General features: G+C 64.4%; 57 protein-coding genes and 1 tRNA gene (2 of these 58 only partly in view). 21 read left to right on the top strand and 37 right to left on the bottom strand.

Annotated elements, in window-relative coordinates; translation table 11 throughout:
- Positions 1–325: the end of an alkaline phosphatase family protein gene (locus FXB38_RS08330; RefSeq protein WP_148750398.1), read on the top strand. Its footprint begins 1,532 nt before the window's first position; 325 of the gene's 1,857 nt are visible here — the last part of the coding sequence; its start codon lies beyond the left edge, outside the window; the stop codon is at positions 323–325.
- A gap of 58 nt (positions 326–383) precedes the next feature.
- Here the strand turns inward: FXB38_RS08330 and FXB38_RS08325 are convergent, their stop codons facing one another.
- Positions 384–962, bottom strand: a complete 579-nt coding sequence (locus FXB38_RS08325) for a hypothetical protein (protein WP_148750397.1) — start codon at positions 960–962, stop codon at positions 384–386.
- Between the two features lie 392 nt (positions 963–1,354).
- Between FXB38_RS08325 and FXB38_RS08320 the strand changes: the two genes are divergently transcribed.
- Both FXB38_RS08320 and FXB38_RS08315 read left to right on the top strand, forming a co-directional pair.
- The gene (locus tag FXB38_RS08320) at positions 1,355–2,014 is read left to right on the top strand and encodes a peroxiredoxin (protein ID WP_129272345.1); all 660 of its coding nucleotides are present in this window, start codon (positions 1,355–1,357) and stop codon (positions 2,012–2,014) included.
- A gap of 206 nt (positions 2,015–2,220) precedes the next feature.
- On the top strand, positions 2,221–2,529 hold the full coding sequence (locus FXB38_RS08315) for a histone (RefSeq protein ID WP_148750396.1): 309 nt from the start codon (positions 2,221–2,223) through the stop codon (positions 2,527–2,529).
- Between the two features lie 66 nt (positions 2,530–2,595).
- Here FXB38_RS08315 and FXB38_RS08310 read toward each other — a convergent pair whose 3' ends face one another.
- The 3 genes from FXB38_RS08310 to FXB38_RS08300 all read right to left on the bottom strand — a co-directional run bounded on the left by FXB38_RS08310 (position 2,596) and on the right by FXB38_RS08300 (position 4,843).
- On the bottom strand, positions 2,596–3,339 hold the full coding sequence (locus tag FXB38_RS08310) for a hypothetical protein (RefSeq protein WP_187434744.1): 744 nt from the start codon (positions 3,337–3,339) through the stop codon (positions 2,596–2,598).
- Between the two features lie 89 nt (positions 3,340–3,428).
- Positions 3,429–4,307, bottom strand: a complete 879-nt coding sequence (locus FXB38_RS08305) for a DMT family transporter (protein ID WP_148750394.1) — start codon at positions 4,305–4,307, stop codon at positions 3,429–3,431.
- Between the two features lie 89 nt (positions 4,308–4,396).
- A complete protein-coding gene (locus FXB38_RS08300; protein WP_148750393.1) occupies positions 4,397–4,843 on the bottom strand; it encodes a hypothetical protein in 447 nt (148 codons plus the stop codon).
- A gap of 305 nt (positions 4,844–5,148) precedes the next feature.
- Between FXB38_RS08300 and FXB38_RS08295 the strand changes: the two genes are divergently transcribed.
- From FXB38_RS08295 to FXB38_RS08285, 3 genes are all read left to right on the top strand, one after another.
- Positions 5,149–5,412 carry a hypothetical protein gene (locus FXB38_RS08295; protein WP_148750392.1) on the top strand — a complete coding sequence of 88 codons (264 nt, stop codon included), beginning with the start codon at positions 5,149–5,151 and terminating at the stop codon, positions 5,410–5,412.
- Positions 5,413–5,654: 242 nt separating this feature from the next.
- Complete coding sequence (locus tag FXB38_RS08290; RefSeq protein ID WP_148750391.1) at positions 5,655–5,924, top strand: hypothetical protein; 270 nt, start codon at positions 5,655–5,657, stop codon at positions 5,922–5,924.
- Between the two features lie 226 nt (positions 5,925–6,150).
- On the top strand, positions 6,151–7,116 hold the full coding sequence (locus FXB38_RS08285; protein WP_148750390.1) for an AraC family transcriptional regulator: 966 nt from the start codon (positions 6,151–6,153) through the stop codon (positions 7,114–7,116).
- A 170-nt stretch (positions 7,117–7,286) separates the two neighbouring features.
- Here the strand turns inward: FXB38_RS08285 and FXB38_RS08280 are convergent.
- The 3 genes from FXB38_RS08280 to FXB38_RS08270 form a co-directional block, all read right to left on the bottom strand.
- Positions 7,287–7,363: transfer RNA gene (locus tag FXB38_RS08280), tRNA-Arg, on the bottom strand.
- Between the two features lie 157 nt (positions 7,364–7,520).
- The gene (locus tag FXB38_RS08275) at positions 7,521–8,036 is read right to left on the bottom strand and encodes a hypothetical protein (protein ID WP_148750389.1); all 516 of its coding nucleotides are present in this window, start codon (positions 8,034–8,036) and stop codon (positions 7,521–7,523) included.
- Positions 8,037–8,199: 163 nt separating this feature from the next.
- Complete coding sequence (locus tag FXB38_RS08270; protein ID WP_148750388.1) at positions 8,200–8,742, bottom strand: hypothetical protein; 543 nt, start codon at positions 8,740–8,742, stop codon at positions 8,200–8,202.
- Between the two features lie 152 nt (positions 8,743–8,894).
- Between FXB38_RS08270 and FXB38_RS08265 the strand changes: the two genes are divergently transcribed.
- Positions 8,895–9,281: a VOC family protein gene (locus FXB38_RS08265; RefSeq protein WP_148750387.1), complete on the top strand. Its 387-nt coding sequence runs from the start codon at positions 8,895–8,897 to the stop codon at positions 9,279–9,281.
- Positions 9,282–9,331: 50 nt separating this feature from the next.
- Here FXB38_RS08265 and FXB38_RS08260 read toward each other — a convergent pair whose 3' ends face one another.
- On the bottom strand, positions 9,332–9,829 hold the full coding sequence (locus FXB38_RS08260; protein ID WP_148750386.1) for a hypothetical protein: 498 nt from the start codon (positions 9,827–9,829) through the stop codon (positions 9,332–9,334).
- Positions 9,830–10,091: 262 nt separating this feature from the next.
- On the opposite strand from FXB38_RS08260, the gene FXB38_RS08255 reads away from it, so the two are divergent.
- Positions 10,092–10,442 (top strand): GrlR family regulatory protein, encoded by a 351-nt coding sequence (locus tag FXB38_RS08255; protein ID WP_187434743.1) that lies wholly within the window; start codon positions 10,092–10,094, stop codon positions 10,440–10,442.
- 8 nt (positions 10,443–10,450) lie between these two features.
- Here FXB38_RS08255 and FXB38_RS08250 read toward each other — a convergent pair whose 3' ends face one another.
- The 9 genes from FXB38_RS08250 to FXB38_RS08210 form a co-directional block, all read right to left on the bottom strand.
- Positions 10,451–13,138: a PAS domain S-box protein gene (locus tag FXB38_RS08250; RefSeq protein ID WP_148750384.1), complete on the bottom strand. Its 2,688-nt coding sequence runs from the start codon at positions 13,136–13,138 to the stop codon at positions 10,451–10,453.
- A 90-nt stretch (positions 13,139–13,228) separates the two neighbouring features.
- Positions 13,229–14,143 (bottom strand): DMT family transporter, encoded by a 915-nt coding sequence (locus tag FXB38_RS08245; RefSeq protein WP_148750383.1) that lies wholly within the window; start codon positions 14,141–14,143, stop codon positions 13,229–13,231.
- 78 nt (positions 14,144–14,221) lie between these two features.
- Positions 14,222–15,016: an NUDIX hydrolase gene (locus FXB38_RS08240; protein ID WP_148750382.1), complete on the bottom strand. Its 795-nt coding sequence runs from the start codon at positions 15,014–15,016 to the stop codon at positions 14,222–14,224.
- 4 nt (positions 15,017–15,020) lie between these two features.
- Positions 15,021–15,974 (bottom strand): dihydrodipicolinate synthase family protein, encoded by a 954-nt coding sequence (locus FXB38_RS08235; RefSeq protein WP_148750381.1) that lies wholly within the window; start codon positions 15,972–15,974, stop codon positions 15,021–15,023.
- 72 nt (positions 15,975–16,046) lie between these two features.
- Positions 16,047–16,925, bottom strand: a complete 879-nt coding sequence (locus FXB38_RS08230; RefSeq protein WP_148750380.1) for an SDR family oxidoreductase — start codon at positions 16,923–16,925, stop codon at positions 16,047–16,049.
- A 160-nt stretch (positions 16,926–17,085) separates the two neighbouring features.
- Positions 17,086–17,946: a MaoC family dehydratase gene (locus tag FXB38_RS08225; RefSeq protein ID WP_187434742.1), complete on the bottom strand. Its 861-nt coding sequence runs from the start codon at positions 17,944–17,946 to the stop codon at positions 17,086–17,088.
- A 203-nt stretch (positions 17,947–18,149) separates the two neighbouring features.
- Positions 18,150–18,539: a Zn-ribbon domain-containing OB-fold protein gene (locus FXB38_RS08220; RefSeq protein WP_148750378.1), complete on the bottom strand. Its 390-nt coding sequence runs from the start codon at positions 18,537–18,539 to the stop codon at positions 18,150–18,152.
- Positions 18,539–19,696, bottom strand: coding sequence for a thiolase domain-containing protein (locus tag FXB38_RS08215; RefSeq protein WP_148750377.1), 1,158 nt, complete (start codon positions 19,694–19,696; stop codon positions 18,539–18,541). The genes FXB38_RS08220 and FXB38_RS08215 overlap by 1 nt, the downstream gene beginning before the upstream one ends.
- A 496-nt stretch (positions 19,697–20,192) precedes the next feature.
- Positions 20,193–23,684: an indolepyruvate ferredoxin oxidoreductase family protein gene (locus FXB38_RS08210; protein WP_148750376.1), complete on the bottom strand. Its 3,492-nt coding sequence runs from the start codon at positions 23,682–23,684 to the stop codon at positions 20,193–20,195.
- Between the two features lie 281 nt (positions 23,685–23,965).
- Between FXB38_RS08210 and FXB38_RS08205 the strand changes: the two genes are divergently transcribed.
- Complete coding sequence (locus tag FXB38_RS08205) at positions 23,966–25,177, top strand: cytochrome c (RefSeq protein ID WP_148750375.1); 1,212 nt, start codon at positions 23,966–23,968, stop codon at positions 25,175–25,177.
- Positions 25,178–25,293: 116 nt separating this feature from the next.
- Here FXB38_RS08205 and FXB38_RS08200 read toward each other — a convergent pair whose 3' ends face one another.
- A complete protein-coding gene (locus FXB38_RS08200; RefSeq protein WP_148750374.1) occupies positions 25,294–25,935 on the bottom strand; it encodes a trimeric intracellular cation channel family protein in 642 nt (213 codons plus the stop codon).
- A gap of 165 nt (positions 25,936–26,100) precedes the next feature.
- Here FXB38_RS08200 and FXB38_RS08195 point away from each other — a divergent pair, with 165 nt between their 5' ends.
- Positions 26,101–26,493, top strand: coding sequence for a hypothetical protein (locus FXB38_RS08195; RefSeq protein WP_148750373.1), 393 nt, complete (start codon positions 26,101–26,103; stop codon positions 26,491–26,493).
- Positions 26,494–26,657: 164 nt separating this feature from the next.
- Here FXB38_RS08195 and FXB38_RS08190 read toward each other — a convergent pair whose 3' ends face one another.
- From FXB38_RS08190 to FXB38_RS08180, 3 genes are read right to left on the bottom strand one after another with little or no spacing between them, the layout of a single operon-like run.
- Complete coding sequence (locus FXB38_RS08190; protein WP_148750372.1) at positions 26,658–27,467, bottom strand: isocitrate lyase/PEP mutase family protein; 810 nt, start codon at positions 27,465–27,467, stop codon at positions 26,658–26,660.
- A gap of 51 nt (positions 27,468–27,518) precedes the next feature.
- Complete coding sequence (locus tag FXB38_RS08185) at positions 27,519–27,869, bottom strand: antibiotic biosynthesis monooxygenase family protein (RefSeq protein ID WP_148750371.1); 351 nt, start codon at positions 27,867–27,869, stop codon at positions 27,519–27,521.
- Between the two features lie 24 nt (positions 27,870–27,893).
- Positions 27,894–28,202 carry an NIPSNAP family protein gene (locus FXB38_RS08180; protein WP_148750370.1) on the bottom strand — a complete coding sequence of 103 codons (309 nt, stop codon included), beginning with the start codon at positions 28,200–28,202 and terminating at the stop codon, positions 27,894–27,896.
- Between the two features lie 167 nt (positions 28,203–28,369).
- Between FXB38_RS08180 and FXB38_RS08175 the strand changes: the two genes are divergently transcribed.
- From FXB38_RS08175 to FXB38_RS08165, 3 genes are all read left to right on the top strand, one after another.
- Positions 28,370–29,068, top strand: coding sequence for an ArsR/SmtB family transcription factor (locus FXB38_RS08175; RefSeq protein ID WP_187434741.1), 699 nt, complete (start codon positions 28,370–28,372; stop codon positions 29,066–29,068).
- A gap of 106 nt (positions 29,069–29,174) precedes the next feature.
- Complete coding sequence (locus FXB38_RS08170) at positions 29,175–30,182, top strand: alpha/beta fold hydrolase (protein ID WP_148750368.1); 1,008 nt, start codon at positions 29,175–29,177, stop codon at positions 30,180–30,182.
- 209 nt (positions 30,183–30,391) lie between these two features.
- Positions 30,392–30,637: a GCG_CRPN prefix-to-repeats domain-containing protein gene (locus FXB38_RS08165; protein WP_128966804.1), complete on the top strand. Its 246-nt coding sequence runs from the start codon at positions 30,392–30,394 to the stop codon at positions 30,635–30,637.
- A gap of 135 nt (positions 30,638–30,772) precedes the next feature.
- Here FXB38_RS08165 and FXB38_RS08160 read toward each other — a convergent pair whose 3' ends face one another.
- Entirely contained in the window at positions 30,773–31,066 is a 294-nt protein-coding gene (locus FXB38_RS08160) for a twin-arginine translocation signal domain-containing protein (RefSeq protein ID WP_148750435.1), read from the bottom strand.
- A 341-nt stretch (positions 31,067–31,407) separates the two neighbouring features.
- Here FXB38_RS08160 and FXB38_RS08155 point away from each other — a divergent pair, with 341 nt between their 5' ends.
- Complete coding sequence (locus tag FXB38_RS08155; protein WP_148750367.1) at positions 31,408–33,366, top strand: alpha/beta hydrolase domain-containing protein; 1,959 nt, start codon at positions 31,408–31,410, stop codon at positions 33,364–33,366.
- 198 nt (positions 33,367–33,564) lie between these two features.
- Complete coding sequence (locus tag FXB38_RS08150) at positions 33,565–34,224, top strand: glutathione S-transferase family protein (protein WP_148750366.1); 660 nt, start codon at positions 33,565–33,567, stop codon at positions 34,222–34,224.
- Positions 34,225–34,475: 251 nt separating this feature from the next.
- Here the strand turns inward: FXB38_RS08150 and FXB38_RS08140 are convergent, their stop codons facing one another.
- The gene (locus tag FXB38_RS08140; protein WP_148750365.1) at positions 34,476–34,823 is read right to left on the bottom strand and encodes a hypothetical protein; all 348 of its coding nucleotides are present in this window, start codon (positions 34,821–34,823) and stop codon (positions 34,476–34,478) included.
- A 103-nt stretch (positions 34,824–34,926) separates the two neighbouring features.
- Positions 34,927–36,459 (bottom strand): acyl-CoA carboxylase subunit beta, encoded by a 1,533-nt coding sequence (locus FXB38_RS08135; RefSeq protein ID WP_148750364.1) that lies wholly within the window; start codon positions 36,457–36,459, stop codon positions 34,927–34,929.
- Between the two features lie 149 nt (positions 36,460–36,608).
- Between FXB38_RS08135 and FXB38_RS08130 the strand changes: the two genes are divergently transcribed.
- From FXB38_RS08130 to FXB38_RS08115, 4 genes are all read left to right on the top strand, one after another.
- Positions 36,609–37,013: a DUF4260 domain-containing protein gene (locus tag FXB38_RS08130; RefSeq protein WP_148750363.1), complete on the top strand. Its 405-nt coding sequence runs from the start codon at positions 36,609–36,611 to the stop codon at positions 37,011–37,013.
- A 163-nt stretch (positions 37,014–37,176) separates the two neighbouring features.
- A complete protein-coding gene (locus tag FXB38_RS08125) occupies positions 37,177–37,773 on the top strand; it encodes a hypothetical protein (protein ID WP_187434748.1) in 597 nt (198 codons plus the stop codon).
- Positions 37,774–37,844: 71 nt separating this feature from the next.
- A complete protein-coding gene (locus FXB38_RS08120) occupies positions 37,845–38,837 on the top strand; it encodes a dienelactone hydrolase family protein (protein ID WP_148750361.1) in 993 nt (330 codons plus the stop codon).
- A gap of 279 nt (positions 38,838–39,116) precedes the next feature.
- A complete protein-coding gene (locus FXB38_RS08115) occupies positions 39,117–39,476 on the top strand; it encodes a hypothetical protein (protein WP_246229735.1) in 360 nt (119 codons plus the stop codon).
- Positions 39,477–39,720: 244 nt separating this feature from the next.
- Here the strand turns inward: FXB38_RS08115 and FXB38_RS08110 are convergent, their stop codons facing one another.
- The 6 genes from FXB38_RS08110 to FXB38_RS08085 all read right to left on the bottom strand — a co-directional run bounded on the left by FXB38_RS08110 (position 39,721) and on the right by FXB38_RS08085 (position 46,772).
- Positions 39,721–39,984, bottom strand: coding sequence for an EscU/YscU/HrcU family type III secretion system export apparatus switch protein (locus tag FXB38_RS08110; RefSeq protein WP_148750359.1), 264 nt, complete (start codon positions 39,982–39,984; stop codon positions 39,721–39,723).
- Positions 39,981–41,606 carry a flagellar hook-length control protein FliK gene (gene fliK, locus FXB38_RS08105; RefSeq protein WP_187434740.1) on the bottom strand — a complete coding sequence of 542 codons (1,626 nt, stop codon included), beginning with the start codon at positions 41,604–41,606 and terminating at the stop codon, positions 39,981–39,983. The genes FXB38_RS08110 and fliK overlap by 4 nt, the downstream gene beginning before the upstream one ends.
- 54 nt (positions 41,607–41,660) lie before the next feature.
- Positions 41,661–42,455, bottom strand: coding sequence for an ATP12 family chaperone protein (locus tag FXB38_RS08100; RefSeq protein ID WP_148750358.1), 795 nt, complete (start codon positions 42,453–42,455; stop codon positions 41,661–41,663).
- A gap of 312 nt (positions 42,456–42,767) precedes the next feature.
- Entirely contained in the window at positions 42,768–43,982 is a 1,215-nt protein-coding gene (locus FXB38_RS08095; RefSeq protein WP_148750357.1) for an RluA family pseudouridine synthase, read from the bottom strand.
- A 52-nt stretch (positions 43,983–44,034) separates the two neighbouring features.
- Entirely contained in the window at positions 44,035–45,369 is a 1,335-nt protein-coding gene (locus FXB38_RS08090; protein WP_148750356.1) for a replication-associated recombination protein A, read from the bottom strand.
- Positions 45,366–46,772, bottom strand: coding sequence for a DegQ family serine endoprotease (locus FXB38_RS08085; protein ID WP_187434739.1), 1,407 nt, complete (start codon positions 46,770–46,772; stop codon positions 45,366–45,368). Before FXB38_RS08085 ends, FXB38_RS08090 begins: the two co-directional genes overlap by 4 nt.
- A 313-nt stretch (positions 46,773–47,085) precedes the next feature.
- Between FXB38_RS08085 and FXB38_RS08080 the strand changes: the two genes are divergently transcribed.
- Complete coding sequence (locus FXB38_RS08080; protein WP_148750355.1) at positions 47,086–48,702, top strand: OprO/OprP family phosphate-selective porin; 1,617 nt, start codon at positions 47,086–47,088, stop codon at positions 48,700–48,702.
- 39 nt (positions 48,703–48,741) lie between these two features.
- Here FXB38_RS08080 and FXB38_RS08075 read toward each other — a convergent pair whose 3' ends face one another.
- Positions 48,742–49,128, bottom strand: a complete 387-nt coding sequence (locus FXB38_RS08075) for a winged helix-turn-helix transcriptional regulator (RefSeq protein ID WP_148750354.1) — start codon at positions 49,126–49,128, stop codon at positions 48,742–48,744.
- A 121-nt stretch (positions 49,129–49,249) separates the two neighbouring features.
- Between FXB38_RS08075 and FXB38_RS08070 the strand changes: the two genes are divergently transcribed.
- Positions 49,250–50,263 carry a zinc-binding alcohol dehydrogenase family protein gene (locus tag FXB38_RS08070; protein ID WP_148750353.1) on the top strand — a complete coding sequence of 338 codons (1,014 nt, stop codon included), beginning with the start codon at positions 49,250–49,252 and terminating at the stop codon, positions 50,261–50,263.
- A gap of 110 nt (positions 50,264–50,373) precedes the next feature.
- Here FXB38_RS08070 and hisC read toward each other — a convergent pair whose 3' ends face one another.
- The 6 genes from hisC to FXB38_RS08040 form a co-directional block, all read right to left on the bottom strand.
- Complete coding sequence (gene hisC, locus FXB38_RS08065; protein ID WP_148750352.1) at positions 50,374–51,432, bottom strand: histidinol-phosphate transaminase; 1,059 nt, start codon at positions 51,430–51,432, stop codon at positions 50,374–50,376.
- Positions 51,433–51,444: 12 nt separating this feature from the next.
- Entirely contained in the window at positions 51,445–52,746 is a 1,302-nt protein-coding gene (locus tag FXB38_RS08060; protein ID WP_148750351.1) for a chloride channel protein, read from the bottom strand.
- Positions 52,747–52,802: 56 nt separating this feature from the next.
- Positions 52,803–53,099: a DUF1330 domain-containing protein gene (locus FXB38_RS08055; protein ID WP_148750350.1), complete on the bottom strand. Its 297-nt coding sequence runs from the start codon at positions 53,097–53,099 to the stop codon at positions 52,803–52,805.
- 9 nt (positions 53,100–53,108) lie between these two features.
- A complete protein-coding gene (locus FXB38_RS08050; RefSeq protein ID WP_148750349.1) occupies positions 53,109–53,897 on the bottom strand; it encodes an SDR family NAD(P)-dependent oxidoreductase in 789 nt (262 codons plus the stop codon).
- A 264-nt stretch (positions 53,898–54,161) separates the two neighbouring features.
- Entirely contained in the window at positions 54,162–54,578 is a 417-nt protein-coding gene (rplQ, locus tag FXB38_RS08045; protein WP_148750348.1) for a 50S ribosomal protein L17, read from the bottom strand.
- A 144-nt stretch (positions 54,579–54,722) separates the two neighbouring features.
- On the bottom strand, positions 54,723–55,356 hold the 3' portion of the coding sequence (locus FXB38_RS08040; RefSeq protein ID WP_148750347.1) for a DNA-directed RNA polymerase subunit alpha. It continues 398 nt past the right edge of the window; 634 of the gene's 1,032 nt are visible here — the last part of the coding sequence; the start codon falls outside the window, past its right edge; it ends in the stop codon at positions 54,723–54,725.

Here is a 55,356-nt window from a genome sequence, read left to right as displayed (position 1 = left end):
TCCGGACTTCAAAGCCGGCTTCGTCGACGAGCTGCCGGTCAGCAATGCCGACGTCGGCATGACTGCGGCTCAGCTCCTCGGCCTGCGCGGCTCGGAGAACGGCGGCTTGGTCGGCCGGGTGATGTCGGAGGCGCTGCCCAACGGCATCGTGCCGAAGGCATTCAAGGCCGTGGAGAAGTCGAAGAAGAAGTCCGAGAACGGTCTCGAGACCGTGCTCAACGTCCAGCGCGTCGGCAGCCAACGCTATTTCGACGCCGCCGGCTTCCCCGGCCGCACGCTCGGCCTCGAGCCGGACGCCGGCAAGCAAAAAACGGCGGGGAAATAGCCCCGCCGCCTGCGCTCGCGCCTCGCAAGGGGCGCGAGAATATCTCGGTCCTTAGTTCTTACATGCCAATGTCGAACACGTTCGGCAATTGGCCCGCCAGAGGCAAGGCGGTGGCGCCCAGGAAGGTCGCCACCATCGCCATCAGGCGACGGTTGTTGTGACGCTTGCCGCGCATCTGGCCGGCGATCCACTCCAGCATCTCGCTGTTGACCTTCGAGGCATAGGCCGGTGCCCAGCTCTCGATGTCCTGCACCAGCGCGACGTTGCGCGGCGGCACCTTCAGGCCGGAGGCGCTCGCGGCGTAATGGGCCACGGCCTTGGCAAGCAGATCGTCGAACCGGCCACCATCGGTGCGCTCGGTCGCGGCCTCGTTGATCTCAAACAGCGCCTCGGCTTCGGCGCGGCTGACCGGCTGGTCGTTGACGGCGGTTGCGGTCAGGATACGGACGCACCAGGCGGTGTCATCGGCATCGAGCGAGCGGGAAAAGTGCACCCGGCCCTTCGTGGTTGGGCCTTCGCCCGTGATCACGCCGTCGCGCACGATGGAGAGCGCATGGGCCGCGGTATCGCGGCAGGACGGTTCGAGGGACGGCGACTCAACGGACTTCTCAACGGACTTGGGCAGTGCGGCGGACATAGTTCACTTCCAGATTTCTTCTGATCGACCAGCATTTTCATGCGGGCGTAAAGGGGTGGTTAACGATTCGATATGGGGATCGCGACTTTTCTCAATGGTTGCCGATTAGTCGCTATGAGGACCGTTTCGGTTCCGGAGAGCGTCGGGCGAGCGTGATGCGGGTCATAAAAGGCTTTATCGGGGCAATCCAGCCCCGTCATCCCCGGTCGAGATGCTTCGCCGCAGGTGCCCCTGTAACAGAAAGATGCTAGGAGATCGGCTCTTCAGAGAAGGAATTCACATTTTACTTGAAGCGGTTCACTTGGCGTTCACTTGGCCTCGCCGAGGCCCTATAATGATGCTGACGGCCAGACAGTAATTCCCAAGCAAATTCAATGCGATGAGGTAGAACCATGACACTTCCGATCGGCACCACCGCACCCGACTTCGAAGCCGAGACCACCGAAGGGAAGATCAAGTTCCACGACTGGATCGGCAACAGCTGGGCCCTGCTGTTCTCGCACCCGAAGGACTTCACGCCGGTTTGTACGACGGAGCTCGGCGCTCTCGCCAAGTTGAAGCCGGAGTTCGACAAGCGTGGCGTCAAGTTGATGGGCCTCTCGGTCGATCCGGTCGATCGCCATTCGAAGTGGTCGGAGGACATCAAGGAGACCCAGGGTGCCGCCCCGAACTACCCGATGATCGGCGACACCGATTTCAACGTCTCGAAGCTCTACGAGATGCTGCCGGCCTCGACCTCGGGCGATCCCCTCACCCGCACGCCGGCCGACAACCAGACCGTCCGCAACGTCTTCATCATCGGGCCGGACAAGAAGATCAAGCTGGTGCTGGTCTATCCGATGACCACGGGCCGGAATTTTCAGGAAATCCTGCGCGTGATCGACTCGCTCCAGCTCACAGCGAAGCATCGCGTCGCGACGCCGGCCGACTGGTCGCAGGGCGAGGACGTCATCATTGCGGGCTCGGTCTCCAACGACGAGGCCAAGACCATCTACCCGCAGGGCTGGAAGGAACCGAAGCCCTACATCCGGATCGTGCCGCAGCCGAAATAAGGACCGTTATCCGGTCACACGATCCGCCACCAACGGACCCGCGGTCGACGAGACCGCGGTCACCACCGCGCCCCAGCAACCGATCCTCGATCATGCCAAGGGACGCGAGCGCGCGCTCGCCGCTTCCGCAAAGGTTGAGCGTTGCTTTGACACTATTATGAAACCCGCTATCGTCATCGCTCCATGCAAACCGTGGGGGACACGATATGGACGACGATAAGCCAATCACCGAGCAGGCGATGCAGACGATCACCAGCGCCGTGGACGTGACCAAGGACGCCGCAGTCACCGCCGCGAAGAAGGTGAAGAAGGCCGCCAAGAAGGTTGCGAAGAAAGTCGCGCCGAAGAAGGCTTCCAAGAAGAAGGCCAAAAAGGCCGCCAAGAAGTCGTCGAAAAAGGCAGCCAAGAAGTCCGTGAAGAAGACGGCCAAGAAAGCAGCCAAGAAAACCGCCAAGAAAGCCGCGAAGAAAACGGCGAAGAAGGCTGCCAAGAAGAAAAAGAAGGCCAAGCGCTGATCGCAGTGCGAGCGCAAGTCTCCGGGTGCGGGTGCGCCCGGAGATGTCTCCTCTACCGGCCCGGCCCTACCCTCTCCGCTTCGACGCGCGCCGGCCCGGGTGGTGCTTTCCCTTCGGATCGCGAAATTCGCTGCGATGGCCGCGCCGGTCTTCGGCGTTGAAGCGCCGCCGCTTTGCGGGTGAGCCGAACGCCTTGATCACCTTCCTCCCGTTGACCTTCTTGATGACATAGCCACCCTCGGTCATCGAGAACGGCGCCTTCAGCGTTCCCTTGTGGTCGAACTTGGTGCCGCGGGGATGCTTGAATGGCTCGAACCAGGACGGATAGACGAAGTTCGACATCGGCAAGCCGCCGACGTCGAAGGAATCCTCCTCCACGGCGTCGCAGACCTCATAGGCGTATTGGGTATTCGGATTCTTGTCAGCCCAGAGATTGGCCATGGGGTCGAGCACCATCTCGAACAGCTCGTGCGACGCCGCCACGCTGATCGGCTCCTCGCCCAGTGCCTTGACGAAGATCTTCGAGATCGGCTGGCCGCGATGGGTCAGCTCATGGCGCCCGAGCATGTTCTTGTGCAAGGCATCTTCGAAATAGACCAGTTGCCAGTCGGTGGCCTTCGGCTTGCGCGTGACATAGAGGTCGACCGGATAGCCCCACACCGGCAGGAAATGCTTGTCGTAACACTTCTGGAGCGCCGCGGTGAGCTGGCTCATCTCACGGTCGTTGATCGACTCCCAGGCGTAGTTGATGCAGGCAATCCGAACCGGCTTCAGGGATCTGCCGAGCAGTGCGCGCTTCGCCTTCTTCATGGAAATCACCGCGTGAAAGGGAAACTGAAATGCGGCAAGCCTAGCACGAACGCGGCCTGCACGTCAGGGATGTATTTCGGCAGCGGCGCCTACGAGCCGAAGCGCCGGTTGACCACGAATACCGCGGCCGCGCACATCGCCATGCCGGCGATCGCCAGCGCATCGAGCTTCTCGCCGAACAGCAGATAGGCCATCAGCGCCGTGACGGCCGGCACGAGGTAGAACAGGCTCGCAACCGACGTCGCAGCGGCGTGGCGGATCAGCCAGTACAAAAGGCCTATCGATCCGATCGAGAGGGCGACCGCAAGCCAGCCGAGCGCGAGCACGAACTCCTGCGTCCAGTGCACGACACGATCTTCGAACAGGAAGGCGCCGACCGTGAAGAAGATCGTGACGGCCACATACTGGACGAGGTTGCCGGCGCGCCAGTCGATGTGGTTGCAATAGCGGCGCTGATAGAGCGTGCCGAGCGTGATGCTGATCAGCGAGACCACCGAAGCGAGCCAGCCGAGCCCGGCCTCGCCGGTCATTGGGCGGTTGTGCAGGATCAGCGCCACGCCGCCAAGACCGAGCAGCAGTCCGCCCCATTGCACCGGCGTCACCTTCTCGCCGAGCCAGCGGTTGGCGATGGTCGAGGTCAGGATCGGCTGCAGGCCCGGAATGAGCGCGGAGAGTCCCGCCGGAATCGAATGGGCGATCGCAATCGCGGTGCCGCCGAGATAGAAGCCGTGGACGAGAATGCCGGCGACCGCGCTGTGCGCGATGCCGATGCGATCGGGCCATTTCGGACGGGCAACGCCTGCAATGATCGTCATCAAGCCGACCACCACCGCCATGCGGATGGCGAGGTAGGTCAATGGATCGGCGTTGTTGATGACGTATTTGGTGCCGATGAAACCGGTGCTCCAGAGCAGCACGAACAGCACCGGTGCCGCCCTTGCGGCCAAATGATCTTGATTATGATTCATTGCCGTCCTCATTGCCCGAGCGGGGGCGGTGCGGCAATGCGAATTTCGGATGCTGCGCTGCGAGGAAGACGACGGCTCAGATCAGCCGATCACCATTCTTCCGGACAGGGATCGATGATCTTCCAGAGCTCGACCCCGTTCTTGATTTTCTTCATGTCGGTGGTGAGTCCGCCGTTGCGGCGGATCCAGTCCTTCACCGTATCAGGATAGTACGACATCAGGTCGGACGTCCCTTCCGCACTGGTGATCTTCATGCCGAAGGTGAAGGCCTTGTCGTAATACGCCTGGTGGAAGCCGAGGCTTGCGCGCGGCGTCACGCAGATCTTGTTCATCGGCACGATGCCGAGCACCAGCGTGCAGGCCGAGTTGCAGATGCCGTCGATGATGACCCGCTCGCCCTTGTCGCGAACGCGCTTGTACCTGACCTTGTACTCCTCGACGTAACCGCCATGGTCACGCGTGATATGCAGCTCGGCGCGCGCTGGCGTGGCAGCAGCGACGAAGAGCAACAGCAGGCTGAGGAGCGTGATGCGCATGGCGGCGTGACGACGAAACCTTGCAGGAATGAACCGGCCTCGAAGAGCCCCCAAGGAAAACCCCAGGACGCCGGCGGAAGGAATCTTAAACCGAATTCTCTTTGGCCATACTTGTGTGGGGAATTCGTTAAGCATCCCCAAAAGGCCAAAAATGGGCAGGCTTCGAGCCCAGTTCCGGCAATTCTGTCACACCCACCGGGGAATCTGCTGGATTTGCCCCGATTTCCGGGCCTGGGACGGGTGCCCCGGCGGCCCGATATGGCTATAGATGGCAGACTTAGTCGCGCGGGTTCCGGAGAATCGAGATGAGCAAGTTGAAGCTTGTAGCCGCGGTTGCTGCCCTGTCGGCCGCAATCCTAGCCCCTGGCCTTGCGGAGGCACGGGGACACCATCGGTACCATCGCTATTACGCCAACCCACTGCCCTACCAGATCAGCTATCTGCACAATTACGGCCCGGGTATCACCCCCCGCACCTTCGCCTTTTACGATGGCCCGTCGACCAACCACTGCTATCAGAGCGCGGCCGCCTATGTCGGCCAGGATGGCCGGCGGCACCCCTGCTACTGAGGGGCGCCGCGGCGGCGTCTTGCGGCGGGCTGTCTAACCGAGGGCCCCTCGACAGCAGCACCTGCTTCTCGATTTCATAGACCAGCAGCTTGACGGGTCCTTGCCGACCTCGCTCCCGGAGCGCGTGGCATCGATCGTCCGGAGCGCGCCGCTCGCCTTTCATCAGTATTACATTTCGGTTCTGCCACAATTTGATCAGAACAACTTCGATATTCTGTATTGCGTAAGTGGAGAAAGACATCATGAAGCTGAAGATCGGCCTCGTCGCCGCGTCCCTGTTCGGTGCCATCGCGGCATCATCGTCGGCGTCGGCCATGTCCGTTGCGCCTGCACCTGCGACGCCGCAGGTCTCCGACGTCGAGCAGGTCCGCATGGTCTGCAACGCCTGGGGACGCTGCTGGTGGCAGCCGAACGTCTACGGCTACGGCCCCGGATATTATGGGCCGCCGCGCTATTACGGTCCCCGCTATTACGGACCGCGTTATTATGGCCCCCGCTATCGCCGCTGGTAAGATTGAAGGGGCCCTCGGGGCCCCTTCGCTTTTGCGAAAAGACCTCACCACCGGTCAGCCGATGAGCCGAGACCGTTGACGGTGACATCGGTCTGAGAGCTCCTCGTGGCATGATGTCCGCAATATTACGGCACTGAATCCTGTTTACTGAATCGTCGTGTTTCGCCATTGATGGCCATGTACCAACGTTCATTTTATTGTCACATTGCAGCATCCGGCCAGACGCATGTTCTTCGACGCTCTCGCCCCGTCCTCGGCGCTCCAGCTGACCCGGTTTACCGACGTCGACGCGTTTCGACCGGCTGAGTCGCTGGAAGACGCCCGCAGCATTCCGCTCGACGTCGCCAATTTCGCAGCCGCGCGGGCAATCGTGAACTTGCCGGCATGCAGGATTATCGTCGCGAGATCGTTTGCGCGTATCCTTGACACCGCCTACCGCGCGCCGGGCGGCATGGTGATCCTGCCGATGAGCGATGATCTGCGCGCCAGCTCGAGCGGAATGGACATCGACTCGCGCTTCTTCATTGCCCTGCGTGGCTACCATGACTGCCACTTCGTCGAGCCCCAGATCAATCATCATGCGCTGATCATGTTCTCGCCCACGCTCAGGGATCGCGGATGGTTCGATCGAGCCGACGCATTGCGGGTTCGCATCGCAGACCCCGCCGCTCATCTCTACGCGCGGCAGCTTGTGCAAGACATCCTCAGGACCGCATCGGTCGCGCCGCGGATGTTCGAGACCACGGAAGCCGCCGCCCATCTCCAGGAGGGGCTGCTGCTCGCCTTCGATGACCTGTTTCGAACGAATCCGCTGTCGGAGCGTAGCGCCCCGAATGCGGGCGCGCGATCTGCCAGGCTCGTGCAGCGGATCGACGATTACGTCGCTGCCTATCCGACCTCCCCGATCTATACCGCCGAGCTTGCTGGTGAGTTCGGCGTCTCGATCCGGACCCTCGGCGGTGCTGTGGCCAAAGTGCGCGGCATGAGCCTGCATCAATACATCCGCCTGAAGCGGCTGTGGGCTACCCGCACGCAGCTTCTCAGGAGCGGTGGTGCGTCGGTCGCCTCGTGCGCGCGCGCCCAGGGCTTTCATCACCTCGGCGAGTTTGCCGCAGCGTACCGGACGACCTTCCACGAAGCGCCCTCGGACACTCTCGCGCGGGCCCGGCAAACCGGTCTTCCGGCCAACTGATCACAACCACACGGCGCGGTGCCTGCCCTGGCTCGCCCGTGAGGCCGCTTCGGAACCCGTTCCTTCGAGCCGCGTTGGCCGGTCCGAGCAATGCGCCGCCAACCCCAGGGCGAGGACTTGCAGAATCGGTCAGACCTGAAGGCTCTGGCACGGTCTGGACACCGCTTGAATGGCGCGCTCGGAAGGATTCGAACCTCCGGCCCTCGGAATCGAAATCCGATGCTCTATCCAGCTGAGCTACGAGCGCCCTGATGACCCCGTGTATTGGGCCACAAACCGAAGCGTCGCGGACATAGGCCGGGAGGCCAGCTGATCTGCGACGCTCGGATCGGTACGAATTAGCAGAGAGGTCGAACAATAAAAAGCCCTCCCCGCCTTTATCGAGGCAGGACAGAGGCGCGCTGTTACCAGGTCGTGTTGAAAAGACCGAAATGCGGCTGCTGTGCGACCAGCATCATCGGCTGACCACGCTGAGGCGCCGGACGCGCCCGGGCCACCTTGCGCTTGCGCTGGGCTGGGACCTGAACTTGCGGAGCCTGGGTCGTCTGAGCCACCTGACCCTGCGGCTTGGCGTCGACCTTGCTGGCCGCCGCCACGTCGCCCTTCGGCGTAAACTGAGCAAAGGTCTCGCGCACCCGCGTCTTTGCCGACATGTCAGCCAATACGTCCGCCTGCGCGGTCGGCTGAGGTGCCGCGACGGCAGCCGTCTTCGTCACCGGCGCGGCAACGGTCGGCTGGCTGGTGTCGAGCACGACGCGTTCGGGCGGATGGCGATCGGACCGGATCCGGATCAGCGGCTGATCGTAGCTTACACCCGCAACGACCTGCGCAACCGGCGACGTCGGCCAAACGAAATCAGCCACGAACAACAGGGCGAGCAGAGCTCCACCGACGAACATGAAATAGCGAAAGATGGGCATTGGCCGCGCTCCGCCCCCCGCATCCCCGCGTGGACTAACCGCCTTAACAGGCGATCCTTTAATTGGTTCCTAGGCCCAGCCGTTCGGTTCAAATGGCAACGCCAAGTTTTTCCACCAAGGGGCAAGGACGGTAACTTTTCCGCTAGCGGAATGTGGGGGCCCTTTAGGCGCGCCGCGCCGTCACCAGCGAGCACTTCGCCTGATCGGCGTTCACGTTGACGAATCCGACGGGGACGCGCGCAAAGGTCTTGCGACTCTTCATGCCGACAATATCGGCCAGCACACGGCTGCGGTCGGTCAGATGGCTGCCGTCGCGCCGCGTGAAGGCGCAGACGATCTCGACATCTCTTACGGCATACTCATTGTCATTTCGCACGGTAAACGTAACAAGTGCCTTCGAGCCGAGTCCGCCGCGCCGCCAGGTCTGCGATGAGATCGTCATCCGGTCGAGCCCGGCCGCCTCCGCAGTGGAGGTATCTGAGGCGGTTGTCGGGGGAGCTGGATCGATGCTTGCCAGCGCCAATTTCGTAGGCTCGCCTTCGGAAGACGGCATCAGCAGCCAGAGGGCACCGCCAACCACGAGCATGGCCAGCAGCCACAACAGGCCTCGCTTGAGCCAGACACTAGTCGGGGGCTGGCGCCGCGGCGGGTCTTCGCCATTGCCAGCGAAGCTTCCCCGTCCGATCCGGCCAAACCCTGCGTTCATGGGTGCGTCACTCGCCTCCTTCCTCAATCCGTGAGACGAACTAAGGTTCCCGCAACCGCGCGAATCTCGGATAGGAGCCACGGTAGCGATCATCGATCGGGATCGCTAACATGCGCTGCAACACCGCGAAGGCCCTATCGGGAGGAATTGAAATGCCAGTCGTCGTCACCTGGGATCACATCCATCTGCGCAGCCCCGATCCGGAAACGACCGCGGCCTGGCTGCGCGATATCCTCGGCGGCGAAATCGTGCGCGCGCCGGGACGCATCGACGTGAACCTGGGCGGCGCAAGGATCTTCATCGCGCCGCTGGAGGGCGAGAGCGCCGTCAACCCGCCGCCCCCGCACCCCCATCAGGGCCTCGACCATTTCGGCCTCACGGTGAAGGACATCGACGCCGTCGCCGCCGAGATCAAGGCCAAGGGCGTGGCGTTCACCCGCGAGCCGACCACGATCCGGCCCGGCGTCCGCATCTGCTTCATCCGCGGCCCCGAAGGCATCTCCATCGAGCTGCTCGAGCGCGACAAGAAGTATACCTGACGCAGCGCCGCATCTGAGATCGAGGATAAGCCGGGTGCGCTATCGCCCGGCTAAGTCATGCTACCTGGCATAAAGCAGCGGATCGTGACGCCCATGTAGCCGTAGATCGGCCAGACCATGGTGCGTCCGACCCGATTGGGCTCAGAGATCACGGCCTCCTCGGGCACGTCGACCCAGACGAGCTCTTGCTCCCGGCCCTCGATCACGTAGCCGAGGCGCGGGATGCGGACACGGTAGTGCCCGTCCTTGCTCTCCCAATCGGAATCCGAGATCGCGGAGCCGTCGGCATCGGAGCAGCATGGCCCCTTGCCGCTGCGCAAGCCGTCGAACCAGGCTTTCAGCTCTGTACTGGTGTTGACAAACTGGCCGCGATCGCGTGCGTGCCCAATCGGGGCAACCAGCGCGATCAGCGCCAGCGCGCAAGCAAGACTTGCCGCGCTTCGCCACCGTGTGGGACGGCCGATCCGCCGTCGTTGTGTTTCGCAATTCGTGGGACGCGCACTGTACAGATGCGGCTCATCGCCGCCGGAATCGATCCAGTTGCTCACGTTCGTCTTGCTCCAGCACCCCGCGGCCAGTGCAACGATGGTTATGCATTTCGCGGGCCAACTCTGATTCGCAACGACTGGCCTCGCTGTAGGATGAGACCGTCATAACCGCGTCACACACAAGCTGGGACAATTACGGCTCGCGTGCCGGCACGGGACACCACCGCCGGCAAAACTGCCGCGTTGCGCGAGGGGTTGCGCTTTGGCATAAAAGCTTCACTGGTTACGCCATTGGGCGATGGCGGCCGGCCAACGGGACGTTATGAAGAACGGCCTCTATTCGATTCACGTGACCCTGCTCGACGGTCGAGTCGGCAAGGGCAGCGGCGTGATTCTTTTCCGCGACGGCCAGATCCTTGGCGGCGATGCCTATCTCTATTACACCGGCAGCTACAAGGTGAAGGACAACACCTTCAAGGGCGAGGTGCTGGTGCAACGGCACACCTCCCCGCGCGGCGACGACAATCCTCTGTTCGGCGGCCCAACGGCAGTCGGCGTTGGCGTCAGCGGCACCTTCACCGATACACGGGGTGATATGACGGGCACCGCTCTCGTCGGAAAGGCCAGCCAGATCTTTGGCGCCACCCTGCACAAGCTCGCCGATATCGATTAGCCGGCCGACTATTCCGCAGCCTGCTCGAGCGGTGCTGTGCGCGGCAGGATTATCTGGATGCGCGTCCCCTCGCCCGTCTCGGAATCGAGGTCGAGCCGCCCGCCGAGTCGGTTCGTCACGATGCTGTAGACGATGTGCAATCCGAGACCGGTGCCACCCTGGTCGCGCCGCGTCGTGAAGAACGGATCGAAGGCGCGGCGACGCACGTCGAGCGACATGCCGCAGCCATTGTCAGCGACGATGATCTCGACATTGTCCTTGCCGGACTCGCGCACCCGGATGTCGATGATCCCCGGACGTCCGTCCGGAAAGGCGTGCGCCACCGAATTCAGGAACAGATTCGTCAGCACCTGGCCGTACGGGCCGGGATAGCTGTTCATGGTGAGGTTGGGCTGGCACTCGACGTTGAGCGTCAGGTTCTGCTTGCGCAGGCCCGGGCGCAGGCTCATCACCACCTGCTCGGTGAGGTCGGCGAGATCGAAGCTGCGCTGGTCCGAATAGTTGCGGTCGGCCGCGACCTGCTTGAACGACTGGATCAGCTCGGCTGCGCGGTTGAGATTGGAGACGAGCTGCGAGGACGCGTCGCGGCTGGTGTTGAGATAGTCGTTCAGTGTCGAGCGGCGAAGCTCGCCGCGCTCGACCTCGGCGCTGAAGATCGCGGTCTTGCGTTCCAGCGCAGAGGCAACCGTGAGGCTGATGCCGACGGGATTGTTGACCTCATGCGCGACGCCGGCGACCAGGCGGCCGAGGGCCGCGAGCTTCTCCGCCTCGATCAGCGAGGCCTGGGTCTCGCGCAGATTGCGCAGCGCGGTCTCGGCGGCGTCCTTCGCCTTCCGCATCTCCTGCTCGCCACGCTTGCGCTCACCGATGTCGAGCGCCACGGTGACGATCCGCTCGATCTCGCCCTCGGCATCAAGCAGCGGCAGCTTGTTGACCAGCCATTGCCGCATGTTGCCGGAGGAATCCTTGTACTCCTCCTCGTAGAAGCCGAGACCTTTGCGGAAATTGAGCACGCGCTTGTCGTTCTCGTCGGTCTTGGCCGCGCCATAGCGCGACATCAGGTCCGCGGTGGTGCGACCGAGCGCGTCACCGGGCTCGATGCCGAAGATGCCGGCCATGTAGCGGTTCATCAGCACGTAACGCAGGTCGCGGTCCTTGACGTTGATGACGGCCGGCACGGTGTCGATGACCTGCTGGAGCAGGCGCCGGCCTTCGGCGATGGCGTCTTCCGCCCGCTTCTGGTCGGTGATGTCGCGCAGTGTGCCCTCGTAGCGGACGATCCTGCCCTGCTCATCCCGCACCCCGGTTGCGCTGTCGGAAAGCCAGAGAACATTGCCGCTGCGCTGGCGCACCTGATATTCGAACTCGCGCACCATGCCGTCGCGGTGCATCAGCCGCTGATACTCGACGCGCGCCTCGGGATCGACGTAGATGGTGTGGGCGATGTCGTTGATGCTGTCGATCAGGTGCTGCGGGCTGTCATAGCCCATCATCCGCGCCAGGGCCGGATTGGCGTTGAGGAGGTCGCCGGACGGCGTCGTCACGTAGATGCCGTCGACCGAACCCTCAAACAGTTTGCGATAGCTTTCCTCGGCCAGCCGCTGCTCGGTGAGCGCTCGCACGGCTGCCTCTCGTGCGGTGTCGGCTTCTTCCAACGCGCGACGGAACACCTCTGCCGCGCGTGCGATGTCGCCGATCTCGTTGTTGAGATCGGCCGACGGGATCGACGTATTCTTCTCGCCCGCCGCAAGGGCGCGAATGGAGCGCGCGATCTGGGCCAGCGGACGCACCGTCCGGCGCACCACGAAGCCCGCGGCGAGGATGCCGATCAACACACCCATGCTGCCGAGCACGATGCTCTGCCAGCGCGCCTCCGCAAGCGTCCGGGCGAAATCGCGCGACAGCACGTGGCCGCGGCGGTCGCTGACGTCACGGAGCAATTCGGTGACGCGGCCGATCAGCCGGCCCTCGGTTCCCAGCACCTCGCGGTCGATATCGGCGATCTGCCGTTCGCGGACAGCGACCGCGACGAGGGCATCGGCGTAATTGTTCACGGCCGCCTTCAGCCTGCTATCTGCGATGTCCATCGCCAACATGCCCTGCGCAGCCTGTTCGGCAGCGGACGGGTTGCGTGCGAGCAGCCCGAGCGCGATCCGGCTCTGCGCCTCCGACAGGCGGGCGGCGAGATCGCGGTCTCCACTTTCGGAGACTGCCGCATCGAACTGGTCGCGCAGCGGCGGCAGCCCGGCGAGCAACTGCGCTCGGCGATCGATCAGGGTCGAGATCCGCTCCAGCCCGCTGCGGTAAGTCGCTAGCCGCTCGGAGACGCCGTCGATCATGTCCTGCTGTTCAGGGGCAAGATCGATACGGGTCTTCTTGAGGATGTCGCTCAGGGTCGAGGCGGCCTCGCCCACCTGCTTGAACTGGATGCCGGCACCGGGATCGGTGACGAAGTCACGCGCGGCGAGCCGCAGGTCGTTCATGCGGCGGTCGATGTCTTCCGCCAGATCGCCGACGCTTTGCAGCCGCTGCAGCTCGGCGAAGGTGGCGTCGATATGCCGGATCGCGATCACGCTGGCGGTCGAGGTGACGATGATTACCGCCAGCACCAGAATGAAGCTGCCGAACGTCATCTGACCGATCGACAGCGAAAACGATCGATTCGGCGGCAGATTCGGTGGCGTTTCGACGGGCATTGGGGCGGAACCGGACTCCATACACCCCTAATATACGCTGTATCGCGGCTCCGGGGGAACATGCCTCCGACATTGGGAAGCAGTTGTTTTTCATGATGGTTTAGCAACAGCCGGGCGCCGGGCCGGGACCGTCATGGCGGCAACGCCGAGGACGACGCAGGCCAAGCCAATCCAGGCGGTCTGGCTCAGGGTTTCCTCCAGGAAGGCGACGCTGATGGCGACCCCGATCGGGACACGGAGATAGGCCTGGGCGGTGGTTCCGACCGAGCCGAGGGTCTGGATCAGGCGGAAGTAAATGGCGAACGCCGCTGCGGTCGAAAACACCGCCAGCGCGAGCAGCGCCAGGACCGAGCTCAGCGAGGGCGATAGTGTCCAGGGCGCTTCGAGCACGAGCGAGGCCGGGATCAGCACGGCCGCGCCCGCCAGCAGCGAGCCGGCCGCGGGCGCCAAGGGATCGAGGCCCTTGAAGCTCCGGCCGAAGATCGCAGCGCAAGCGTAGCAGATGGTGGCGGCAACGATCGCGGCTTCCGCGACGAGGCCGCTGCCGATGTCGTGGAGCGCATCGACGCCGACGATCAGCAGGATGCCGGCCATGCCGGCCACCACGCCGAACAGTTTTCGCGGGGTCGTGGCCTCATGGCGGGTGACGACCGCGGTGAGCAGGAAAGTGAAGATCGGGCCGGCCGAGTTGAGGATGGTAGCCAGCGCAGCATCGACATGGCGCTCGCCCCAAGCGATCAGCGTCCAGGGGATGACGCTGTTGAGCACGGCCTGGAACGCGAAGCGCTGCCAGGTCGCGACGTCCCTGGGAATCCTGATGCCCCTCGCCCACATGACGACGAGCAGCAGCAGGCCTGCGATCGTGGTGCGCGCGGCGATCAGCGTGACCGGCGGGATGGTGGCGACGCCAAGCTTGATGAAGGTGTAGGAGCCGCCCCAGAGCGTGGCGAGCACGATCAGCAGCGCCAGCTCGAAGGCGACATTTGTGTCCTGCCGGTTATCCATGGCGCGCTCCGTCCAGCTTTCAGTGGATGGAACATACAGCGGCCACAGGCGCAATAGTTCGTCGTACGTCGAACTGTGTCAGCCGACCGCGCCGACCTCGAACACTTCGCCGTCATAGCCGGCCTCGCGGGGGATGCGGAGCTGGCGGCCGCTCTCGGTCTTGGTCATGACCGGCATCACCGTGACGATCGACATACCCTTGGCATGATCTAGCGCGGCGCTCACGCTGCCTTGCTTGGCAAGCCGGATCAGGTTGCGCGTGGTCGGGAACGGCAGCTTGAAGCGGCCGCTCTCGCCGCCCTCGACAGCCTCGCGCGGCGAGACCCAGATCGAGTCGGTCGACTCCCGTCCGTCATGCGCGCCGAGCTGGTCGGGCGGTGCTGCCGCAAGAAAAAACCAGGTGTCGAAACGCTTCGGCATGCCCTCCGGCGTGATCCAGTGTGCGTACGGCACCAGCGTGTCGAGCGCGAGTTGGAGGCCATTGTCGGCCAGGATGCTCATGAAACTGATCTTGTGCTCGTTGAGCGCGACGCGATGCGCATCGGCGATCTCGCCGGCGCGCCTGGCATCAACGGGCGTGTTCGAGCCCTTCGACCGCGCCAGCAGGATACCGCTTTCCTCGAAGGTTTCGCGGATCGCGGCGATACGGAAGCCGCGATCGGATTCGCTCAGGCCCTCGCCGCCCGAGTAGAGGTCGGACCGCTTGACGATCTCCTGATCGCCGGCATCGACGCTGCCGCCGGGAAACACCAGCGCGCCCGAGTTGAACTCGATCTGATGATGGCGGACCATCATGAAGACCTCAACTTCCTTTGCTGCGTCGCGCAGCAGGAGGATCGTCGACGCGGGACGCGATGCTGATGTCTCGGGCATTCAACTAACCTGCGGCACTCGATTGCGGGCCGAGATTGGCGCGCTTGTCGACGCGGGCGACGCGCGACAGCAGGTAGTCGACCTCCGCCTTCGCCGCCGGCGTGATGGTCGCGCCGGGCTTGCGCTGGGCGCTGGAGGCGATGATGCCGCGCTTCTGCAGCACGTGCTTGCGCACGGCAAGGCCGGCACCCGGCTGCTGCTCGTAGCGGATAAGCGGCAGATGCGCGTCGAACAGATCATGCGCCGCATCGCGCTTGCCGGCCTTGGAGAGGTCCACGACGTCGATCAGAAGCTCGGGAAAGGCGTAGCCGGTCATGGCGCCGTCGGCGCCGCGCTCCATCTCGAAATCCAAAAAGAGACCGCCATTGCCGCAGAGGATCGAGAGCGGACGGAGCGAGCCGTCCTTCTGGAAATTGCGCAGGGTCGAGATCTTTTCGAGACCCGGCCAGTCCTCGTGCTTGAGCATCACACAGTTCGCATTGTCGGTGACGATCTTGCGGATCACGGCCGGCGTGAACACCACCTGCAAGGTCAGCGGATAGTCCTGGAGCACCCAGGGCACGTCGGGACCGATCGCCTCGGCCGCCTGCTTGTAATAGCCGATGATCTGGTCGTCGGTGCGGAGCGAGGGCGGCGGCGCGATCATGACGCCGGCGGCGCCTGCGTCCATCGAGGCCTTCGCCAGCGAGCGCATGGTGGCAAAGCCCGGCGCGGAGACGCCGACGATCACCTGCATTGTCTTGGCGCGCTTGACGAAGCGCACCGCCACCTGCTCGGCCTCGGCAGCATCGAGCTTCGGCGCCTCACCCAAAATGCCCAACACCGTGACGCCGTCGCAGCCGACCTCCTCGTAGAAATCGGTCAGGCGGTCGATCGAGCGCTCGTCGATCCTTCCGTCATCGTGGAACGGCGTCGGCGCGATTGCGAAGGTGCCCTTGGCGTCGGCGGTCAGTTTCATCGTCTTACCTTGTCTCTCTCTATTCGTCATTCCGGGATGGCCCGAAGGGACAGGCCCGGAATGACAGTGTGGCTAAAACCGCCGCGCACCCATCTTGATCTGCTCCTCGGAGAAGAAGATCTCCTTGGCATGATCGGCGATGTCCTGGGCGTTCCAGCCCGAGTGCGGCGGTTTCCAGCCTTCCATCTCCATCATCCGCATTTCGCGCACGCCGCGGGGCCCGGACACGCCCAGCACCTTGCCGGTCTGGTCGCCCGACAAGTCGCTGACCATGTATAGCACGGCCGGCGCGATGCCGTCCGGCCCCAGCGCCGCCGAGGGGTTCTCCTTATAGCGGGGCAGGTCTGCGGTCATGCGGGTCAGCGCGCCTGGGGCCAGCGTCCAGATCCGGATGTTGTATTTGCGGCCCTCGATCGCCAGCACATTGGACAGGCCCCAGATGCCGCCCTTGGCCGCGCCGTAATTGCTCTGGCCGAAATTACCGATCAATCCCGAGGTCGAGGAGGTGTTGACGATGACACCACCACCATTTTCCCGCATCCAGCGAAATACCGGCATGGTGCAACAGAAGGTGCCCTTCAGATGCACCTTGATGACCTTGTCCCAGTCGGACTCGCTAGCCTTGGCAAACGTCTGGTCGCGCAAGATGCCGGCATTGTTGACGAGGATGTCGGCGCGGCCGAAGTGCTTGATGGCGTCGTCGAACACCGACTGGCCGCCTTCCATGGTCGAGATGTCGGCACCATTCGCGACCGCCTTGCCGCCCTCCGCCTTGATCGCGTCCACCACGAGCTGCGCCATCGACTTGTCGGCGCCGGAGCCGTCGCGGGGCCCGCCGAGGTCGTTGACGACGATCGAGGCCCCTTCCCGCGCGAACAGCTTTGCATAGGCTTCACCGAGCCCCCCGCCCGCGCCGGTGATCAGCGCAACCTTGCCGTCGAGTAGTCCCATGGTGGCTTCTCCCTGCTTTTGTTGTTTTGTGTCCCGGACGCGATGCAGCGTGAAACGCTGTTTCGCAGCGCCGGGACCCAGTTCTTCCTTGGGCGGCTCTGGGCCCCGGCTCAGCAGCGCACCGCTGAAGGAACGCTGCGTCCGGGGCATGAGAGTCCCCCTAACCTAAGATCGTCTTGCCGTTTTTGATCACGGTGACACCGCGCGACTTCACCTTGGCTTCGAACGAGATCGTGTTGCCGTCCTTCCAGAGGTCCATGGTCACGGTCTCGCCGGGATACACCGGCGAGGAGAACCGCGCGACGTGCTGGCGGAACGCGCTGGCGTCGTAGTCGGCATAGGTCTGCAGCACGCCGCGGCAGGTGATGCCGTAGGTGCACATGCCGTGCAGGATCGGACGCGGGAAGCCGGCCTTCTTCGCAAACTCCGGATCAGAATGCAGCGGATTGCGGTCGCCGCAGAGGCGATAGATCAGCGCCTGGTCAGGGCGCGTGACGATGTCGATGGTCTTGTCGGGCGCGCGCGAGGGAATCCTGTGCGGATCTGGCTGGGTCAGGTTCGGACCGCCGAAGCCACCGTCGCCGCGGGCGAAGCGCGAGGCAACCAGCGTGGCGAGCTTCTCGCCCTTCTCGTTCTTCAGCACGGTCTGGTGGCTGATCACGACACCCTTGTCCTTGCCCTTATCGTAGACCTCGACCACGGAGGAATCGGCGGTGATGTTGGCGGCGACCGGCAGCGGCTGGTGGAAGGTGATGTCGCGCTCGCCGTCGACCACCATGACGCGGTTGAGATTCATCTCACCCGGGCCCGAGCCCCATGCGGCGACGGAGGCAAAGGTCGGCACTACTTTCAGCGGCCGCGGTGTCAACGTGCCTTCGTTGACGAAGGCGAGTTCGTTCTCGTCCATGGGATCAGCGCCGAGGCCGATGCCGTAAGCGTAGAGCATGACCTCGCGATCGCTGTAGCCATATTTCTGGCCGAGGTTTTTTAGGCCTTTGAGTTCTTCGTATCTGGCGGACATTTTGTTGTTTCCTCCCGGTATTCTTCTCAGCGAACAGCGGCGCTCGTTAATGTGCCCTCTCCCCTTGTGAGAGAGGGCCGCGAGAGCCGTGCGGCGAACTCGTTTGGGTGAGGGGTTGCCTCCACATCGAACAATCTGCGGAGCGATACCCCTCATCCGGCGCTTCGCGCCACCTTCCCCCACAAGGGGGGAAGGGAAGAATTTCAGGCCGGCGTGAAGAACGGTAGCGGGGCGCCGTCGGTCGGCTTGAACACCACCTTCACCTTCTGGCCGATCTTCAGCTTCTCAAGATCGCAGTCGACAAAATTGGTTTGCAACGACGGGCCCTCCTTCAGCGTGACGTAACCGATCGCATACGGACCGGTCGGCGACTTCCGCATCAGGCTCCAGGTGTAAATCGTGCCTTCGCCCGAGGCCTCTTCCCACACCGTCTTGTCGGAATAGCAGAACGGGCAGATCGAGCGCGGGAAGTAATGCGCTTCGCCGCAGGCCGTGCAGCGCTTGATCATGAACTTGCCGCGGCTGGCCGCGTCCCAGAACGCCGCGGTCTCGGGGTTCGTGACCGGGGCCGGGTATTTTTTTGCATCTACCATCACACGCGCTCCAGAATGGCCGTCGAGGCGGCGTGGCGAACGCCCAAAAGGCCGCCGGTGCCGTGGGCGATGGCGAGATCGCAATTCTTGACCTGCACTTTCGGATGCGCCTCGCCGCGCAGCTGCCGGACGGCCTCGATGACCTTGGTCATGCCGCCGCGGTTGACGGGATGGTTGCTGCAGAGGCCGCCGCCGTCGGTGTTGAACGGCAGCTTGCCGACGCCCGAGATCAGGTTGCCGTCGGCGACGAACTTGCCACCCTCGCCCTTCTTGCAGAAGCCGAGGTCCTCGAGCTGCATCAGCACCGTGATGGTGAAGCTGTCGTAGATGGAAGCGTATTTGATGTCCTTCGGCGTGATGCCGGCTTCCTCGAACGCGCGCGGGCCGGACCAGATGCCGGCGGAGTAGGTGAGATCGAGATCCTTGCCGCCGCGCGGACCCTTCATCGCCTCGCCATGGCCGATCAGCTTGACCAGCGGCTTCTTCAGGCTCTTGGCGATCTCCGGCGTCGTCACGATCAGCGCGCCGCCGCCGTCGGAGACGACGCAGCAATCCATGCGATGCAAGGGATCGGAGATCATCGGCGAGTTCAGCACGTCCTCGACGGTGACGACGTCCTTGAGCATCGCATGCGGATTGTATTGCGCATGATGCGAGGCCGCGACCTTGATCCAGGCGAGCTGCTCCGAGGTGGTGCCATAGTCGTGCATGTGACGCATGGCACACATGCCATAGGCATTGTGCGTGGTCGCGCCGTAAGCGGACTCGAAATCGGCTTCCGCGCCGGCCGCGCGCGGCGGCATCACGCCGGTCCGCGGCTTGCCGGCCAACGTGATCAGCGCGATCGAGCACTTGCCCGCCGCGATCGCCTCAGCCGCGTGGCCGAGATGGATGATGTAGGAACAGCCGCCGGTCTCGGTCGAGTCGACGTGGCGGAGCTTCTTGGTGTTGAGGCCGAGATAATCGACCATCGGCCAGGCACCGCCGGGCGCGTCGCCCGCGCAGAAATAGCCGTCGACATCGTCCTTACTGAGCCCGGCATCCTCGATCGCGCCCTTCGCGACCTCGGCGTGAAGCTGGGCAGTGGATTTGTCCGGCGCATGCCGGGTCGGGTGTTCGTAGATCCCGGCAATGTAGGCCTTGCCCTTGATGGTCAAAACAGAGGTCTCCGCTCGCGTTTCTTGTTGCTTCGTTTTTCTGAACCGCACTGGGCGGATTGGCAAGCGCGGAAATATTCCGTCGGGCGAGAGGGTAGCGGGTTGGCGCAATTCTCGCTGACGTCTCATGTCCCGGACGCGCTGCAACGCCTTAGCTTTGCTGCGCAGAGCCGGGACCCATGCCGCCCGCGCACATCGTTGCAACATGGGCCCCGGCTCTGCAGCGCACCGCTAAAGAAGCGCTGCGCTGCGTCCGGGGCACGAGAGCTTCGATCGGCCAAAACCCTAAAGGTGTTTTGCCCGACGGCACAAGCGATTTTCTTTTTATCGGAACAACCATATTGGTCGAAAACAACCCCATGCACAGTAGAACGGTGGTTGATTTCAAACAGGAAATCGTAGGGTGGGCAAAGCGAAGGTGCCCACCTCTTCAGACCGCAATGTTGGTGAGATGGTGGGCACGGCACTTTGCGCCTTTGCCCACCCTACGAAGCCCCTACTCCGCCGCGATCTGCCTCGGCGCCGGCGGCGGGTTCGCCAGGTCCGCGGCGAGCTGGGCGTAGCGGGCCTTGGCGTCCGCCACCGCCTTCTCCTTCACCGGACCGTAGCCGCGGATGCGGTCCGGCAGTGACAACAGCTCGACCGCGGTGTCGATCGTGAGCGGCGACAGCAGGCCGAGCACGGTGGCGACGTCCTTCTCGTAGCCTGTGATCAAATCGCGCTCGAGCTTGCGGTCGGCGCTGCGGCCGAAGATGTCGAGTGCCGTGCCGCGCAGGAACTTGAATTTTGCCAGCACGCGGAATGCCTTCAGCATCCACGGGCCGAAGGCACGCTTCTTCGGGCGGCCGAGCACGTCGACGCCGCGGCTGAGGATCGGCGGGGCCAGGTTGAAGCTGAACTTGAAGTCGCCCTCGAACTGGTCGCGGAGCTGTTTTTCGAAGGCGCCATCGGTGAAGAGCCGCGCGACCTCGTACTCGTCCTTGTAGGCGAGCAGCTTTGCGTAGTTGATCGCGACAGCACGCGGTAGCGCCTCGTCGTAGCCGCCCTGCTTGGCGGCGTCACTGACCTGATCGACCAGCTTGCGATAGCGCTTGGCCAGGCGGCCGTTCTGGTAGGCGGCGAGATGCTTGGCGCGATGCGCGATGACCTCGTCCAGCGTCATGGCATCCAACGTCTTGGGTGCCGCAACCTCGTCCGTCCCCTTCAGCATCTCGGCGAGGCGCGCGGGGTCCGCGATCGCGAGGCGGCCGAGGCGGAAGGCTTCCTTGTTCATCTTGATCGAGACGCCGTTGACCTCGATCGCCTGCTCGATCGCCTCCGCCGACAGCGGCAGCAGGCCCTTCTGATAGGCAAAGCCCATCATCATCATGTTGGTGGCGATGCTGTCACCCAGCAGCTGCTCGGCCGGCTTGGTGAAGTCGAAGAAGACGGAGTCCTTGTGTAGCGCCGTTTCCAAAAGTCCGTTCAGCTTGCGGGTCTGGAAGTTGAAGTCGCGGTTGAGGACGAAATCGGCGGTGGGAATGACGTGGCTGTTGATGATGCCGCGGGTGCGGGTGGTGTCGCAGAGCGAGATCGTATCCTTGGCGACCGCGACCACCTCGTCGGCGGCGAGCACGACGTCGGCGGTGCCGGTGACGATGCGCGAGCACGTCACTTCCGCCGGATGATCCGAGAGGCGGACGTGGCTGAGCACCGCGCCGCCCTTCTGTGCGAGGCCGGACATGTCGAGGATCATCGAGGCCTTGCCCTCGATATGCGCGGCCATGCCGAGCAGTGCGCCGATGGTGAGCACGCCGGTGCCGCCAACGCCGCCGACCGCGATGTTGTAGGGCTTGTCGAGCGTCGGGCGCGAGGCCGGCTCCGGCAGCGTGCCGATGTCAGCGAGCTCGGCCGGCGCGCGGTGGCGCGGCGCGCCGCCATCGATGGTGACGAAGGACGGGCAGAACCCCTTGAGGCATGAATAGTCCTTGTTGCAGGACGACTGGTTGATGGCGCGCTTGCGGCCGAACTCGGTCTCCAGCGGCTCGACCGAGATGCAGTTCGACTGCACCGAGCAGTCGCCGCAGCCCTCGCACACGGCCGGGTTGATCATGACGCGGCGCGCCGGATCCTCCATCAGGCCGCGCTTGCGGCGGCGGCGCTTCTCGGCGGCGCAGGTCTGCACGAAGACGATGGCCGAGGTGCCCTTGGAGTCCCGGCACATCTTCATGACGTTGTCGAGCTCGTCGCGGTGATACTTCTTCACGCCGGGTGCGATGGTGCCGGCCGGATAAGTGTCGGGCGCTTCCGAGACCAGATAGATCTCGCGAATGCCCTCGGCATGGAGCTGGAAGGTGATCTGCTGCGGCGAGAGATCGCCGTCATGACGCTGGCCGCCGGTCATGGCCACCGCATCGTTGTAGAGGATCTTGTAGGTGATGTTGGTCTTGGAGGCGACCGCCTGCCGGATGGCGAGAAGGCCCGAGTGGAAATAGGTGCCGTCGCCGAGGTTGGCGAAAATGTGGTTCTCGTTGGTGAAGGGCGCGATGCCGACCCACGGCACGCCCTCGCCGCCCATATGCGTAAAGGTCTCGGTCGAGCGGTCCATCCACAGCGCCATGAAGTGGCAGCCGATGCCGGCTAGCGCGCGGCTGCCTTCGGGGACTTTCGTCGATGTGTTGTGGGGACAGCCGGAGCAGAAGTAGGGAGTGCGGGAGACAGGCGCTGTCGCCTGCATCTGGGTGGCCTGGCGGCCATTGAACCAGTCGGCCTTGGCGCGGAGCATCTCCGCGATTTCAGGATTGAGATTAAGTCGAAGGAGACGTTCGGTGAGCGAGGTCGCAAGCGAGGCGACGCTGAGCTCGGCCGAGAAGGTCAGGAAGCGCTTGTCGTGCTCGTCCATCTTGCCGACGATGCGCGGACGGACGTCATCGCGCCAGTTGAACAGCTCCTGCTTGACCTGGTTCTCGACGATCTCGCGCCGTTCCTCGACGATGAAGATCTCCTCGAGCCCGACCGCGAATTGCCGCACCCCTTCCGGCTCCAGCGGCCAGGGCATGCCGATCTTGTAGAGGCGAAGACCGATCCTGGCGGCGACCTGCTCGGTAATCCCGAGCTCGCGCAGCGCCTGGCGGACGTCCTCGTAGCTCTTGCCCGAGGCCATGATGCCGAAGCGGGCGTTCGGCGAATCCATGGTGACGCGGTTGACCTTGTTGGCGCGCGCAAAGGCGATCGCGGCAAAGCCCTTGTAATCCTGCAGGCGCCGGTCCTGCTCGAAACGGTCGTCGGGCCAGCGCAGATTGAGCCCGCCGGGCGGCAGCTCGAAATCGGGTGGGATGATGAAAGGCTTCATCTCGTCGGTGAGGTCGATCTCGGCGGTGGTCTCCACCGTCTCGGTGATCACCTTCATGCCGACCCAGCAGCCCGAATAGCGTGACATCGCGATGCCGAGCAGGCCCATCTCGATCATCTCGTGGATGCTCGAGGGATAGAGATACGGCATCAGCGCCGAGATGAAGGCGTGGTCGGACTGATGCGGGACGGTGGAGGATTTTGCGCCGTGGTCGTCGCCGGCGAGGCACAGCACGCCGCCGTTCTTGGCGGAGCCGGCCGCGTTGCCGTGGCGAAACACGTCGCCGCTGCGATCGACGCCGGGGCCCTTGCCGTACCAGATGCCGACGACACCGTCGTATTTGGCACCGGGCGAGAGGTTGAGCTGCTGCGAGCCCCAGACGGCGGTGGCCGCCAGATCTTCGTTCACGCCGGGCTGGAACTTGATGTTGTACTGCTCGAGATGCTTTCGCGCCGCGAAGAGCTGCTGGTCGTAGCCGCCGAGCGGCGAGCCGCGGTAGCCGGAGATGAAGCCCGCGGTGTTCAGGCCAGCGGCACGGTCGCGACGGATCTGGGCCATGGGCAGGCGGACCAGCGCCTGGATGCCCGTCGTGAAGATATGGCCGGTGTCCTGGGTGTATTTTTGATCGAGACTGATCGGACCCTGGTTGATGCCCATGTTGTCCTCTTTGCCGCCCTGCTCAGGCCTTGCTCATTAAGCCGTTGCCTGCCCGTCGTTTTTAGCTAGGGCGCGCCGACCACCGCCGCCACTCTATGTCGGATATTTGACGCGGCGCATCACAAATCTGGGCCTTCGGCGACGACGGGAAAAAAACGCAATTTCGTGGCCGGAAAGGCATGGCGATTTTCAGTTTGTGTCACCATGGCCCGGCGTCGCGAAACGACGTGCCGCCCGTATGATGCGAATGGGCTGATGAGTCGCAGCAAGAAGGGTCGACGATGCGGAGGATTCTGGTTGGCCTGGTCTTGTGCAGTGCGGTTGCGGGTGCAGCCGTTGCCGCTGAGCCATCGCCCGAGCTGATCGCCTACGGCAAGACATTGGTCGAGGCCGGCAACTGCGCCGGCTGTCACACCGCCGATCCCACCAAGCCGTTTGCGGGCGGCAAGCGCATCGACACGCCTTTCGGCGCGATCTATGCGCCGAACCTGACGCCGGACCGCGACACCGGGATCGGCGCCTGGCAGGATGCCGATTTCACCCGCGCCGTGCGCTACGGCTTCGCGCCGGACGGCTCGCTTTACTACCCGGCCTTCCCCTACCCCTACTTCACCCGGATGACCAAGGACGATACGCTGGCGATCCGGGCCTATCTCGGCACCCTCGCGCCGGTCGCCAGCCGCAACAAGCCGCCGGAGCTGCGCTGGCCGTTCGGCTATCGCGGCTTGATGCGGGCCTGGAATTTGCTGTTCTTCACACCCGGCCTGTTCGAACCCGACCAAAGCAAGAGCGCTATGTGGAACAGGGGCGGCTATCTCGTCACCGGGCTTGGCCATTGCGGCGCCTGCCACACGCCGAAGAACTATTTTGGCGCCGACAAGACCGTGCAGGCGCTGGCGGGCAGCGAGCTCGGCGGCTGGTACGCGCCGCGCCTCGATGGCGCCTCCCGCACCGGCCTGCAATCGTGGAGTGCGGACGACATCACCGAATATCTGCAGAGCGGCCGCAATGCGAGGAGCCACGCCGACGGGCCGATGGCGGAAGTGATCGTCAATTCGACCTCGAAGATGAGCGATGCCGATGTCCGCGCCATGGCAGCGTATCTGAAGGACCTGCCGCCGGTACGCCGCGAGCCGAAGGTGACGCCGCCGGATGAGGCCGAGATGAAAGCCGGTCAGGCCGTCTACGCAAAACTCTGCATCGCCTGCCATGAAGCCGACGGCTCCGGCGCGCCGCGGATCTACCCGCCGCTGCCGGGCAATGCGCTGCTGCAATCGATCAACCCGTCCTCCACCCTGCGCATCATCCTCGACGGCGCCCACACCGTGACAACGCCGCGGGCGCCGAACACCGGCGAGATGCCAGGCTACGCCAGGCAATTGTCCGACGACGAGATCGCGGCGGTGACGAACTACATCCGCAATTCCTGGGGCAATGCCGGCCCGCTGGTGACGCCCGCACAAGTGGCCAAGGCACGCGGACAGCAGCCGTAGCTCTCCTCCGTCATTGCGAGCGCAGCGAAGCAATCCAGAATCTTTGCGCGGCGGCGGTCTGGATTGCTTCGCTGCGCTCGCAATGACGACGTGGATGGAGAGGGGCGACGTCAGCCTCACTCCTCATCGCCCGTGAACGCGAATTTCGGCATATCCCATTTGTAGCGCACCGCGAGCAGGCGAAAGCTGATGCCGAGCACGAAGGTCAAAATGGTCCAGAGCTCGGCGTTGAGATTGAGGCCGAAAGCGGTGGCATAGAACAGCCCCGTCACCACCGAGACGCTGGCGTAGAGCTCCGAGCGGAACAGCAGCGGCACGTCATTGCAGAGCACGTCGCGCAACACCCCGCCGGCGCAGCCCGTCACCATGCCGGAGACGATGACGATCGGCAGCGAAGCATCGATCTGCCAGGCGATGTCGCAGCCGGTCATGGTGAAGACGACGAGGCCGATGGCATCGAGCACGATGAAGGCGAGCTTCAGCCGGTGCACGAGCCGGGCGAACAGGATGGTGAGGAAGGCGGCGCTGCCGGCCAGCGCGAGATAGATCGGGTTTTGCACCCAGGCCAGCGGATAATGCCCGAGAAAGAGATCGCGCAGCGTGCCGCCACCGAGCGCGGTGATGCAGCCGAGGAAGCAGACACCTAACCAATCCATGCTGCGGCGGCCAGCCGAGAGTGCAGCCGTCATGGCCTGCGCGGCGACCGCGACCAAGGAGAGGAAATGCAGCACGCTATCGCTCGGCGGCAGGCTCCACATCGCTTTGTTCCCTCAGTCCCGCAGTGGAACCTATGTCGGGGTTCCCGGATGAACAGGTTCCCGATTCCCGATGCGAGGCAACATACGACGAAAGCATAAAGGGACGCGGAACAGAATCTCGCATCTCCGGGTTGTCTCGCCGCAATAATCGAGGAGACCCAATCGATGGCTGACGACCGTTTTCCCAACGATCCGTATCGCCCGAACTTCGCCGACGATGAGTATCTTCGCGCGGCACGCCGGGACGCCGACCTGCAGGCCGATCCCGAGCTTGGCGAGGGCCCCGCCTCCAGCGGCAAGGTTGCCCTGTTTGCCGTGGCCGTCGCCTTGATACTGGGCGCCGTGTTCTACGGGCTGAATAATACCAGCACCAGTAACCAGGCGAGTAACGCGCCGGCAAACCAGACCGCACAGCAGGCGCCGCCAACCAACCCGGCTGCGCCTCCTGGCATGCGTGACGCGACCCCGCGCAACAACACTGCGCCGGGCGTGACCACCGGTGCGGCGCCAAGCAAGCCGGCCCCGGATACTCAGGCACCGTCGGACGGCGCCAAGTAATGCACCACTGTCATCGCCCGGCTTGACCGGGCGATCCAGGTACTCCGAGACGGCAGCGATTGATCGATAGGCCTCGGCTTACTGGATGCCCCGCCTTCGCGGGCATGACGTCGAGCGGACGCAAGAGCGGCGGGACACAACATCCCGCCGCTGTTTGTTTCTACCTAGCTGAACATCTTGTTCAGCTCGCCGCCGGGATAACCGGTTGCGAGCTCGGCAAACGTCCCCTTCTCCGCCATCTCCTTTGCGGCGCGCATGAACCCGCCCCAGGCGGCGCGGGCGAGCGAGCCGCCGACGCTGATGCGCCGGACGCCGAGATCCTCGGCTTCCTGCAACGACAGGCCGGAGCCGCCGATCAGCAGGTTGAAAGGTTTTGGTGCGACAGCCTTCACCACTGCGGCGATGTCCTCGCGCGTCTTCAAGCCCGGCGCGTAAAGACAGTCGGCACCGGCATCGGCATAGGCCGTGAGTCGATCGATGACGAGCTTGAGATCGGTCACGCCCCATAAGAACGCTTCGCAACGGCCGACCAGCAGCGTGCCGCTGTCGCCGATTGCCTTGCGCGAAGCCTTGATACGCTCGATCGCAAGTGCGCGATCATAGATCGGCTTGTCCTTGTCGCCGGTGGAATCCTCGATCGACAGGCCCGCGACACCGGTGCGCACGCCGCGCGCGACATTGTCCGCGACCTTGTCCGGCTCGACCGCAAAACCGCCCTCGAAATCCGCATTCACGGGAATGTCGACCGAGGAACTCAATGCCGCCAGATGTTGACAGACGTCCTCGACGTTGACGCGATTGTCGGCCTTGCCGATGGTCCAGGCAAAGCCTGCACTCGACGACGCGATTGCCTTGAAACCGAGATGCTGCAACGCCTTGGCGCCGCCGACATCGACCGGATTTGGCAGGATGAAGCAGCCGCCCTCGTGCATCTTCCTGAACGTCGCGCGCTTGTCAGCAGTTGTCACATGCATGTTTCTCTCCCTTGTTGGCCGCGCAGAGATAGGCACACGCGCCCACGAGCGCTAGTGCGCGTCGTGCACGGCGCGGCTGTCCTTGGGTGCCTGCGCGCGATCATTCATGCCGTAGTCGCGGATGACGCTTGCGATGCGCAGATGATAGTCGGCAAAAATCTGCGCCCTGCCCTTGGCCTGCGTGCGCCGGTGCTCCATCGTGTTGCGCCAGGCCTGGACGGCGGCCTCATCCCGCCAGAATGACAGCGACAGGACCTTGCCTTGCTCGGTCAGGCTTTCGAAGCGCTCGACCGAGATGAAGCCGTCGATGGTTTGCAGGATCGGCTTCAGATCGGCCGCGAGGTCGAAGTAGTCCTGGCGATGTTCCGGCTTGGGCCAGACTTCGAAGATCACGGCGATCATGGGCGGCTCCTTATCGTTGATGGCCTACACTACCACCTTGCGCAGGAAGGTGCGCTCTTCCGCGAGGATGAATTTGTTGTCCTCGGCAAAATGGAAGTTCGCCATGCCATTGGCATCCTGCCGCAGCCGCGCACGATAGGCCTCATAAGCTGCGAGACTCTCGAAGCTGATCAGCGCGAACGCGATATTGTTGGTGCCCTCATGCGGCATGAAGTAGCCGATCAGGTCGCCGCCGCATTTCGGGATGATGGTGAGCCAGCGTTTCGAGTACTCCTCGAACTGCGCGCGCTTGAACGGATCGAGCTGGTAGCGGATGAAGACGGTGACGGACATGTGGGGCTCTCCTGATGTTTCCTCCGTCATTGCGAGCGCAGCGAAGCAATCCAGGAATCCCTCTGCAGGGACAGTCTGGATTGCTTCGTCGCTGCGCGCCTCGCAATGACGAGTTGGTGAAAAGCTACGCCCTTGCCCGACCGCAATGCTTCGGCTATCATCGAAGCATGAAATCAGGCCCCGACATCGCCATGGTCGCCGCGCTGGTTGGCGATCCCGCCCGCGCCAACATGCTCACGGCGCTGATGAACGGCCGCGCGCTCACCGCAAGCGAGCTCGCGCAGGAGGCCGGCATCACGCCGCAGACCGCGAGCTCGCATCTTTCAAAGCTCGAGGCCGGCAGGCTGGTCGAGCCGGAGAAGCAGGGCCGCCACCGTTACTACCGCCTCACCGACGACGACGTCGCCGGCGTGCTCGAAGGCCTTGCCGGCCTTGCCGCGCGCACCGGGCACATGCGCGTGCGCACCGGGCCGAAGGATCCGGCGCTGCGGCGCGCACGGATCTGCTACGACCATTTGGCCGGCGATCTCGGCGTGCAGATGCTAGATAGCCTGCGCACGCGAAACCTGGTCAAGCAGAAGAAGCAGGAGATCGAGCTGACCGCCGAGGGCGAGCGCTTCCTCGCCAAGAATTTGCAGATCTCGACCGATATGCTCAGCCATCCGCGCCGCCCGGTGTGCAAGGCCTGCCTCGACTGGAGCGAGCGGCGTCACCATCTCGCCGGCACACTAGGTGCCGCGATCATGCAGCGTTTCGCCGAGCTGAAATGGGCCGCGCGCGACGCCACGCCCGGCAGTCGCGTGGTGAATTTCACCCGCACCGGCGAGAAGCAGTTTGCGGCGCTGTTCGGCGGCGAGAAGGAGTGACCACGCACACAATTGCGTGTGAGCTTCCACTCTCATGATGGCCGGGCTTGACCCGGCCATGCACGCGCTTATGCGGATGGTCATTTCGTGACCGTCAGAGACCTCCATGATCCGCATCCTCCCGGCCGCCCTCGCCGCCACCCTGCTCGTTTTCCCATTCGCCGCCCGCGCGGCCGACACGCCCCAACGCGAGCCCTACGGCATCGCGCTCGAAGGCTTTGCCTATCCCTATCCCGTGCACGTGCTGCCGGTCGTCAATGACGGCGAGCAGCTCAGCATGGCCTATATGGACGTCGCGCCGGCGCAGCCGAACGGCCGCACTGTGGTGCTGCTGCACGGGCGCAATTTTCCGTCGAGCTATTGGGCGCCTGTCATCAAGATGCTCAACGAGGCCGGTTATCGCGTCGTGGTGCCGGACCAGGTCGGCTTCGGCAAATCATCCAAGCCTGTGGGCGAGCTGCATTTCGACACGCTGGCGCGCAACACCATTGCGCTGCTCGATCACTTGGAGATCAACAAGGCAGATGTCGTCGCGCATTCGCTCGGCGGCATGCTGGGCGTGCGCATCGCCCGCGCCTATCCTGATCGCGTCGCCCATCTGGTGCTGACCGCGCCGATCGGGCTGGAAGACTACCGCCTCTACGTGCCGCCGACGCCGACCGAGAAGATGATCGAGACCGAGGACAAGCTTACCGCCGACGGCTATCGAAAACAGCTCCAGACCAATTACGCGATCAAGCTGCCGGGCGATGCGATCACGCCGTTCATCGACGCCCGCTTCAATATCAAGGGCAGCCCGGATTATCCGCGCTGGCTGCGCGCCTTCGTCTCTTCGGGCCAGATGATCTATCGCGAGCCGGTCGCGCACGAGATTCCGCTGATTACCGAGCCGACGCTGTTCATCATGGGCACCGATGACCACAACGCACCGGGCCGGCCCAACGCACCGGAGGCGCTGCGGCCGAAGATGGGGCAGAACGCCGAGCTGGCAAAAGCGTTCGCGGCGAAGATGCCGAACGCGCGGGCTGAAGTCATTCCGGACACGGGCCACCTCGTCTTCCTGGAGGCGCCGGAGAAGTACCGGGAATTGGTGCTGGGCTTTCTCGGCCGCTAGCTAGCGCCAGTCATGTCGCGCAATGCCGTACGCAGCGAATGTTCATGCCGCATTCAGGTCATGATTGGCAGGTTTGGATCGCGCCGTGCCGACATGTCGCAAAAATTAACATGTCGAATCGTATCTTTTGATTCATTGTGCGCCACAAGCGCGCAAACCCTACAATCTACCCCCATAAACTTGCCCCGAAGGACGAGAAGGAAGATCAAATGAAATATCTGTTTGCCGCCGTGATGCTCGCCAGCGCGGTCGTCGGCTTCAGCGAGGCGGCCAGTGCCGCCGGTGGTTGCGGCCCAGGCTGGTACCGCGGTCCCTATGGCGGCTGCCGTCCGATGCGCGGCCCGGTCGTCGTGGCTCCCGGCCCGGTCGTGGTCGCTCCGCCGGTCGTCGTCGTGCGTCCGCGCGTGTGCCCCTATGGCTTCCGCTGGTACGCCGGTCGCTGCCGCCCATTCTGATCTCTCGCACTTGCGAAATGGCCGCGCGGCGAAAGCTGCGCGGCCTTTTTTGTTGAGAGGCTTGGCCCATAGCAATTCGCCCATAGCAAAAAAGGGATCGCAATCGCGATCCCCTTTTTCAGTCCAGGCGCGGCGTTACCAGCGACGCCAGTGGCGGCGGTGCCAGCGACGGCGCCAGCCCCAATGACGATGGCGCCAGCCCCAGTGCCGGTGATGCCAGTGGCCGTGGCCCCAGCGCACCTGCTCCGGCTTGAGTTGGGCTGCTTCCTCGCTGCTGGTGACGGCAGGATGAGCGTCCGGATTGCCTTGCGGCATGCGGGGATCACCGAGCATTTGGGGCGCCAATGGCGCCGCCTGTGCGGCGGCCGTGAACGTGGCGGCACCGGCCGCGACACTCAAAGCTAGCTTCAAAAAACTCCGGCGCTCCATGACATGTCCTCCGCTTGGTCGATCAAGTGATGCCAAGGAAGTGTCGGGCTCGCGACATGAACTGCTGCTGAATCGCGCGTTCAGGTTCATTGCAAAGGCGACGGGAGCGCGTCCTACTTCGCAAATTCCTGCGCCAGCACCGGCGTCTCGCGCGAGCGCTTCAATGTGGCGAAGACGGCGCGCTTGCTGGCATCGGCGACAATGGCGCGGACGACGAAGTCGGCGGCGGGCATCGGATTTCCTCCTGTTGTTTGGCCAGAGCATAGCTGGTTATAGTGCCGGCAACAAAAAGCCCGCGCGACGGAACATGAGGAGCGCGCGACATCGGGGAAGGACCGGCCATGCGCAGGATCATCACGGGCATCATCGCGATCGCCAGCGTCTTCCCCCTCGCTTCGCGCGCCGAGATCGTCCGCTTCGACATCACGGAACGCGTGCCCGCCTTCTCGGGGCGCAGCTTTGGCAGCGTCGGCACCTATGAGCGCATCACCGCGCGCGCGACCTTCGCGCTGAACCCGGCCGACGACCGCAATGCCGTCATCACCGATCTCGCACTCGCTCCGCGCAACGCCGACGGCAAGGTCGAGGCCACCGCCGACGTCGTGATCCTGCGTCCGACCGATCCGACCCACGGCAACGGCACGCTGCTGCTGGACGTGCCCAATCGCGGCAGAAAGCTCGCGCCGCAATTGTTCGACGATTCCGCCCAGCCCGGCGCCAATAATGCGGACAAGGCCGAGGATGCCGGCATCGGCTTCCTGCACCGGCAAGGTTACACGATGGTCTGGGTCGGCTGGCAGGGCGACATCCCCTCCAAGCCGGGACAACTTGCGATGGCCGCCCCGGCGCTCAAGGGCGTCACCGGCCCCGCGCGCGAAGAAGTCGTGTTCGACAACACGACCAGCCCGGTGCGCGCGACGCTGACCTGGCCCGCTGCGGATGCAGCCAATCTCAACGTCACCGTGCGTGCCGCCTGGGCCGATCCGTGGCAAACGCCGGCCGGCCTCTCCGCCAAGCTTGTTGATCCCTCGACGCTGGAGATCACCCGGCCCGACGGCTTTGACGCCGGCGCGCTCTACGAGATCACCTACACGGCGCGCGATCCGGTACCGCTCGGCATGGGCTATGCCGCCGTGCGCGACGTCGTCAGCTTCCTTCGCCACGACGAGACGCAGGCCAACCCGCTGCTCGACGGCCTGCATCCGTCGGTCAGCCGCGCCATCGGTTTTGGCGTCTCGCAATCCGGCCGCTTCCTGCGCGACTTCGTTTATCTCGGCTTCAACGAGGATCTCCAGGGGCGCATGGTGTTTGATGGACTGATGCCGCATGTCGCCGGCACGCGGCGGATGGCGACCAATGTCCGCTTCGGCCTGCCCGGCCGCAACCCGCGCCACATGCAAGACCCGGCGTGGCAGGCCGACCTCTTCCCCTTCACCTACGCAACACTGAGCGATCCTTATTCCGGCAAGACCGACGGCCTCTTGCGCCGCTGCTCGCTCTCGGCGACCTGCCCGAAGGTGATGCAGACCGACAGCGAGCACGAATGGTGGGCCTCGCACGCCTCGCTGCTGGTCACCGATCTCGCCGGCAATCACCTCGACCTCCCCGACAATGTCCGCGCCTACATGATATCAGGCACACCGCATTTCGCCGAAGCCGCCGATATCATGCGCAAAGGCCTGCCTGGGATGTCGCTGCCGCAAAACCCGATGCATGCGGGCATGCCGATGCGCGCGCTGCTCACCGACCTCAACGCATGGATCAGTGACAGCACAAAACCGCCCGCAAGCCGCGTCCCCATGCGCGCCCACGGCACGCTGGTAGCCGCGCAAGGCGCGGTGCCGACGGACATCCCCGGCCTGCCCTATGCCGGCATCCATACGCTGGCCGCCTTCTCCGACCAGAGCGTGCTGCCGCCGAAGGAGATCGGCCGCTATCCCGTGTTCGTGCCCAAGGCAGACGATGACGGCATGGCGATCGCGGGCATTCGCCAGCTCGCGCTCGCCGTACCGCGCGCGACCTACACCGCCTGGAATCCGCGCGCGACAGGATTCGGCCCAACCGCACTCTATCCATTGCAAGGCGCGGTGGTGCCGTTCGCACCGACCGAAGCGGCGCGCAAGGAAGTGCACGATCCCAGGCTGTCGATCGCGGAGCGCTATGCCGATGACGGCGCGTATGTGGCGGCGGTAAAGCGTGAGGCGGCAAGGCAGGTGGCGGAGCGGATATTGCTGCCGGAGGATGCGGAGCGTGCGGTGGAGGCCGCGAAGCAAGAGAAGCTGGCGAAGCTCGGGCAGTAAGCAAAGCCCAGTGCCCCCGTAGGGTGGGCAAAGCGGGAGCGTGCCCACCTCTTTTGACACCGGCCAACAGATGGTGGGCACGGCGCAGTTGCGCCTTTGCCCACCCTACCGGTCTTTGCCTGCGGAGAAAAACGGTCTCACGCTGTCGGAACGCGCCCGCTCCATCCGTCCTATGCCAAGACACCACGGAGACACGGCATGCCCGACCTCACCCTGACCACCTTCGACTGGGTTCCCGAACCCCCGCGCGGTTTCGTGCGCGATCTCCGCGTGCGCTGGGCCCTTGAAGAGGCCGATCTGCCCTATCGCGTCGCGAGCGTGCCGTTCGGCCCGCGCGATGCCGAGCACTTCGCGCACCAGCCGTTTGGCCAGGTGCCGTGGCTGACCGATGGCGACATCTCGATCTTCGAGAGCGGCGCGATCCTGCTGCATCTCGGCGAGCGCAGCGCCAAGCTGATGCCCACCGATCCTCGCGGTCGCAGCGAAGCGACGGAATGGCTGTTCGCAGCGCTCAACTCCGTGGAGATGGCAAGCCTGCCCTGGTCGCTTTTCAAGTTCACCGGCAACGACGATGGTTCGCCTGCCGTGAAGTTCTTCGACGACTTCCTGAGGGCCCACCGGCTCAAGCACCTCGAGCCGGTGCTTGCGGGCCGCGAGTGGCTGGCGGGGTCCTTCTCCGTCGCCGACATCCTGATGTCGGACGTGCTGCGCCTCGTCGATCGCTTCGACGGGCTCGCGGACAGCCCCGCCTGCCGCGCGTACGTGGCGCGAGCAACGGGCCGCCCCGCTTTCGCGAAGGCCCATGCGGATCAGATGGCGCATTTCGCTGCGGCAGACGAAAACCCAAGGCCTAGATAGGCAGCAGCCATTTCATCACGAACCGGCGATTGGCTATCCGCGGTGAAAAGATCGCGGATTTCTTGGATACGCTATATGTGAGGACGACTGGGAGCCGCGCAGTATTGTTCTGCTGAATTTCCGTCCTTTGCGGCATAGGAAGCGTTCTACAACGGCGACTCACCAGGGGCTGAAATCGATCCGAGACATTTGCAGCTCGGCCCGCCTGGTCGGTGTCGAGGGCCTCGGTTAGCCTGGCCCACAGCGGCGCCTCACATCAGCTTGAGCGGCGCGTCTTCGACCAGGCGAAGGTCGATCCTGGCGATCAATTGCGCACGAAGCGCTTCCGCGGCGTGGATAGCGTCATCCGTCTGCCGCAACGTGCTGACGTTCGAGCCGAGCGAGACGATGCCGCCCAGGATCAATGCGATCGATCCGAGCGCGGCGGTCTGACCAAATCCAAACAGCCCTAGGATCGTGATCAACAGCAGAGCCGCACCGCTGGCGATGGCGATCCTGGACGCCAGGATGTATTTCCGGCAGCGCTCCGCGATCTCGGCGAGTGCCTCGATCCGCGCTTCGATGTCGGAGATTTCGTCGGTCGGATCGTCTTCGGTCATTGGATCGAGCATGCCGATGGTAGGGCGGATTAGGCGCAGCCGTAATCCACCGCATTCAGATAAGTTGGCGGGTTACACTTCGCTAACTCGCCCTACGCTTCCCTCACAACGGCAAATTGTCGTGCTTCTTCGCCGGCGTCTCCACCTTCTTATCCCTGAGCATTGCCAACGCCCGCGCGATCCGCTTCCGGGTCGAGTGCGGCATGATGACGTCGTCGATGTAGCCGCGCTCGGCGGCGATGAAGGGTGACAGGAAGCGGTCTTCGTATTCCTTGGTGCGCGCGGCGATCTTGTCGGGGTCGCCGATGTCTGAGCGGAAGATGATCTCGACCGCGCCCTTGGCGCCCATCACCGCGATCTGGGCGGTCGGCCAGGCGTAGTTCATGTCGGCGCCGATTTCTTTGGAGGCCATGACGTCGAAGGCGCCGCCATAGGCCTTGCGGGTGATGATGGTGACCAGCGGCACGGTGCACTGCGAGTAGGCGAACAGCAGCTTGGCGCCGTGCTTGATCAGGCCGCCATATTCCTGGCTCGTACCCGGCAGAAAGCCCGGCACGTCGACGAAGGTGACGATCGGGATGTTGAAGGCGTCGCAGAAGCGAACGAAGCGCGCGGCCTTGCGCGAGGCATCGCTGTCGAGCACGCCGGCCAGCACCATCGGCTGATTGGCGACGAAGCCGACGGTGCGGCCTGCGATACGGCCGAAGCCGGTGACGATGTTCTTGGCAAAACTGTCCGCGATCTCGAAGAAGTCGCCCTCGTCCACGACCTTCAGGATCAACTCCTTCATGTCGTAGGGCTTGTTCGGATTGTCGGGGATCAGCGTATCGAGCGACATGTCGAGGCGGCCGATGTCGTCGAAGCTCGGCCATTCCGGCACACCGTCGGTGTTGTTGGATGGCAGGAAGTCGATCAGGCGGCGCATCTGCAGCAGCGTCTCGACGTCGTTCTCGAACGCGCCGTCCGCGATCGAGGAGCGCGTGGCGTGCACCGAGGCGCCGCCGAGCTCTTCCGCCGTGACGACCTCGTTGGTCACGGTCTTCACCACGTCGGGGCCGGTGACGAACATGTAGCTGGTGTTCTTCACCATGAAGATGAAGTCGGTCATCGCAGGCGAATAGACATCGCCGCCGGCGCAGGGGCCCATGATGACGGAGATCTGCGGGATCACGCCCGAGGCCAGCACGTTGCGGCGGAACACGTAGGAATAGCCGGCAAGCGCGGCGACGCCTTCCTGGATGCGCGCGCCACCCGCGTCATAGAGACCGATGATGGGCGCCCGCGCCTTCATCGCCATGTCCTGGAGTTTCGTGATCTTCAGCGCATGGGTCTCGGACAGCGAGCCGCCGAATACGGTGAAATCTTTCGCGAACACAAAAGTCTTGCGGCCGTTGACGGTGCCCCAGCCGGTGACGACGCCGTCGCCGGGGATCTTGTTCTTCTCCATGCCGAACTCGATGGAGCGGTGCTCGACGAACATGTCGAATTCCTCGAACGATCCCTTGTCGAGCAAGAGCTCGATGCGCTCGCGCGCGGTCAGCTTGCCGCGGGCATGCTGCGCCTCGATGCGCTTCTCGCCGCCGCCGAGCTTTGCGCCGGCACGACGGTCTTCAAGGGCGTCCAGGATATTCTTCATTTGCTCCCGCCAGTTCTTAGCCTAAATGCGATTGCCGGGGGTTCTAACACGGCATTTTGTAAGCCGGAAAGCGGCTTTCGGCGCCGCAGGGCTGCCTTGCCGCAGCGTGAAAGCGCAAGGAATTACAAAGTTTTGCCTGGGAGGCGACCATGGACGAGCAAGCTGCCGAGACCGGGGCTGCGACAGGCGGCGTCAACATCCTGCTCCGCGTGGAGGGGCTGACCCTGTTCGTAGGGATGGTGATGCTTTACGCGGTCTGGGGCGGCTCCTGGCTGGTCTTTGCCCTGCTGTTTTTCGTGCCAGATCTGAGCTTCCTGGCCTATCTGTCCGACGCCAGATTTGGCGCGCTGGTCTACAACGCCGCCCACAGCTACATGGCGCCGGTGACGCTGATGACGCTGGGCTTCGGCTTCGCCTCGCCCCTCACCTTGTCCATCGCCTTGATCTGGCTCGCCCATATCGGCATCGACCGGGCGCTGGGCTATGGCCTGAAATATTCGGCCGGCTTCGGCTTCACTCATCTCGGGCGGATCGGCCGGCAGAAAGACGCCTGAGGCTTGCGCGCTTTAGCGGCGGGATGGCCGCCATTTTGTCGCCGCTGGCCGGTTGACCGGGCCTGCCGATTCAGGCTTGCTCCCCTTTCGATCAGGCGCCGAATGTTGCGTGAGCTCAGTCGGTACGGCGGCGGTCATCACGTCCGGCTGCAAGCATCACCTCATGTCCGCCACGGTCGTTCCCCTGCTTCCGAACAGCGCGTCCGAGACCACCGGTTTCCTGCGGCGGATGGCCAGCATGGTGTCGGGGCGGAACGGCGAGATGCTGCTGCGCGCGGCAAGCCTGATCGAGTCGCTGGCGCAGCGGGCGATGACGGCTGAGCGGCTCTATCACCAGCAACAGGAAGAGAACACGCGCCATGCCGAGCTGCGCGAGGCCGCCGAGCTCGCCTCCGACGCCATGGTCAGCCAGATCGCCGCACTGCGGGCGCAGCTTGCCGAGGTGACCTCGGCCGCAGCCGCCGAGCGGGCCACGTTCGACGCCGAGCGCGGCAAGCTGCTCGGCCTGATGCAAAATGCGGAAAGCCATATTGGCAAGCTCTCGACCGAGCTCGACACGCTGCGCGCCTCCGTCGACAGCTTCAACGAGACCGCCGTTTCCGTGCCGATCGAGGTGCTGCGGCTGGCGCGCACCCAGTTCGACTATCTCTCCAGCGGCTTTGCGCGGAAGGGCGACGTGATCTCACAGGCGATGAGCGAGATCGGCGGCTTCGCCATCGACCAGGCGCTGACCGCGGAGAATACGGCCGACAAGACGTGAGGCGCCCGCGCGCAAATTGACAGCGCGCACTCCCGTTGATCTACTTCCCAAAGATCATAGGGGAGGATCCGATGCCGACAGCATTCCGCGTCGCTGCAGCGATCATTGCGCTCTGCGCTTCCACCGTGCTCGCCAGCGCTCAATCGCTTCCCAAGGAAGCTCCGGCCCGAACCGAGATATTCCCGATCCCGTCCCTCACCCTCTCCGACCAGCAATTCCTCAGCGGCGATGCCGCGGCCGGCAAGCCGGTCACGGTTGCGGGCGAATTTCGCGTCGCGCAAGGGTCAGGCAAGATGCCGGTCGTGGTGCTGATGCACGGCTCGAGCGGCGTCGGCGCCACCACCGAAGCCTGGGTGCACGAATTCAATGCCATGGGCATCTCGACCTTCGTGATCGATGGTTTCACCGGCCGCGGGTTGACGGTGACGGGGCCGAACCAAGCCTTGCTCGGCCGGCTCAATCTGATCATCGACATTTACAACTCGCTCGAGATCCTGGCGAAGCATCCCCGCGTCGATCCTGACCGCATCGTGCTGATGGGTTTTTCACGCGGAGGACAGGCGGCTCTGTATGCGAGCCTCGACCGCTTCAACAAGCTCTGGAACAAGTCCGGCGTGCAGTTCGCAGCCTACATTCCGTTCTATCCGGACTGCTCGACGACCTATCAGACCGACATCGAGGTCGCGGCGCGCCCGATCCGCATCTTCCACGGCACACCGGACGATTATAATCCCGTGAAGAGCTGCAAGGCCTTCGTCGAGCGGCTCAAGGCCGCCGGGCGCGATGTCGTGCTCACGGAATACCCCGACAGCGCGCACGGCTTTGACAGCGGCCTGCTCGGCGTCAACGCGGTTACGGTGTCGGCCAACGCGCAGACTGTGCGCAACTGCCATATCAAGGAAGGTGACGGCGGCGTGCTGATGAACGGCGATACCAACGCGCCCTTCACCTACAAGGACACTTGCGTCGAGCTCAACCCGCATGTCGGCGGCAACCCCACAACCGCCGCCGCGTCCCGCAAGGCGGTGGTCGATTTCCTCCAGGCGCTGTTCAAGCTGGGGTAGCCGGACGCCGGTCTTCCGACGTACGCAGGGGGAAGCCGGGCATCGACCGCGCGGTCAAATCGTCTCGCCATCCAGCCGGACTTCCGTGGAACTCCGAGAAACCGCTTCGGGTTCCGCGCGTTGAAACGATCATCAATCGAGACAGGAGATCCTGCGATGTCTGGGTCAACTATCGCACGAGCAGGGTTAGTTGTGGTGACGTTGTGCCTCCCCTTTGGTACGGCCAGCGCCGCATCCCCCTTCGCCGCCATGGCCGGCTCATGGTCTGGCAGTGGAGTATTGAGCACGACGGACGGCGGGCAGGAGCGGCTGCGCTGCCGCGCAACCTACAATGTCGCCAACGGCAGCGCCCAGCTTGGCCTCAATCTGAGATGCGCGAGCGAGAGCTACAATTTCGATCTCGCCGGTGACGTCGAGTATCAGGCCGGCGCCGTTTCCGGGTCGTGGCGCGAAGCCACCCGCAACGCATCCGGCACGATCTCGGGCCGTGCGAGCGGCGATCATGTCGACGCGGCCGCACGGGGCGATAACTTCTCCGCCAATCTGTCCCTGACAACGCGCGGCGGACGGCAAACTGTATCGATCCGTCCGCAGGGCACCAACGTCACGAACGTTTCGTTGGCGCTGGAACGGCGTTAGCCCAGCGCTGCCGCCGCTAAGCTAGATCGCGCCGATATCGGCAAGGCACGCTTGCGTCAGCGGCATGGTGGGCACAGCGCTACGCGCCTTTGCGCACCCCACTTCTGTTCAAGCTGGGATAGAGGCCACATGCTCCGTCATTGCGAGCGCAGCGAAGCAATCCAGAATCTTTCCGCGGAGGGACTCTGGATTGCTTCGCTGCGCTCGCAATGACGCGCGGAGAGATGCGCGCCAGCTTCATGCGCTAGCGCACCCGCCCCGACAGCCGCAGCACGAATACGAGAACCTCAGCCACGGCCTTATAAAGATCAGGCGGAATCTCCTCGCCGAGCTCGATCTTGGAGAGCGCGCCGGCCAGGATCTCGTTCTCCTCGATCGGGATGTCGTGGGCTTTTGCGATCTCGACGATCTTGGCGCCGATCGTGCCCTTGCCCTTGGCGACGACAACAGGCGCGCCGCTGCCCTTCTCGTAGTGCAGCGCGATTGCAAGCTTGGACTCCTCGCTCATGTGGCGCGATCCAGGAAATGCCCGGCACGCGCCGGCGGTGCTTGCGGCGGCGTGCCGTCGCGCACGACGATATCGCCGGGCTTGAGCTCGGCTTTGGTCAGCGCCTGATTGAGCTCGCCGATCCCGGCGCGGAGTTGCTGTGCCGTCGCCGGCCGCTCGGCCCACATCCGCACGAGGGTCTTGTCACCGTTGAGCGTGATCAGCGCGTGCACGGGTCCGCTCGGCTCGACATTGAGCGTGAAGCGTGCGCGCCAGGCGCGCTTGGCGGGATCGGCCTGCTCGTTGCCGCCGTCGCGCGAGATCTCGAACTGCGCCATCGCGGTGCCCTGCGCCGTCGCAAACGGAATCTCGAAATTCCATTGCGGCATGCTCGGATCGATGCGATGGCCGCTGGCATCGAGGCGGTCGGGCAGCGAGGCGACCTGCAGCAGCGTCTGCCGCGCGATCGCCGCATCGGTGTCGACGAGCAGACGATGTACGCTCGCGGCGAGCGGCGTGTTCGGCGTGAGCGATGGCGAGGCGACCGCTTGCGGCGCCGGCAACGCACCGCGAAACGGCGGTGGCGTCGTCGTACGCGCGGCCGCTTCGAAGGCGTGGCCGTCAGGTACGGCCTTGGTGGCGCCCGGCACATTGCCGGTCAGGCGCGGCAGGTTTTGCGTGACCTCTTGCAGCAGGCTCGCGGCAAGGCCTGCGGAGATCGTCCGCGGCAACGCCGCTTGCGGTGCGTCGATCATGTCGGCAAGCACGGCGGCCGCAACATTGGCGTTGCGCTGCATTTGCGGCGATTGGGCTATCTCTGCGTCAGGCAGCGGCGCTTGCACCGCTTCGCCTGCAGCTTGAGGCGGCGAGCTTTCGGCCTGCGGAGTAGTGACGGCGTTCGTCGCAACAGCAACGGCCTGTGTCGGTGGCGCGCTGGTCTCGAGCGTGCCTGATGTTGCGGCCAGCGTCTGGCGCAGCACCAGCAGCGCGGCCTTCAGGTCGGGCACCGCGCCTGACGGCGGCATCGTGCCTGCGGCAAGCGAGGCCTCGAGAAACAGGCCGGACTTCTGGAAGGCGGATTCGATATCGTCGCCACCGAGCACGGTGTTGAGCGGCGTCTGTTGCGCCAGCACATCGAGCACGGCCTGCTTCAGGCCATCAGGCAGATCGCTACCGGCCACGACGGAGGCCAGATTGGCGAACAGCGGTGCCTGGCTGCCCTGCTTGGTCACGGCCTCGGCCGATGCTGCGGTGACGGCGACCTGCTCGGTCGGCGTCAGGGGATTGCGGGCCGCCGTCGCGGATGGCGCAAGCGATGGGCTGTCGACCAGCGTGGCGGCAGTCGGCGTCAGCGTGACCTGATCGGCGCTCGCCTCGCCTGCTCCGTTGACCACAGCGAGACGAATCGTGCCGTCGTTCTGCGACACCGCGAGCTGGAGATTTTGCCCTGGGGTCAGCGACACCTCGGACATCACGTCCATCGACAGATTGGCGATCGCGATCCGCACCAGATTGTCGGCGAGCACGCTGACGACCCTGGCATCGACGACGCTGCCGGCCTGCAGCACAAGATCGGGCGTCGCCGCATCAGCCACGGGGCTGGCGGCACTGACGGGAACGATCGAGCTTATCGGCGTCGGCATCTCAGGGCCCAGGGCGTGCTGTTCCCACCCTAAGGTCCCCTCGTAAACCTCTCGTTAAGGACCTTTGGCCCCGGGTGGGTTCACGGCCGCCAGCACCGCGAAGGCGGCCTCGAAATCCCGCAAGCGCGTGGCCCGACGGGCGGCCGCCTCCTCGTCCATGCCCCACTGGTCGGTGTTCCAGTCCTCGTCGACATGGGCGGCGGCCCAGACCTGGCCGGCGTCACGCACGCCATGGGCCAGCGCCAGCGCCAGCAGAGCCGAGCCGGTCAGGGTCGTCACGATGTGGAGGGCGGCGACCGACCAGGCATCCCCCGGCAGCGCGGCGCGGGCGGCCCGGAGCGCCTCGTCCGGCTGCCTCACGTGCACGATCCCCTCGGACAGGATGAAATGCGCGCCCAGCGCCTCCGCGGCCCAGAACAGCACGGGGTCCCAATGCGCGGCCTCGCGCGCGACCAACCCCTCGGGGTGGCCGGCGCGATAGAACAGCAGATCGGTCTCGAAATATTTTGCGAGGTCATCGATGACAAGCTCGACGCGATCGACCACGCCCTCGACCACGCTGTTGGCGATCCGCGTCAGCGGCATGGTCACGGGATCGATCGCCTCGCCCTGCGCGGCCCATTCCGCGGCCACGGCATCGGCCAGCCCCCGCGCGGGGATCACCACCTGGCGGGCAGACGGCGTCCGGATCGGCTTGCCGTCGAGCGTGATAGCGAACCCGCCCTCGACCTCGGCGATGCCCACATCCTTGTAGAAGCGCTTGCGCCGCGGCGTCCGCGCGGACGCACGCGCCGATTCCCGCGGATCCGGCGGGGGTTGGCCGGCTGCTTCTTCGAACAATTCGCGCATGTGAGTTTTCGGTCTCCGCCGCTGAATGCAGGCTTTTGAAGTAAGATCGGCTTTTAAGGTAAGATCGGCGGCCGATAAAGCGAGCGGGCATGAGGGAACTTGCGGGCATTGTGGCGGACGTTTTTGGAGCAGTTTCGGAATTGAGAGGCTGGCTTTCGGTCGCAACCATAATCACCGCTGTCATGCCCCGCGCAGGCGGGGCATCCAGTACTCCGCGGCGGATGTGATGAGAGCGAGCTCGCTAAGGCCGGCCTCTGGAATACTGGATCGCCCGCCTTCTTCGCGGGCGATGACTGTGGCTAGCAGCGCTCCCTACTCCTCCGGCGCGTTCTCGATCGGATCGAACCGGCTCGCGTCCAGCCCAAGCAGATTCCACGACTGCTGCATGTGCGGCGGCAGCGGCGCGGTGGCATCGATGACGCCGCCGCGCGGGTGCGGGATGACGATCCGGCGCGCAAGCAGGTGCAGCCGGTTTTGCAGGCCGCCCGGCAGCTGCCAGTTCTCGATGTTGAAATATTTGGGATCGCCGACGATGGGATGGCCGATATGCTCCATGTGGGCGCGGAGCTGGTGGGTGCGCCCCGTCACCGGCTTCAGCGACACCCAGGTCAGCTTGTTGCCGGCGGTCTCGACCACCGCGTAGTACGTCACCGCGTGGCTCGCGCCCTCGTCGCCATGCTGGGCGATGCGCATGATGGTGTCGTCCTCGCTCTCCTCCTTCGCAAGGAAAGTCGAGATGCGGCCCTGCTTCGGCTTCGGCAGGCCCGGCACCAGCGCCCAATAGGTTTTCCGTGCCGAGCGCGAGCGGAACGCGCCGGTCAGATGCGAGGCGGCAAAACGCGTCTTGGCGATCAAAAGACAGCCCGACGTTTCCCTGTCGATACGGTGGACGAGCCGCGGCTTCTGGCCCTTGGAATCGCGCATCACCTCCAGCATCTGGTCGATGTGCCGCGTCATGCCCGAGCCGCCCTGCACCGCGAGGCCAGCGGGCTTGTTCAGCACGAGGACGTCGTCATCCTCGTAGATCGTCATCTCCTTCAGCGCGGCAAGGGTCTTTTGCGCAGCCTCCGACAGCTCGCCCACCGCCTTCGGCGTATCGAGCTTCAGCGGCGGAATGCGGACGCTCTGTCCCTCCTCAAGCCGGTCCTTGCTGTCGACGCGCTTGCCGTCGACGCGCAGCTCGCCTTTGCGAACAACGCGCTGGATGTGGGAGAACGACAGGCCGGGAAAGCGCGCTTCGAGAAAGCGATCGACGCGCATGTTGTTCTCATCGGCCGTCACCTTGACGGTCTGAACCTTGGTCGGCAGCAGCACCTCGACCGGCTTTACCGGCGCGGCCTGCTCCAGCTCCGCTTTGGGCGGCCGCCGCTCGGCGCGCTCGCCCGCAAAGCGCGGCGGCTTGGCGCCAAGCTTCCTGCCTGGACGCGGCCCAGCCTTGTTCGCGCTACGCGCCTTGAACGGACGCGATTCCTTGCGCTCGTCGCGCGAGCGGGGCTCTTGATTGGTTCTCTTGATACGGCGGCTCATGGTTGCCTGCGTACCCTAAAAGCCGGCTCCCGTCACGGCGAAATGGCCGATTCTAGCGCGAGCCCCGCTCCTTGCGCAGCTTGGCCCAGTAATCCAGCCGCTTGCGGATCTCCCGCTCGAAACCGCGCTCGGGCGGGTCGTAGAAGGTCTGGCGGCCCAAGGCTTCCGGGAAGTAGTCCTGGCCGGAGAAGGCGTCGGGGGCGTCGTGGTCGTATTCGTAAGCTGCGCCGTAGCCCTCCGACTTCATCAGCTTGGTCGGCGAGTTCAGGATGTGCTTGGGCGGCAGCAGCGAGCCGGCCTGTTTGGCGACCTGCATCGCCGTGCCGAAAGCGGTATAGACCGCGTTCGATTTCGGCGCGGTGGCGAGATAGACCACGGCCTGCGCGATCGCGAGCTCGCCCTCGGGATGGCCGAGGAAATCGAAGGCGTCCTTGGCGGCATTGGCGATGACGAGCGCCTGCGGATCGGCAAGGCCGATGTCCTCGACCGCCATGCGCACCACGCGACGCGCCAGGAACAGCGGATCCTCGCCGGCGTCTAACATCCGCGCGAGATAGTAGAGTGCGGCATCGGGATCGGAGCCGCGCACCGATTTATGCAGCGCCGAGATCAGATTGTAATGGCCGTCGGCCGACTTGTCGTAGATCGGCGCGCGGCGTTGCAGGATGTCCTGCAACTGCGCGGCATTGAACATCTCGTCCGCCCGCGCCGAGCGCCAGACCTCTTCGGCAAGCGTGAGCGCCGCGCGGCCGTCGCCATCGGCCATGCGCACCAGCACTGCGCGCGCCTCTTCATCGAGCGGCAACTTGCGGCCCTCGACCTCCTCGGCATGCGCGAACAGTTTTTCGATCGCGGCAGCGTCGAGCGAGCGAAACACCAGGACGCGCGCGCGGGACAGAAGCGCCGCATTGAGCTCGAAGGACGGGTTTTCGGTGGTGGCGCCGACCATGACGACGGTGCCGTCCTCCATCACCGGCAGAAACGAATCCTGCTGTGCGCGGTTGAAGCGATGCACCTCGTCGACGAACAAGAGCGTACCCTTGCCCATCTCGCGACGGGCACGCGCGGCGTCGAATGCTTTCTTCAAGTCCGCGACGCCGGAGAACACAGCCGAGATCTGCTCGAAATGCAGATCGGTCGCATCCGCCAACAGCCGCGCCACCGTGGTCTTGCCGGTGCCGGGCGGCCCCCAAAACACCAGCGAACCGAGCGTGCGCGTCTCCAGCATGCGCGTCAGCGCGCCGTCGGGGCCGAGGATGTGATCCTGGCCGACGACCTCCGACAGCGCGCGCGGCCGCAGCCGGTCCGGCAGCGGATGCGGGGCGTCGTGATCGAGCCCCGCCGCGGCAAAGAGAGTTGGCGTCTCCTGTGGTCGCTTCGGACTCATCCGCCCAGCGTGACGTTGATCTGCTGACCGCCGCGCACCAGCGTGATGCGCCAGAGCCGCTGGCTTACGGCCGCCGCCTTCTCGATATCGCCGGTCTTGCCGATCTTCTGGTTGTTGACGGCCAGGATGATGTCGCCCTTCTGGAAGCCGACACTCGCCGCCGCGCTGTCGCCGCCGAGATCGGTGATCACGACACCTTCGGTGTCGGCATCGAGATGCAGCTCATCGGCAAGCGCCGGCGTGATGGTCGAGACCTTGGCGCCCTGGAACGGCGAGCGCGCGGTGAGAACGAGTTCGTTGCGGCCGATATCCGGCGCAGTCTCGAGCGCGATCGCCAGCTTGAGCGGCTTGCCGCCGCGCTGCACGTCGATCTGCGCCGTGCCGCCGAGCGGACGGGTGGCAAAGCGGTAGTCAAACGCGTTGGGATCGTCCACGGCCTGGCCGTCGATCCCGGTGATAAGGTCGGAGGATTTCAACCCCGCCTTGGCTGCAGGACCGTTGGGAACGACGCTTGCGACCAGCGCGCCGGTCGGCGAGCGTAAGCCGAGGCTCTCGGCAATCTCCGGCGTCACCGCCTGCAGCTTCGCACCGAGCCATGGCCGCTTCACCGCCGTGCCGCCGCTCTTGGCGGAGGCGACGACGACGCGCACCATATTGGCGGGGATCGCAAAGCCGATGCCTTGCGAGCCGCCGGAGCGCGAGTAGATCGCGGTGTTGATGCCGGCAAGCCGGCCGTTCATGTCGACCAGCGCGCCGCCGGAATTGCCAGGATTGATCGCGGCGTCGGTCTGGATGAAGAACTGGTAGTCGGTGATACCGACCTGCGTGCGCGCGAGCGCCGAGATGATGCCGTGGGTCACGGTCTGGCCGACGCCGAAGGGGTTGCCGATCGCCATGACGACGTCGCCGACCATCAGCTCATCCGAGTTGGTGAATTCGAGCGCTGGAAACTTTTCCTTGCTATCCTTCAGACGCAGCACCGCGAGATCGCTGCGGGAGTCCTTCAGCACGATCTCCGCCTCGAACTCGCGCTTGTCCGACAGCGACACCCTCACCTGGTCGGCGCCCTCGATGACGTGGACGTTGGTGACGACGAGTCCGGAGGAATCGACGATCACGCCCGAACCCAGCGACCGCTGCACCTGCTCCTGCTGCTGGCCCGGCACGCCGAAGAAGCGGCGGAAGATCGGGTCGTCCAGCAGCGGATTGCGGTTCTGCACCACCTTGGCAGCATAGACGTTGACGACCGCCGGCTGCACCCGCTGCACGATCGGCGCATAGGACAGCCGCAACTCGGCCGGCGACGACGGGACACGACGGTCCTGCGCCGCAGCCGGATAGAAGTGGGCCGAAAAGGCTATGCACAATGCCGTGACGACGGCGGTCCGGTTCGCTCGAAACATTCCTACCTCTTGGAAAAGACGCCAGAATATAGGCGCGTTCGCCCCCCAATAGAAGGGCGCCGGGCGGCAATATTCGGCCCTGTCCCGGTGTGTCCGGCCTGCAAGCCTTCGTGCAAAATCGCAAGCCGCCTGGCGCGACAGATTGGCATGACGCGCATCATCCAGCATTCTATGCCGCGGTGGATTCGGTTGCGACGAATTTGCACCAGTGGGAACCACGCAACCGGAGCGTAGCGTCGCGGGGCAGTCATCGATCGTTCTTAGGCTCTCCCGTTACGACTTGGGGAAGATCGTCAAACGATGGAGTCATGACGTGAGCAGGACAAGAATAACAGCCGCGGCGATTGGTCTCGCCGGTGCGCTGGCGGGCTCGCAGGCCCAGGCCCAATCGGCAAGCAACAGCGATCAGGAGATCGCGCTCCTGAAGCAGCAGCTGAAGATGCTGGAGCAGAAGCTCGACAAGCTCCAGAACCAGACTGCCGCGAACACGGCGGCCGCCGCGAAAGCCAGAGCGGAGGCGAAGGCTGAAGCGAAAGCCGAAGCACGCTCCGAGGCGAAGGCCGTCGTGGCCAATGCCAATGCGGCGTTTCCGGTCAAGGGCGCGCCGCCGACAGCCGGCGTGATCGTGACGATGCCGAACAACCGGCCGACCATCTGCACATCCGACGGGGCGAACTGCGTTGCCATCACCGGCCGCGTCCACTGGGATGTCGGCGGCTACGACTATCGTCCCAACACGGCGTCAACCGTCCCGCAGAAGCTCGACAGCGGCGAGAATGTCCGTCGCGCACGCATTGGCCTCGCCGGCAAATTCTTCAACGACTGGAATTTCGCGCTGGTCTACGACTTCGGCGGCTCGTCCGACGGTTTTGGCGGCGCAGCGCCCGGCTCGCTGCCGGGCGGCGGCGTCTCCGGCCTGGAGAATGCCTATCTCAGCTACACCGGCCTGAAGCCGTTCGGCGGCCGGATGGCCATCGAGGCCGGCATCATGGACCTGCCGTACACGTTGGACGAAGCCACGAGCTCCAACGACATCATGTTCATGGAGCGCGCCTCGCCCGGCGTGGTCGCGACCAACATCGCTGCAGGCGACTTCCGCTCCGCGGCGGGCGCGCGCTGGTTCAACGACCAGCTCTGGATCGGCGGCTATGTCACGGGACCGTCGACCGGCGCGATTCATTCCGCCTCGAGCGCGGCACCGGCGGGAACGAGCGAGCAATATGGCGCGGTGGCGCGTATTGCCGGCAACCCGATCAGCGGCAAGGACTACTCGGTGCATATCGGCGCCGACGCGCAATGGCTGATCCAGCCGCCGCGCAATCTCATTGCCAACACGCAGACAGTCACGCTCAGCGACCGTCCGGAATTGCGTCTCGACCCGACGACGCTGGTGTCGACCGGTGCGATTGCCAATGTCTCGGGCGCTCAGGTCTACAGCGTAGAGGCGGCCGCGACCTACGGACCGCTGATCCTCCAGGGCGAGTATTTCTGGTACAATGTCGACCGCACCGCCAATACCGGCGTGCCACTGGTCGGCGCGCCGAGCCTGAAATTCCAGGGCGGTTACGCGCAGGCCGGCTACGTGCTGACGGGCGAGACTCACACTTACAACGCTGCCAACGCCGCTTATAACGGCGTCAAGCCGGCGCATCCGTTCTCGCTCGACGGCGGCGGCTGGGGCGCGTGGGAAATCGCGGGACGCTTCTCGACGATCGACCTCAATGATCAGCTTGCGAGCGCCAACGGCGTCGCGGGTGGGCGCCAGAACGTCTACACGCTTGCGCTCAACTGGTACGTCAACGGTAACATCCGCTTCATGCTCGATTACCTGCATGGCACCGTCTCCAAACAGACGCTGCCGCCGACTGCATTCGCGAATACGGGCTCGAACTTCGACGCCGTGGCAATGCGCACGCAGTTCGCCTTCTGACGCGATCAATTCCGGGGGCGGCGTGGCCGCTCCCGGAAGTTAAGCAGCGCGCTTCGGCTTCTTGACGACGGGCTCGACCTTAGCCGCCGGCGCGCAGGACAGCCGCTCCTGATGGCCCTCACCCCACGCTTTCAGAGTGTCGATCACTGGGCGCAAGCTTTCGCCGAGTTCAGACAGCGTGTATTCCACCCGCGGCGGCACTTCGGCATAGACCTTGCGGATGACAAGCTTGTCCTCCTCCAGCGCGCGAAGCTGTTTTGTCAGCATGCGCTGGGTGATGCCGGGCATCATGCGACGCAGTTCGCCAAAGCGCTGGGTACCGTTCTGGAGGTGATAGAGGATCACGCCCTTCCACTTGCCGTCGATCAGATCCAGCGTCGCCTCGACCGAGCAGCCGGGACGACGGGTAAAATCTCGTCGTTTCATGCGTGCTTTCCCAATAGTATCCATACAGGGACTATATCCCCGAATTTACAGTACTTGCCAAATGGGAGCCAGGGCGACAGTTAGAGCGGCAGGCGAATACGCCATCTGATGGAGACAAGCCATGAAGGCCGTCGGCTACAAGAAATCGCTACCGATCGAGGATCAGGACGCGCTGATCGATTTCGAGGCCACCAAACCGGAACCGAAGGGGCGCGACATCCGCGTCACGGTGAAGGCGATCTCGGCCAATCCGGTCGACTACAAGGTGCGCAAGCGCGCCGCCCCGCCCGAGGGCGAGACCAAGATTTTGGGCTACGACACGGCCGGCGTGGTCGACGCGGTCGGGCCCGACGTCACGCTGTTCAAGCCGGGCGACGAGGTGTTTTACGCGGGCTCGATTCAACGCCAGGGCACCAACTCCGAATTCCATCTGGTCGACGAGCGCATTGTCGGCAACAAGCCGAAGTCGCTCTCGTTCGCGCAGGCCGCCGCCCTTCCCCTCACCTCCATCACCGCGTGGGAATTGCTGTTCGACCGCCTCGGCGCCGTGCCCGGCAAGAGCGTCGATCCGCGCACGCTGCTGATCACCGGCGGCGCCGGCGGTGTCGGCTCGATCCTTGTCCAGTTCGCGCGCCGCCTCACCGGCCTCACCGTGGTTGCGACAGCAACACGGCCGGAGTCGCAAAAATGGTGCCTCGATCTCGGCGCACATGCGGTGATCGACCACGGCAAGCCGATGAAGGAGCAGATCGAGAAGCTGAAGCTGCCGCCGGTCGCTCTAGTGGCGAGCCTCACCTTCACCGAGCAGCACTACAAATCGATCGCCGAATTCATGGCGCCGCAGGGCAAGTTTGGCCTGATCGACGATCCCGCGGAGTTCACCGTGAGCGCATTCAAAGGCAAGGCGATCTCGGTGCACTGGGAATCGATGTTCACGCGCTCCTCATTCCAGACGCCTGACATGATCGCGCAGCATCATCTGCTCAACGACGTCGCCGACCTCATCGACAAGGGCGTCTTGCGCACCACGCTCGACCAGACCTTTGGCACGATCAACGCGGCCAACCTCAAGCGCGCGCATGCGCTGCTCGAGAGCGGCAAGTCGCGCGGCAAGATCGTGCTGGAGGGGTGGTAGATTTAGGCCTCGTAGGGTGGGCAAAGGCGCGCTTGCGCCGTGCCCACCATCTCGCAACACACAATCAAGATGGTGGGCACGCTTCGCTTTGCCACCCTACGATTTCACGGTCAGGCCACTATCCGCGACAAGGCCGACAACAGCCGGTCGATCTGCTCATCCGTGCCGACGGTGATCCGCAAAAAATCCGAGATGCGGGGAGCTGTAAAGTGGCGAACGATCACCGCCCGCTCCCGCAGCGCTGCCGCGAGCACGGCACCCTCATGGGCGGGATGGCGCGCGAAGACGAAGTTGGCCAGGGACGGCAGCACCTCGAAGCCAGCTCGCTTCAGTCCGCGGGTCAGCCGCTCCCTGCCCTCGATCACGCGAACGCGGCCCTGCTGGAAATAGGCTTCGTCCTCCAGCGAGGCGATGGCGCCGGCCTGAGCGGGCCGGCCGAGCGGATAGGAATTGAAGCTGTCCTTCACGCGTGTCAGCCCATCGATCAGATCGGCATCGCCGATCGCATATCCGACCCGTAGCCCTGCCAGCGCGCGCGACTTGGACATGGTCTGCACGACCAGGAGATTCCGATGGGACGCAACCAGCGGAATCGCGGTCTCGGCGCCGAAATCGACATAGGCCTCGTCGACGACGACAGGCACATCCGAATGCTGCTCCAGCAGTGTCTTGATCTCGGTGCGAGACAGCGCGATCCCCGTCGGCGCGTTCGGATTTGGGACGATGATCGCGCCGGCCGGCCGACGGTAATCGGCGATGCGGATCTGCATGGCCTGGTCGAGCGGCACGGTCTCGTAGGCGATGCCGAACAGCCGGCAGTAGACCGGGTAGAAACTGTAGGTGATCTCGGGAAACAGCAGCGGGGCATCATGCTTCAGCAGGGCGACGAAGGCATGGGCCAGCACCTCGTCCGAGCCGTTGCCGACGAACACCTGCTCGGGTCTCACACCATGATAGGTGGCCAGGGCGGCCCGCAGCGCGGTCGCCTGCGGGTCCGGATAAAGACGCAGGGTATCGGCTGCCGCGTCGCGGATCGCCTCCAGCGCACGCGGAGAGGGACCGAGCGGGTTTTCATTGGTGTTCAGCTTGACCAGGTCCGCGATGCGAGGCTGTTCGCCCGGCACGTAGGGCTTCAAATCATGCGTCAAGCTGCTCCAGAAACGGCTCATCTTGCTTCCCCCTCACGCGGACGCGTCGCCCCGCTCGACGAAGCCTTTGGCGAGCGCGTGATAGATACCCTCCTCGCAGATCATCCGCGAGACGAAATGCGCGATCAGCGCGGCCGCCATCAACGGCACGACCATGCCGTGATTGTCCGTCATCTCGGTCACGATCACGAAGGCGGTGATCGGCGCCTGCACGACGCCGGCGAAATACGAGACCATGCCGAGCAGCATGATCGCACCGAGCGGCGCGTCGTGGAACAACGCGGCGATATTGCTGCCGATCCCGGCGCCGACGGCGAGCGACGGCGAAAAGATGCCGCCCGGTATACCGCTGATCGCGGCAAAGGTGGTGGCCAGGAGCTTGAGAACCCCGAAGTCTCGCGGCAGCGGCGTGCCGTGATCCAGCGCCTCCCTCACCTGCACATAACCCGTGCCATAGATCGTGTCGCCCGACATCAGGCCGCAAATCGCGACAGCGAGGCCGCAAGCAAATGCAAACCAGAGCGGGTGGCCCTTGATCGCGCGTCCGAGCGGGTTCTTGAAACCGCGCGCCATGGCAATGACAACGCGGCTGAACAGGCCGCCCGCGAGGCCGCCGACCACGCCGCAAAGCGGAACGGCCAGCCAGTCGGCGCCACGCGCCAGCGACATCGCGCTGCTGCCGAAATAGGCGTAATTACCTGATAGAGCGAGCGACGTCAGGCCGGCCGCGATGACGGCTGCAATGATGAGGCTGGATGTACGGGTCTCAAAAGCGCGGCTCATCTCCTCGATGCCGAAGACGATTCCCGCAAGCGGCGTGTTGAAGGCCGCGGCCACGCCGGCGGCGGCACCCGCCAGAATCAGCCCGGGCTGGCGGCGTGGCGAGACCCGGCCGAGCGCGAACATGATGGAAGCGCCGACCTGAACGGTCGGCCCTTCCCGCCCCACGGAGCCGCCGCACAGGAGCCCGAACAGGGTGAGGATCATCTTGCCGATCGCGATCCGGATCGAGACCAGGCTCTCGCGCGCCGCCTGATCGGTCAGATGCCGCGCGGCGATCGCCTGCGGAATGCCGCTGCCCTGCGCGTTCGGGAATAGACGGATGGTCAGATAGGCCGATAGCATAAAGCCAAGCGGCGTCACCGCCAGTACGGCATAGCGCGACTTGGCCAGAAGGAGCACAAAGGCGTGCTGGGCGAGATCGGCAAGCTGCGCCAGCGCCACCGCCGCAGCGCCGACGGCGATCCCGCCAAGCAGAAAGATCGCCCGCCGCTGCCATCGCGCGGATGTCAGCCTGAACAGGCGTTTGTGACGGGTCGAGAGGGGCCAGAGCATGTAACCCCGTTTTAGCCGGTCGCGCTCCGAATTGAAGCGGCAAGTGGGCAGACCAGCTAGGCCGGGATCACGCCCTCGACGAACAACAGTCGCCGCTCCAGCGCCGTCTGCCGCAGCTTCAGCGCCGCGGCATATTCCGGCGAGGCGTACCATTCGCGCGCGCGGGCCATCGAGGGAAACTCCACGATGATGATAGTCTTGGACGGCGGGCCGCCCTCCAGCACTTCGGCCGGACCGCCGCGGACGAGATAGCACCCGCCATATTGCGCGATGGTTTGGGCCGCGAGCGTGCGATAGGCCTCCATAGCAGCCTGATCGCGTACCTCCACCTCGGAGATCACATAGGCCGACACAGGCGGGCCTCACGCGATGGTGTTGACGATGCCGCCTTCCGCGCGCAGCGCCGCGCCATTGGTTGCGGATGCCTCCTTCGAGGCGACATAGACCACCATGTTGGCGATCTCGTCGACGCTGGCGAAGCGCTGGAGCAGCGAGCTCGGGCGATGCTGCTTGACGAAATTGGCCGCGGCTTCGTCGACCGACTGACCGTTCTGCTTGGCGAGATCCTTCACGAAGGTCGCGACGCCTTCCGACATGGTCGGACCCGGCAGCACGGAATTGACGGTAACGCCGGTGCCGCGGGTGAGCTGCGCGAGACCCCGCGCGACCGAGAGCTGCGCGGTCTTGGTCGTGCCGTAGTGAATCATCTCGACGGGAATGTTGAGCCCGGATTCCGAGGAGATGAAGACGATTCGGCCCCAGTTGCGCTTAAGCATTCCCTTCAGGTAAGCGCGCGACAGGCGAATGCCGCTCATGACGTTGACCTCGAAGAAGCGGCTCCAGTCCTCGTCCGGAATCTCGAAAAAGTCCTTTGGCTCGAAGATGCCGGCATTGTTGACGAGAATGTCGACCTCGGGCAGTGCCGCCACAAGCGCCTTGCAGCCCGAAGCAGTCGAGACGTCGGCGGCGATGCCGCGCACCCTGGCACCCGTCCCTTCCAGCTTGCGCACGGCCGCATCGACCTTGTCCTGGCCGCGCCCGTTGATCACCACGCTCGCGCCCGAGCCGGCGAGGCCCTTGGCGATGGCATGGCCGATGCCGGCGGTCGAGCCGGTCACGAGGGCGGTCTTTCCGGAAAGGTCGATGTTCATGCGTCGTCTCCGTTGATGTTGACGGAGATATTGGGCGTTGCCAGCGTCATGGCAATCAGCGATCACCGATGCGTGAGGCTCTGTCGCCGCAAGGACGCGCTTGTAGGGTGGGCAATGCGTAGCGTGCCCACCATGTCAGCACGGCGTGCGGATGGAATGGTGGGCACGGCGCGCGAAGAGCGCACCTTTGCCCACCCTACCGCTCACGTCATAAAAAAGCGGCGCCCGAAGGCGCCGCTGTCTCGAAACTCAGTACCGGCCGGCTTACGCCGCCTCGGCTTCCTTCGCCTGCACCGGACCGGAGTCCTGGCCCTTGGCATCGACGTCGCGGTCGACGAACTCGATCACGGCCATCGGCGCGTTGTCGCCATAGCGGAAGCCCGCCTTGATGATGCGGGTATAGCCGCCCTGGCGATCCTTGTAGCGGGGCGCCAGCACGTCGAACAGCTTCCTGACCTGGTCCTTGTCGCGCATCTCGGAGATGGCCTGGCGGCGCAGCGACAGCCCGCCCTTCTTGCCGAGGGTGACGAGCTTCTCGACGATCGGACGAAGCTCCTTGGCCTTGGGCAGCGTGGTGACGATCTGCTCGTGCTTGATCAGCGCGGCGCACATGTTCGCGAACATCGCGCGGCGATGCTCGGCGGTGCGGTTGAGCTTCCGATGAACCTTGCCGTGACGCATATGTCTATTCCTTAACGTATGAACTGCCGCGACGGTTCGTCGGACATGTTGCTCAGGTGGGCTGCCTGCGTTCGCCCGTGGTGGCGAGTAGCGAGTGGCGAGTAGCGAATTGTTTCCATTCGCAATTCGCCATTCCCTATTCGCCTAGTAGTGATCCTCGAAGCGCTTGGCGAGCTCGTCGATGTTCTCCGGCGGCCAGCCCGGCACTTCCATGCCGAGGTGCAGACCCATCTGGGCCAGCACTTCCTTGATCTCGTTCAGCGACTTGCGGCCGAAGTTCGGGGTGCGGAGCATTTCCGCTTCCGACTTCTGCACGAGGTCGCCGATATAGACGATGTTGTCGTTCTTCAAGCAGTTGGCCGAACGCACCGACAGCTCGAGCTCGTCCACCTTCTTGAGGAAGGCCGGGTTGAAGGCGAGATCCGGGATGATCTCCTGGGCGACTTCCTTGCGCGGCTCTTCGAAATTGACGAACACGTTGAGCTGATCCTGCAGGATGCGGGCGGCGTAAGCCACCGAGTCATCCGGCGTCAGCGCGCCGTTGGTCTCGATCGTCATGGTCAGCTTGTCGTAGTCGAGGATCTGGCCCTCACGGGTATTCTCGACCTTGTAGGAGACCTTGCGGACCGGCGAGTACAGGCTGTCGACCGGAATCAGGCCGATCGGAGCATCCTCGGGACGGTTGCGCTCGGCGGGCACGTAGCCCTTGCCGGTGGCAACCGTGAACTCCATGCGGATCTCGGCGCCCTCGTCGAGCGTGCAGATCTGCAAGTCGGGA

Origin of the sequence: Bradyrhizobium cytisi (genome assembly GCF_008123515.1) — a bacterium.
In the GTDB taxonomy this organism is placed as follows: domain Bacteria; phylum Pseudomonadota; class Alphaproteobacteria; order Rhizobiales; family Xanthobacteraceae; genus Bradyrhizobium; species Bradyrhizobium cytisi.
This window is presented reverse-complemented; position numbering and strand designations above follow the sequence as displayed.

Bases quoted from the DNA above. Each gene is read 5' to 3' on its own strand.
- FXB38_RS08325 (WP_148750397.1), bottom strand. From the start codon at position 962: ATGTCCGCCGCACTGCCCAAGTCCGTTGAGAAGTCCGTTGAGTCGCCG.
- FXB38_RS08320 (WP_129272345.1), top strand. From the start codon at position 1,355: ATGACACTTCCGATCGGCACCACCGCACCCGACTTCGAAGCCGAGACC.
- FXB38_RS08315 (WP_148750396.1), top strand. From the start codon at position 2,221: ATGGACGACGATAAGCCAATCACCGAGCAGGCGATGCAGACGATCACC.
- FXB38_RS08310 (WP_187434744.1), bottom strand. From the start codon at position 3,339: ATGAAGAAGGCGAAGCGCGCACTGCTCGGCAGATCCCTGAAGCCGGTT.
- FXB38_RS08305 (WP_148750394.1), bottom strand. From the start codon at position 4,307: ATGAATCATAATCAAGATCATTTGGCCGCAAGGGCGGCACCGGTGCTG.
- FXB38_RS08300 (WP_148750393.1), bottom strand. From the start codon at position 4,843: ATGCGCATCACGCTCCTCAGCCTGCTGTTGCTCTTCGTCGCTGCTGCC.
- FXB38_RS08295 (WP_148750392.1), top strand. From the start codon at position 5,149: ATGAGCAAGTTGAAGCTTGTAGCCGCGGTTGCTGCCCTGTCGGCCGCA.
- FXB38_RS08290 (WP_148750391.1), top strand. From the start codon at position 5,655: ATGAAGCTGAAGATCGGCCTCGTCGCCGCGTCCCTGTTCGGTGCCATC.
- FXB38_RS08285 (WP_148750390.1), top strand. From the start codon at position 6,151: ATGTTCTTCGACGCTCTCGCCCCGTCCTCGGCGCTCCAGCTGACCCGG.
- FXB38_RS08275 (WP_148750389.1), bottom strand. From the start codon at position 8,036: ATGCCCATCTTTCGCTATTTCATGTTCGTCGGTGGAGCTCTGCTCGCC.
- FXB38_RS08270 (WP_148750388.1), bottom strand. From the start codon at position 8,742: ATGAACGCAGGGTTTGGCCGGATCGGACGGGGAAGCTTCGCTGGCAAT.
- FXB38_RS08265 (WP_148750387.1), top strand. From the start codon at position 8,895: ATGCCAGTCGTCGTCACCTGGGATCACATCCATCTGCGCAGCCCCGAT.
- FXB38_RS08255 (WP_187434743.1), top strand. From the start codon at position 10,092: ATGAAGAACGGCCTCTATTCGATTCACGTGACCCTGCTCGACGGTCGA.
- FXB38_RS08250 (WP_148750384.1), bottom strand. From the start codon at position 13,138: ATGCCCGTCGAAACGCCACCGAATCTGCCGCCGAATCGATCGTTTTCG.
- FXB38_RS08245 (WP_148750383.1), bottom strand. From the start codon at position 14,143: ATGGATAACCGGCAGGACACAAATGTCGCCTTCGAGCTGGCGCTGCTG.
- FXB38_RS08240 (WP_148750382.1), bottom strand. From the start codon at position 15,016: ATGCCCGAGACATCAGCATCGCGTCCCGCGTCGACGATCCTCCTGCTG.
- FXB38_RS08235 (WP_148750381.1), bottom strand. From the start codon at position 15,974: ATGAAACTGACCGCCGACGCCAAGGGCACCTTCGCAATCGCGCCGACG.
- FXB38_RS08230 (WP_148750380.1), bottom strand. From the start codon at position 16,925: ATGGGACTACTCGACGGCAAGGTTGCGCTGATCACCGGCGCGGGCGGG.
- FXB38_RS08225 (WP_187434742.1), bottom strand. From the start codon at position 17,946: ATGTCCGCCAGATACGAAGAACTCAAAGGCCTAAAAAACCTCGGCCAG.
- FXB38_RS08220 (WP_148750378.1), bottom strand. From the start codon at position 18,539: ATGGTAGATGCAAAAAAATACCCGGCCCCGGTCACGAACCCCGAGACC.
- FXB38_RS08210 (WP_148750376.1), bottom strand. From the start codon at position 23,684: ATGGGCATCAACCAGGGTCCGATCAGTCTCGATCAAAAATACACCCAG.
- FXB38_RS08205 (WP_148750375.1), top strand. From the start codon at position 23,966: ATGCGGAGGATTCTGGTTGGCCTGGTCTTGTGCAGTGCGGTTGCGGGT.
- FXB38_RS08200 (WP_148750374.1), bottom strand. From the start codon at position 25,935: ATGTGGAGCCTGCCGCCGAGCGATAGCGTGCTGCATTTCCTCTCCTTG.
- FXB38_RS08195 (WP_148750373.1), top strand. From the start codon at position 26,101: ATGGCTGACGACCGTTTTCCCAACGATCCGTATCGCCCGAACTTCGCC.
- FXB38_RS08190 (WP_148750372.1), bottom strand. From the start codon at position 27,467: ATGCATGTGACAACTGCTGACAAGCGCGCGACGTTCAGGAAGATGCAC.
- FXB38_RS08185 (WP_148750371.1), bottom strand. From the start codon at position 27,869: ATGATCGCCGTGATCTTCGAAGTCTGGCCCAAGCCGGAACATCGCCAG.
- FXB38_RS08180 (WP_148750370.1), bottom strand. From the start codon at position 28,202: ATGTCCGTCACCGTCTTCATCCGCTACCAGCTCGATCCGTTCAAGCGC.
- FXB38_RS08175 (WP_187434741.1), top strand. From the start codon at position 28,370: ATGAAATCAGGCCCCGACATCGCCATGGTCGCCGCGCTGGTTGGCGAT.
- FXB38_RS08170 (WP_148750368.1), top strand. From the start codon at position 29,175: ATGATCCGCATCCTCCCGGCCGCCCTCGCCGCCACCCTGCTCGTTTTC.
- FXB38_RS08165 (WP_128966804.1), top strand. From the start codon at position 30,392: ATGAAATATCTGTTTGCCGCCGTGATGCTCGCCAGCGCGGTCGTCGGC.
- FXB38_RS08160 (WP_148750435.1), bottom strand. From the start codon at position 31,066: ATGGAGCGCCGGAGTTTTTTGAAGCTAGCTTTGAGTGTCGCGGCCGGT.
- FXB38_RS08155 (WP_148750367.1), top strand. From the start codon at position 31,408: ATGCGCAGGATCATCACGGGCATCATCGCGATCGCCAGCGTCTTCCCC.
- FXB38_RS08150 (WP_148750366.1), top strand. From the start codon at position 33,565: ATGCCCGACCTCACCCTGACCACCTTCGACTGGGTTCCCGAACCCCCG.
- FXB38_RS08140 (WP_148750365.1), bottom strand. From the start codon at position 34,823: ATGACCGAAGACGATCCGACCGACGAAATCTCCGACATCGAAGCGCGG.
- FXB38_RS08135 (WP_148750364.1), bottom strand. From the start codon at position 36,459: ATGAAGAATATCCTGGACGCCCTTGAAGACCGTCGTGCCGGCGCAAAG.
- FXB38_RS08130 (WP_148750363.1), top strand. From the start codon at position 36,609: ATGGACGAGCAAGCTGCCGAGACCGGGGCTGCGACAGGCGGCGTCAAC.
- FXB38_RS08125 (WP_187434748.1), top strand. From the start codon at position 37,177: ATGTCCGCCACGGTCGTTCCCCTGCTTCCGAACAGCGCGTCCGAGACC.
- FXB38_RS08120 (WP_148750361.1), top strand. From the start codon at position 37,845: ATGCCGACAGCATTCCGCGTCGCTGCAGCGATCATTGCGCTCTGCGCT.
- FXB38_RS08110 (WP_148750359.1), bottom strand. From the start codon at position 39,984: ATGAGCGAGGAGTCCAAGCTTGCAATCGCGCTGCACTACGAGAAGGGC.
- fliK (WP_187434740.1), bottom strand. From the start codon at position 41,606: ATGCCGACGCCGATAAGCTCGATCGTTCCCGTCAGTGCCGCCAGCCCC.
- FXB38_RS08100 (WP_148750358.1), bottom strand. From the start codon at position 42,455: ATGCGCGAATTGTTCGAAGAAGCAGCCGGCCAACCCCCGCCGGATCCG.
- FXB38_RS08095 (WP_148750357.1), bottom strand. From the start codon at position 43,982: ATGAGCCGCCGTATCAAGAGAACCAATCAAGAGCCCCGCTCGCGCGAC.
- FXB38_RS08090 (WP_148750356.1), bottom strand. From the start codon at position 45,369: ATGAGTCCGAAGCGACCACAGGAGACGCCAACTCTCTTTGCCGCGGCG.
- FXB38_RS08085 (WP_187434739.1), bottom strand. From the start codon at position 46,772: ATGTTTCGAGCGAACCGGACCGCCGTCGTCACGGCATTGTGCATAGCC.
- FXB38_RS08075 (WP_148750354.1), bottom strand. From the start codon at position 49,128: ATGAAACGACGAGATTTTACCCGTCGTCCCGGCTGCTCGGTCGAGGCG.
- FXB38_RS08070 (WP_148750353.1), top strand. From the start codon at position 49,250: ATGAAGGCCGTCGGCTACAAGAAATCGCTACCGATCGAGGATCAGGAC.
- hisC (WP_148750352.1), bottom strand. From the start codon at position 51,432: ATGAGCCGTTTCTGGAGCAGCTTGACGCATGATTTGAAGCCCTACGTG.
- FXB38_RS08060 (WP_148750351.1), bottom strand. From the start codon at position 52,746: ATGCTCTGGCCCCTCTCGACCCGTCACAAACGCCTGTTCAGGCTGACA.
- FXB38_RS08050 (WP_148750349.1), bottom strand. From the start codon at position 53,897: ATGAACATCGACCTTTCCGGAAAGACCGCCCTCGTGACCGGCTCGACC.
- rplQ (WP_148750348.1), bottom strand. From the start codon at position 54,578: ATGCGTCACGGCAAGGTTCATCGGAAGCTCAACCGCACCGCCGAGCAT.